Below are 54,044 nucleotides of genomic sequence, written 5' to 3'. Positions count from 1 at the left end.
CGCGCCGACTCCTGGCTGGACGAGTACAAGCGCGTGCTCAACCTGTTCGACGACACGCTCAAGCCCACGCCGTGAGCGCGCCCGTCCCGCCGCCGCTGCCAGGCGCCGCGCCCTCGCCCCGCAGCGGGGCGCAGGGCTTCGTCACCGTGCTGGCCTGGATCACCCTGGCCCTGGCCGCGGTCGGCCTGGCCTACGGCGCGCTGCAGATGGCGATGGCCGGCCTGGTGTCCAGCCCGGCCTATCTGCAGCTGTTCGAGCCGGCCGGCCCGATGCCGCCGCTGATGCGCTGGATGCTGACCCATTACTTCGAGATCGGCCTGGCCGAGGTCATCGCCTCGCTGCTGCTGGCCTGGCTGGGCTGGGGCCTGCTCAAGCGCCGCGAATGGGCACGCCTGGCCTTCATCGCCTACCTGGCGCTGGGCACGCTGTTGACCTACGGCTCGCTCTGGTACGTGCCGGCGATGACCGAGGCGTCGCTGGCGATGCAGCCCGGGCTGGGCGGCGCCGGTGGCGCGCTACCGCCGGAGCTGGCCGGCCTGAAGACCGCCGCCATGATCTTCAGCGTGATCGTGGCGCTGGTGTTCACCGCGCTGCACGGTGCGATCATCTGGAAGCTGTGCACGGCGCCGGTGCGGGCGCAGTTCGGCAGCGCGCCGACGACGCGCCCGCGCTGAGCGCCACGAAGCGGCCCGTACACTTGCGCGCATGACCGACATCCCCAGCATCGACCTCGTCCGCGACTATCTGGCCGGACTGCAGGACCGCATCTGCACCGCCATCGAGGCCGCCGACGGCCAGGCCCGCTTCGTCGAGGATCGCTGGACGCGCCAGCCCCCGGCCGACGCCGCTTCGCATGCCACCGGCCCCTCCCTGGGCGGCGGTCGCTACCGGCCTCCTGCCTCTCGCGACACTAGCCCGTCCCTGGGCGGCGGCGGGCGCACGCGCATCCTGCGCGACGGCGGCGTCTTCGAACAGGCCGGCATCGGCTTCTCCGACGTGTCCGGCAGCCGGCTGCCGCCCTCGGCCTCGGCCGCGCGGCCCGAGCTTGCCGGCGCCTCGTGGCGCGCGGTCGGCGTGTCGCTGGTGTTCCATCCGCGCAATCCGCATCTGCCCACCACGCATGCCAACGTGCGCCACTTCCGCGCCGAGCGCGACGGGCAGACGGTGGCGTGGTGGTTCGGTGGCGGCTTCGACCTGACGCCGTTCTATCCGGTCGATGCCGATGTGCTGCACTGGCATCGCACCGCGCGGGCGCTGTGCGCGCCCTTCGGCGGCCAGGCGCGCTACGAGGCGCACAAACGCTGGTGCGACGAATATTTCTTCCTCAAGCATCGCGCCGAGACGCGCGGCGTCGGCGGGCTGTTCTTCGACGATCTGCAGGACGACTTCGACGCCGACTTCGGCTATCTGCGCGCGGTCGGCGACGGTTTCCTCGAGGCCTATCTGCCGATCGTGGCCGCGCGCCGCGACACGCCCTATGACGAACGCGAACGCGACTTCCAGCTCTACCGGCGCGGGCGCTATGTGGAGTTCAACCTGGTCTACGACCGCGGCACGCTGTTCGGCCTGCAGAGCGGCGGGCGCGCCGAATCGATCCTGATGAGCCTGCCGCCGCTGGTGCGCTGGGAATACGGCTTCACCCCCGAGGCCGGCAGCGACGAGGCGCGCCTGGCCGACTATCTGCGGCCGCGCGATTGGTTGGCCGAGCTGGATTCCCGCTGACCCCGTGCGAGCCGCCCTTGTGGCCTTTGCGTCAATGGCGGCGATGAGGCTCTACCGTTGGGGCTCCACCGCCACCACTGACCGAAGAAGCCACAAGGGTGGCCTCTCCGTAGCGCGGAGCTTGCTCCGCTGCTCTTCGTTTGGTACGTGGCGAAGGCCCCAGCGGAGCAAGCTCCGCTCTACAAGATTTGTGGGGACAGGTGCGCCATGGGATGCACCAAGCCGTTACCCCGACTTGCCCTCGCGGGTCTCGATGGTGATGTGGCCGTTGGTTTCCAGGATCGCCAGGCGGATGTCGCGCTCGTGCTCGCAGCCGGACTGGCGCATGGCCTTCTTGAAGTCCGACTCGGCCACCAGCTGCTTGCGCAGCACCTCGGCGAAGACCTTGCCGTCGCGGGCCAGCACCGTGGCATGGCCCTCCACCAGGTGGCGAAAGCGCATCGAGCGCGCCGAGCCGAAGGCCACCAGCCAGTTCAACGCGATCAGCGTGGAGGCCATGATCAGCGCGCCGGTGAGCGAGTTGTCGCCGCCGTTGATGCCGTTCTGCACGGCATTGCCGATCAGGATCAGCAGGATCAGATCGAACGGGGTGAACTGGCCGATGGCGCGCTTGCCGGAGATGCGCATCAGCACGGTGACCATCACATAGATCACCACCCCGCGCAGCACGAAGTGCCACCACGGCGCGGACAGGTCGAACAGATCGTGCATCGGGGCGGCATCGCAGGTGGCAACGGCGGCGTTATCACACGTGCGCCCCGCAGCGGCAAGTGAAGAAGCGGCGCCGTCCCAACGCCGGCTGAAGCGCGCGGCGACGGAAAGCCCTCGGAAAGGTCCGCTGCCTAACGTGGCGCCACCTCGAACCACGCACCAAGTCCCATGTCTCTTCGTTCCGTTCCCCTGCGCTGGACCGTGCTGTGCGACTTCGACGGCACCATCGGGCTGCGCGACACCATCGACACCCTGCTGCAGCGCTTCGGCCGTCCCGGCTGGGAGGCGCTGGAGGACGACTGGCTGGCCGGTCGCATCGGCTCGCGCGCCTGCATGCGCGGCCAGGTCGCGCTGCTGGACATGGATGCGGCCCAGTTCGAGCAGCATCTGTCGGGCCTGGACATCGATCCGGCCTTCCCGGCCTTCGCCGCGGCGGTGGCCGCGCGCGGCTGGCCGCTGGAGATCGTCAGCGACGGCCTGGATCTGCCGATCCGCCTGCTGCTGGCCCGCGAGGGCGTGGCGCCGCTGCCGCTGTACGCCAATCGCTTCCATCCGGTCGGCGAACGCCGCTGGAACCTGGAATCCCCGCACCAGGCGCCCAGCTGCGGCGCCGGCACCTGCAAGTGCGCGCGCGCCGCGCAGGCGCGCCGCCACGCGCCGGGCGGCCAGGTGCTGCTGGTCGGCGACGGCACCTCGGACTTCTGCGTGGCCGGCCGCGCCGACTACGTGTTCGCCAAGCGCAAGCTGATCGCCCATTGCCGCGACCACGCGCTGGCGCACAGCGCCATCGAAGGCTTCGCCGAGGCGCTGGCGCTGCTGCCCGCCCTGGAATCCGGCGCACTCACCCGCCACGCCCCGCTCGTTTCTCCCGCCGTCGCCATCGCGTGACGCGGCTTCCCCTCCTGCTGCAAACGGACACTGCCATGAACCTGCTCCACACCCTCGCCCCGGCGCTCGAGGACGACGCCCAACTGCTGGCCGACGAGGCCCGCTACAGCTCCTTCGGCGACACCGTGCACTACGTCGATCCGCCCAAGGTGTTCCACCGCTGCGAAGGCAGCTACATGTTCGACAGTGGACAGACGCCGTATCTGGATCTGCAGATGTGGTACTCGGCCTGCAATTTCGGCTATTCCAACAAGCGCCTCAACGACGCGCTCAAGCACCAGATCGACACCTTGCCGCAGGTCGCCAGCCAGTACTTGCACCCCACCCGCATCCAGCTGGCCAAGACCATCGCCCAGGACGTGGAGGGCAAGTTCGGCCTGCCCGGCCGCGTGCACTTCAACGTCGGCGGCGCGCAGGCCATCGAGGACTCGCTCAAGCTGGTGCGCAACTACAAGAACGGCAAGAGCCTGATGTTCGCCTTCGAGGGCGGCTACCACGGCCGCACCCTGGGCGCGTCCAGCATCACCTCCAGCTACCGCTATCGCCGCCGCTTCGGCCACTTCGGCGAGCGCGCGATGTTCATCCCCTTCCCCTATCCCTTCCGCCGGCCCAAGGGCATGAGCCCGGAGGAGTATTCGGACCACTGCGTGCGCCAGTTCGCGCGCCTGTTCGAGACCGAATACAACGGCGTGTGGGACCCCAAGGTCGGCCAGGCCGAATACGCGGCCTTCTATGTCGAGCCGATCCAGGGCACCGGCGGCTACGTGATCCCGCCGCAGAACTTCTTCCGCGACCTGAAGAAGGTGCTGGACCAGTACGGCATCCTGATGGTGGTCGACGAGATCCAGATGGGCTTCTGGCGCACCGGCAAGCTGTGGTCGATCGAGCACTTCGGCGTGACCCCGGACGTGCTGGTGTTCGGCAAGGCGCTGACCAACGGCCTGAATCCGCTGTCCGGCCTGTGGGCGCGCGAGGAACTGATCAACCCGACCATCTTCCCGCCGGGCTCGACCCATTCCACGTTCAACTCCAACCCGCTGGGCACCTCGCTGGGGCTGGAAGTGATCCGCATGGGCTACGAGATGGACTACGAGCGCACCGTGCCCGAGAAGGGCGCGCACTTCCTGGACGGCCTGCGCGAGCTGCAGAAGCGTCACAAGGAGATCGGCGACGTCGATGGCCTGGGCCTGGCGCTGCGCGCGGAAATCTGCGAGGCCGACGGCTTCACGCCCAACAAGGCGCTGCTGGACCGGATGGTGGACATCGGCCTGGGCGGCGAGCTCACGCACAAGGGCAAGCCGATCGGCCTGGTCCTGGACGTGGGCGGTTGGTACAAGAACGTCATCACCCTGGCGCCCTCGCTGAACATCACCCACGAGGAGATCGACCTGGCCATCGCCCTGATCGACCAGGCGCTGACCAAGGCCAAGCAGACCGTCTGATCCCCCACCGGCACCGGCCGCGCCAAGCGGCCGGTGCTTCGCGGAGCCGCCATGTACTCCTGTACCCAGCTCGAGCCCGATGCGCTGCTCGACAGCTTCCTGGCCCATCCGCCGCCTGGTTTCCAGGTCGAACGTCTGTCCAGCGGCCTGCCGCTGTTCCGTGCCCGCCTGGATCTGCTGACCACCGCCGACGATGCGCTGCGCCGGCGCGTGACCGGCCTGCCCGGCTATCGCCACTGGCGCCGCTGGCTGGAGTGGCCGGCCTGCTTCATCGGCTGCACCGCCACCGAGTACGCGCCATTGCCGCTGAGCGGCAGCGTGGAGGCGCTGGCCGACGAGGTGCTGGCGCAGGCGCGACGCGCGCCGCTGCTGATCGTCAAGGATCTGCCCGACGACTCGCCCCTGCTCGGCCTGCACGGCAATCGCCGCGCCCAGGCCTTCGCCCAGGCGCTGGCCGAGCGAGGCTTCGTGCTGATGCAGGGCATGCAGCTGGCGTGGGTGCCGATCGATTTCGCCGACGAGGACGCCTATCTGGCGCGCCTGTCCTCCGGCCGCCGCCGCGATATCCGCCGCAAGCTGCGCTCGCGCGCCGACCTGCGGATCGAATGCCTGCCCACCGGCGCGCCATGCTTCGACGAGCCGGACACGCTGGCGACCTATTACGCGCTGTATCTCAACGTCTACGCGCAGAGCCAGATCCACTTCGACCAGCTCGACCGCGCCTTCCTCGACGGCCTGCTGCGCGACGGCGGCAGCGGCGGGCGTGTCTTCGCCTACTACCACGATCAGGCGCTGATCGGCTGGAACCTGTGCTACGAGCACGCCGGCATGCTGGTGGACAAGTACATCGGCCTGGCCTATCCGCAGGCGCGCCAGCACAACCTGTACGCGGTGAGCTGGATGCACAACCTCGAACACGCCCGCCGCCAGGGCCTGAGCCACTACGTGGCCGGCTGGACGGATCCTGAGATCAAGCGCTATCTCGGCGCGCGCCTCACTCCCACCCGGCACGCGGTGTATCCGCGCAACGCCCTGCTGCGCGGCCTGCTGCGCCGGCATGCGCACCGCTTCGAACACGAAGCCGGCAGCGTGCCGCAGGCCGAGGTGGCCGGATGAGCGCACCGCTGGTGCTGGACCTGGACGGCGCGGTCGGGCCGCTGGCGGGCGCGCGCGTGCTGCCGCTGCGCGCCTGGCAGGACGCGGTGCGCTTCGGCTGCGGCGTGGCCACGCTGGAACGGCTGGCCCGCGAACTGCAGCCGGCGCTGGAGAGCGCGCACGGCACGGTGATGCTGGGCAGCGGCGACTTCCATCACCTGACCTGGCCGCTGGTGCGGCAGGCGGCGGCGCGCCACGGCGGCCCGCTGCAGGTGGTGGTGCTGGACAACCATCCGGACAACATGCGCTATCCCTTCGGCGTGCACTGCGGCTCGTGGGTGCGGCGCGTGGCGGCCCTGCCGCAGGTGGCGCGCGTGCACATGGTCGGCCTGTGCTCGGCCGATGCCGGCACGCGCCATTGCTGGGAGAACGTGCTCGGCCCGCTGCGCGCCGGACGCGTGCATTACTGGTGCCTGGGCGTGGACACGCGCTGGGCGCGCGCGCTGGGCTGCGGCCATGCCGTGCATGGCTTCGCCGACAGCGCCAGCCTGCTGGACGCCTTCGCCGCACGCGCCGACGCCGCACTGCCGGTGTACCTGTCCATCGACAAGGACGTGTTCGGCGAGGACGTGGCCCGCACCAACTGGGACCAGGGCCGCTTCCAGCTGGCCGACGCGCGGCGCCTGATCGACGAACTCTCCGCGCCGATCATCGCCAGCGATATCACCGGCGAGATCTCGCACCATCGCTACCGTCAGCCGTTCAAGCGCCTGCTCTCCGCGCTGGACGGCCAGCAGCCGCCCGATCCGAACGTCCTGCCCCTGTGGCAGGCCGGCCAGCACGCGCTGAACGCGGCGCTGCTGCCCCTGATCGCCGCCGCCTCGGTCGCAGCCTGACAGCCCGCGTCGCGCCGCGCCTACGTCGCGCCTTGGCGCAGGACGTCGAGAATGCGCGCGCGCGCGGCCTCATCCAGCCAGGGGCCGTTGCCGATGGTCAGGCTGCACGCGGCCAGTGCGCGCGCCTGCGGCACCTCGGCCTGCGGCACGCAGTCGCGCAGATAGGCGTAATCGGGCAAGGCGTGGATGAACATGCGGCTCACGCCCAGGCCGGCGGTCCACAGCCGCGCGAGCACCGCGTCGCGGCGCTCGCGGTCGGGCAGGCGCAGCCACAGCACCGGCCAGGTGCCGTGTTCGCCGGGGCGGTCGTCGTAGACCTGCACGCCGGGCACGGCTTCGACGGCCTGCTTCCAGGCCAGGGCGCGATCGCGCGCGGCGTGCAGGAAGGCCGGCAGCCGCGCGCTGGCATGCACGCCGACCATGCGCCGCCAGGCGCCGACGCGGTGCAGCGGTATCTCCGGCCCGAACACATCGCCCACCGCCGCTTCCGGATCGCCGCGCTCCAGCGCGCGTCGCAGCGGCAGGCCATAGGCCAGGGCCAGCGCGCGCGGCCGGTAGGCCAGGGCCAGGCCCAGCAGCTCGGCGCTGCGACGCAGCTCCCAGCCTGCGCTCGAGGGCACCCGCGCCGCCTCCTCTGCCAGCAGCGCGCGCAGCGCCGGATCGGCGCTGACCAGCAGGCCGCCCTCGTACAGCGACAAGCCCTTGCCCGCGGCCAGGCTGAAGAACCCGATGTCGCCCCGCAGACCCACGCTGCGCCCGTCCACGCGCGCGCCCAGCGCCTGGGCCGCGTCCTCGATCACCCAGGCGCCGCAGGCGCGCGCCGCGTCCACCGCGTCGGCGACATCGGCCACGCGACCGGCCAGGTGGGTGGGCAACACCGCCAGCGTGCGCGGCCCGCACAGGCCGCGCAGGGCGACCGGATCGAGATCGAAGTGTCCTTCGCGCAGCTCGCCCAGGCGCAGACGCAGTCCGCAGGTCTGCACCGCGATGGCCACCAGCGGGCAGGTGTAGGCCGGCACCACGACCTCATCGCGCGTCGGCGCCAGGCGCCGCAGCGCGCGCAGGGCCAGCACCAGCGCCGCGGTGCCCGAGCAGGTCAGCAGCGGCGCGGGCAGATCGAACAGCTGCGCCAGCCGCGCTTCCAGCCCGGCATCGCCGGGCAGCAGGTCGGTCCAGCGCAGCGGCAGCCCCGCCGTGGGCGGCAGTTCACGTCGCGGCAGCACCGGCGATCTCGGCGGTCTGGGTTTCGGCACGCGCCAGGCAGGCCACGCCGGCCAGGATCAGCGCCGCGCCCACCACGTGCACCAGGGTAATCGGCTCGCCCAGCAGCCAGGCCGAGACCAGCAGCACGCTGACCACTTCCAGATGCGAGGCGGCGAAGGCCGGGCCGATCGGCGCGCGCTCCAGCAGCGTCATCCAGGTGAAGAAGGCGCCGATGTAACCCAGGATCGCGCCATAGATCCACGGCTGGCCGAACAGCCGCTGCAGCCAGGGCAGGCCCCATTCCAGCGGCAGGGCGTGATCGCCGGCGAGCTTGAAGCTCAGCTGCGCCAGCGTGTCGAACGCCATCAGCAGCGGAAAGCCGAACACATACGGCCGTTTCATCCGCCCACTCCCACCACCGCCACGCCCAGTCCGATCAGGCCCATGCCGGCCACGCGCAGCGGCGTCAGCCGCTCGCCGAAGAACAGCCGCCCGGCCAGCATCAGCGCCAGGATGTTGACCGAGCCCAGCAGCACGCCGCGCGACAGCGGCACCAGCGACAGGAACGCCGCCCAGGCCAGGAACTCCACGACATAGCAGGCGATGCCCAGCCACAGCCACGGCCGTGCCAGCCGGTGCCGCCAGCGCGCCAGCGTCTGTGCGGCCTCACCGCCATCGACCGCCGCGGCCTTGAAGGCCAGCTGGCCGGCGGTATCCACCACCACGGTCAGCAGCCACAGCAGGGCCACCGCCAGACTCATGCCAGCGCCTCGTACCGGTACGGCGCATCGACGCTCGCCCGCGGCGCCGCTTCCGGCTGCGCGAGACGCTGGAAGAATTCCACCGTGCGCTCGGTCAGCAGGCGCCGCTGCCGGTCCAGGGTCAGCATGTGATAGCTCTCGTGCATCGGCAGGAACTCGGTCGGCCCGGACACGCCGTCCAGCACCCACTGCGCATTGCGCAGGCTGGCCACGTCGTCCTCGGTGGCATGCGCCACCAGGCAGGGCGCGGTGACCTGGGGCAGATGCCGGCGCACCCGCGCCGCCAGCGCGCGCAGCTCGGCCAGCGAATGCCAGGGGTTGCCCGGCAGCCCGGCCACGCTGCTGTCCGCGCCCTGCATCGCCGCGCTGATCTGCGCGCGCAGGCGCTCGTCGCGCAGGCCGAACGGCGGCTCCTCCATGAACATGCGGTCGCGACCGATACCGGTGGCCTTGAACAGCGGCAGAAGGAAGGACAGGTGACGCGTCCACGGGATGTTCCAGCCGTCGTAGACGAAGGTCGCGCCGTACACGCCGACGCCCGACACCAGCTCGGGGCGCTGGCTGGCCAGCTCCAGCGACAGCAGCGCGCCCATCGACAGGCCGGCCACGAAGATCCGGTCCACCTTCGTCGCCATGGCGTCCGCGGCCTGCTCGACGCTGGCATACCAGTCTCGCCAGCCGGTGGCCATCAGGTCGTCCAGGTCGCCGCAGTGGCCGGCCAGCTGCACGCCGTGCACGGTGAAGCCGGCGCGGTGCAGGCCGGTGCCGACCCGGCGCATCTCGGCCGGCGTGCCGGTCAGGCCATGGATCAGCAGCACGCCGTTGCGGCCACCTTCGAAGAAGAATTCGCTTGAACGGATCACGTGCCACCTCACTGAAGAGGCCGGCAGGGTGTCACGCGAGGTTTTCCGCTGGCTTTCGTCCGCGCCGGGGCGGCGGCGGGGTTTACGCCAGGTTGTGCTTGCCCAGGTCGGCCGCCGTCTCCGGCCGCGCCGCTGCGGGGAAGCGCACCTCCACCCGCAGCCCACCCTGCGCGCCGCGCAGGAACGCCACCTCGGCCTGGTGGTGGCTGGCGATGCCCTGCACGATCGCCAGCCCCAGGCCTGTGCCCTCGCCGCCGGTGCCGGGCACGCGGAAGAAGCGCTCGCCCAGCCGCGCGCGCAGCGCGTCGGGCACGCCCGGGCCATCGTCTTCCACGCTCAGGATCACCCGCGCCTGCTCGGCCGAGAGGCCGACGGTGATGCTGCGACCCTTGCCGGCATAGCGCAGGGCGTTGTCGATCAGGTTGTCGAGCAGTTCCTGCACCCCGCGCGCTTCGCCGACGATCGCAGGCACTGGCGTCTCCGGGGGCTGGTAGCCCAGGTCCAGCCCGGCATCGAGCGCCTCGGGCACGCGCGCGGCCACCGCGCGCGGCACCAGCCGGTCCAGGGCCAGCGGCTCATGCATCTCCTCGCGCGGATGCGGCGCCTGCGCGCGGCTCAGCGCCAGCAGCTGGTTGGAGGCCCGCGCCGCACGCGCGGTCTGCGCCAGGATGTGGGCCAGCGACTGCTGCAGCTGGGCCGGATCCTGCGCCGTCATCGCCCGTTCGGCATGCAGCTGCAGGCCCGCCAGCGGCGTGCGCAGCTGGTGGGCGGCGTCGGTGATGAAGCGTTCCTGCAGGGAGATCGCGCCGCGCACGCGCACGAACAGCGCGTCCAGCGCGCGGGTCAGCGGCAGGATCTCGCGCGGCACGTCGGGCTCGGTCACCGGCGCCAGCGCCTGCTCACGCTCGGCCAGGCGCCGGGTCAGCGGCGCCAGCAGGCCAAGCCCGCGGTCCACGCCGACCCAGACCAGCACCAGCACCACGGCGATCAGGCCGGCCTGCAGCGGCAGGGTCATCAGCAGCACGTCGCGGGCGCTGCGGTGGCGCTCGCGCAGGGTCTCGGCGACCGTCACCCCCAGCGTGTCGCCGGCCTCGTACGGCGAGGCCAGGCCGACGGTCGCCATGCGCAGATGGTGCTCGTCGTGGAAGCCCTTGTAGAGCACCGGCTTGGTCCCCGGCACCGGCATCCGCGTGTTGCCCAGGCCGCTGTCGCCGTAGAGCAGGCCGTGGCGCCGGCTGATCACGGCGAAGTAGTTGGGCCCGTTCGGGTCGTAGCGCAGCAGGAACTGCGCCTGCTGGGACAGCGCGTGCGACTGCGGCTCGCGCCGCAGCAGCTCGGCCAGGGTGACCGCGTCGTCGGCCAGGCTGCTGTCGTGCGCGCGGTTGGCGTAATGCAGCGCCACGCGATAGGTCAGCCCGGCATCGAGCGCCAGCAGCACCAGCATGGGCACCGCCAGCCACAGCACCAGCCGCCGGCGCAGGCTGGGGTGCGGGCTAGGGCCGGCCATCGGTCCCCCTGCAGGCCCTAGGCGTCATCGCCTGTGTCCTGTTGCTCCTGCAGCAGATAGCCCAGGCCGCGGATGGTGCGCACGCCCACACCGCTGCCCTGCAGCTTGCGGCGCAGGCGGTACATGGCGATGTCCAGGCCGTTGTCGCTGATGTCCGCATCCCAGCCGCACAGCACCTCGACCAGCTGGGCGCGGCTGGCGACGCGGCCGGTACGCGTGGCCAGTGCGCCGAGCAGGCCGAACTCGCGGGCGGTCAGCTCCAGCGGGTCTTCGCCGATCCAGGCGCGGTGGCCGGCCAGGTCCAGGCGCAGCTGGCCCAGGCGCAGTTCGGGCGCGCCCTGGCTGACCATGCGCCGCAGCAGCGAACGCACCCGTGCCTCGAACTCCTTCAGGGCGAAGGGTTTGACCAGGTAGTCGTCGGCGCCCAGGTCCAGCACCTGTACGCGATCCTCCAGCCCTTCGCGTGCGGTGATCACCAGCACTGCGGTGGTCGCCGCGCGGGCACGCAGGCGCTGCAGCACCTGCACGCCATCCATGGGCCCCAGCAGGCCCAGGTCCAGCACCAGCAGCTGGTACTCGGTGTCGCGCAGCGCCAGATCGGCACGGGAACCATCGGCCAGATGATCCACCGCATGCCCCTGCTGGCGCATGGCCGAGACCACGGCCTCGGCGATGGCCGCATCGTCCTCGACGATCAGGACGCGCATGACGGACGGGACAGCAGACGAGAAGGGAACGGCGACATGCGCACCACACCACGAAGCGGCTCAACCGGAAGGCGCGAAGTGTCGCCGAAAACCTGTCGCGCCGGTCAGGTCTTTGGGCTTGCGGGCAGGAAGGCGTTTCGACTCCGTAAGGGCAGCGCGTCAGGTCACAGGGCTTTGGCTTGAGCCCCCGCCCTTGCGCGCAGCGCAGGGGAGGGATGGGGAGGGGTCGGGGCTTTACCGGGCAAGCCGCCGAAGCAAGAGCACCCCGGCCCTCCCCTTCGCCTGCGGCGAAAGGGAGGGGGCAAAGCGCTTGCTGGATGCCTTCGTGCCGTAAGAAGTCCTGATCCATTCGCCGCAGAGCGTCGGCCCGGGCAGGCGAGCGGCGAGCGGCGAGCGGGCCAGGGATGGTCCGCGGCGGCGAGTCCACCGTCGAGGGCTGACCGAGCCGAGGAGCCGCGTCCGAGGAGGTCGAGGCGGGTTGGCGAAGCAGGCATTTCGGGCAGGCGCGCGTGGCGACGGCGGGTTGGTGCGACCGCACGCCGGCGATCGGGCATAAAAAAGCCCCGCGGAGCAGGGGGGGCTCGGCGGGGCCAGGGTACGGGAGCCTGGGGAGGGGCTCTTCGTACCAGAGATCGGCCCCAGGGGATGGGGGGCGATCCGCGACAGACCTTGCATCTGTCGAGGGCTATGAAAGCACTCCCAACATGGATAGATCGTGAAGGATCCGGTTAAAAACCCGTTGAATTTAGGGGATATTCAGATCATAAACTGGTCAGTTCTGAAATTAATTTCTCGTTATCTCGAAAATGTCGATGTAACTGGCTGTTTCGCCAGCATCGCGTAGGCCGCAACGCCGTGCTGGCGGCCTGAACTGCGGGTTTTATTGCGCCGCCTGACACAAAGGCGCTATACGCGCCAACGTCCACTTCGCAACACACCCGCACAGCCAATCAGTGCGCCTCGTCCCAGTTGTCGCCGACGCCACAATCGACTTCCAGCGGCACGGCCAAGGTCGCCGCGCCCGCCATCAGGCTGCGCGCCTGCGCGGCGAGGGTCTCGACGAAGTCGGCCTCGGCCTCGAACACCAGTTCGTCGTGCACCTGCAGGATCATCATGGCGCGCTCGCGATGGTCGGCGAGCCACGCGTCCACCCTGACCATCGCGCGCTTGATGATGTCCGCCGCGGTGCCCTGCATCGGCGCATTGATCGCCGCGCGCTCGGCGCCGGCGCGCTGGCCCTGGCTGCCGGCGTTGATGTAGTCCAGATACAGGCGGCGGCCGAACACGGTCTCGACATAGCCCTGCTCGCGCGCCTGCTGGCGGGTGGCCTCCATGTAGTCGCGCACGCCCGGATAGCGGCTGAAGTACAGGGCGATGTAGTCCTGCGCCTCGCCGCGGCCGATGCCCAGCTGACGCGCCAGGCCGAAGGCGCTCATGCCGTACATCAGGCCGAAGTTGATCGCCTTGGCGGCGCGGCGCTCGTTGGGCGTGACCTGGTCGATGCTGCGGCCGAAGACCTCGGCCGCGGTGGCGCGGTGCACGTCGGCGCCGGATTCGAACGCGCCGACCAGGCCGGGGTCGCCGGACAGGTGGGCCATGATCCGCAGCTCGATCTGCGAGTAGTCGCAGGCCACCAGTTTGCGCCCGGGCGGGGCGACGAAGGCGCGGCGGATGCGGCGGCCGTCCTCGGTGCGGATCGGGATGTTCTGCAGGTTCGGATCGGACGAGGACAGGCGCCCGGTCGCCGCGCCGGCCTGGTGGTAGCTGGTGTGCACGCGGCCGGTCTGCGGATGGATCATCTCCGGCAGCTTGTCGGTGTAGGTGCTGCGCAGCTTGGCCAGGCCGCGGTATTCCAGGATCACGCGCGGCAGCTCGTGCGCCTCGGCGATGGCCTCCAGGGCCTCCTCGTTGGTCGAGGGCTGGCCCTTGGGCGTCTTGACCACCGCCGGCAGGCCCAGCTCGTCGAACAGCAGCGCCTGCAGCTGCTTGGGCGAATCCAGGTTGAAGCTGCGCCCGGCCAGTTCGGTCGCCTTCTGCTGGGCGGCGAGCATGCGTTTGGACAGGTCGGCGCTCTGGCGGCGCAGCTCGTCGGCATCCACGCGCACGCCGTTGGCCTCGATCCGCGCCAGCACCGGCACCAGCGGGATCTCGATGTGGCGATAGACCGAATCCAGCGCCGGCTCGGCGGCCAGCTTCGGCGACAGCACCTGGTGCAGGCGCAGGGTGATGTCCGCGTCCTCGGCCGCATAGCGGGTGGCGTCCTCCAGGGACACCTGCGAGAACGGGATCTGCTTGGCGCCCTTGCCGCACACGTCCTCGTACTTGACCGTGTCGTAGCCCAGGTAGCGCTTGGCCAGGCTGTCCATGTCGTGGCGGGCGCTGCCGGAATTGAGCACGAAGCTCTCCAGCAGCGTGTCCTGGGTGTAGCCGGCCACTTCCACGCCGTGACGGCGCATGACATGCAGATCGTACTTGCCGTGCTGGCCGATCTTCTCCACGTCCGCATCGGTCAGCAGCGGGCGCAGCGCCTCCAGCGCATCCTGGCGCGGCAGCTGCGCCGGCGCACCCGGATAGTCGTGGCCCAACGGCAGGTAGGCGGCCTTGCCCACTTCGGCGGCGAAGCTCAGGCCGATCAGGTTGGCCTGCATCGGGTCCAGGCTGTCGGTCTCGGTGTCGAAGGCGAAGCGGCCGGCGGCCTTGAGGGTGTCGATCCAGGCATTGAGCTGCTCGGTGGTCAGCAGCGTCTCGTATTCGCCCGCGGCCGACAGCGCCGGATCGAGATCGGGCGCGGCAGCCGGCGCAGGCGCGGCGCTGAAACCCGTGCCGCGCGCCTTCCCAGGTTCTTTTTCCGCGATCGGCACCGACACGCTGCCACCGTCCAAGTCCTTCAGCGCCTGGTTGAAGCCGTAGCGCGCGTAGAGCTCACGCAGTTCGTCCACGTGCTGCTCGCGCAGCGCCAGGTCCTGGGCGGCCACTTCCAGCGGCACGTCGGTGCGGATGGTCACCAGCGCGCGGTTGAGCGGCAGGCGCTCCAGCGCCGCGCGCAGGTTGTCGCCGATCTTGCCCTTGATGCTGCCGGCGTTGGCGATGACGTTGTCCAGGGTGCCGTACTCGGCCAGCCACTTGGCCGCGGTCTTGGGGCCGCACTTCTCCACGCCGGGCACGTTGTCCACCGTATCGCCCATCAGCGAGAGCAGGTCGACGATCTGGTCGGCGCGCACGCCGAACTTGTCCATCACCGCCGCGTCCGAATCCATCCGGCTGCCGCTCATGGTGTTGACCAGCTCCACGCCCGGGCGCACCAGCTGGGCGAAGTCCTTGTCGCCGGTGGAGATGGTCACCTGCAGGCCGTCGCGGCAGCCCTGCACGGCCAGGGTGCCGATCACGTCATCGGCCTCCACCCCTTCCACGCGCAGGATGTCGATGCCCAGCGCGTGGACGATCTTCATCATCGGCTCGACCTGCGCCCGCAGGTCATCGGGCATGGCCGCGCGGTTGGCCTTGTACTCGGGGTACAAGTCGTCGCGGAAGGTCTTGCCGGGCGCATCGACCACGAAGGCGACGTACTCGGGCCGCTCCTTCAGCGTGGCGCGCAGCATGTTGACCACGCCGAACAGCGCGCCGGTCGGTTCGCCGGCCGCGTTGCTCAGCGGCGGCAGCGCGTGGAAGGCGCGGTAGAGGTAGCTGGAGCCGTCGATCAGTACGAGTCTTGTCATGCGCAGATTCTACGCCGCGCCCCCGCGTCACCGGCCGTCACCCGGCAGCACGCGCGCAGGCGGATAATCGGCGCGGTTCCCACCTGCGAGATGCCGCCATGAAGCGCCTGATGCCCGTCCTGACCTGCCTGCTGCTGAGCGGCGGGATCCTGCTCACCGGCTGCGCCAGCGGCGGCGGCGCGCGCCACGGCGGCCAGGACCTGACCGAGATGGACCTGCCCGACGCCGATGTGGCCGTGCGCACCGAGGACAACGGCGACGTCATCCAGGAGTACCGCGTCGCCGGCGCCCTGCGCATGGTCAAGATCACCCCGAGCCGCGGCCCGGCCTACTACCTCTACGACGACAACGGCGACGGCAGACTGGACCGCTCCAGCGATCCCAACCGCGGCGACATCTCGCCGGTGTACTGGAAGCTCTACGGCTGGTGAGGTGGCGGCGTGGGGCCGCTAGGTGCGGCTGGCACCGAGCACCCTCTCCCATATCGTCGTTCCCGCGAAAGCGGGAACCCATGGACGTTCGGCTTCTCGCTTGAAAGGCACGGGGTCCCCGCATGCGCGGGAACGACGGACTGTCGGCCGTCCTAGCGCGTCTCCGCAGCCTCTTCGACCGAGGCCGCCTTGCGCCTGGCACCACGCTCCATCCACGCCCTGCGCAACCCGCGCGTGACCGGACGTTCCAGCCAGCGATAGCTGGCCAACCCGACCAGCGCGCTCACCCCCAGCGCGGTGAGCAGATAGCCGGTCAGCTGCAGCAGCCCATGCAGCGGAATGCGCGCCCACAGCGCCTGCACCAGCAGCAGCGCCAGCACGGTATGGGTGAGGTAGATCGAGTAGCTGGCATCGCCCAGCCGCTCCAGCAGCGGGTGGCGCGGTGCGCGCGTGCCCAGCCCGATCGCACCGGCCACGACCGCCACGCCGCACACGATCCGGCCCACCAGCGCCAGCCCCTCCTCCGACAGCGCGGGCAACAGCAGCAGCCCCGCCAGCCCGGCCGGCAGCAGCCAGCCCGGCAGACGATCGGCATGGCCGCGACGATAGAGCACGCCCAGCCAGAGGCCGCACAGGAATTCGAGCAGCAGCGGGCTGGTGTAGGTGCGCGCCAGCGGGCTTTCGGGCTCGCCCAGCGCGCCCGCCGCGACCAGCACCAGGATCAGCGCGGTCGGCACCGCCACCACGCGCCTGAGCACGATGCCGACGCAGAACAGCGCGTAGAAGAACATCTCGAAGTTCAGCGTCCAGCCCACGGCCAGCAGCGGATACAGCTCGCCGTGCTTGTCCGGGCTCGGGTGCGGGATGAAGAACAGCGACTGCAGCAGGTGCCACAGTTCGGTGGCGTCCAGGCGCGCCTGGTGGCGCAGCAGTTCGATCGCCATCAGCGCCAGGGTCGCGATCCAGTACAGCGGCACCACCCGGATCATCCGCTTGCCGATGAACTCGCGCCAGCGTTCGTCGCGTGCGGCCACGTACATGATCAGCCCGCTGATCACGAAGAAGATGTCCACGCCGGAGGCGAACGCCTCGTAGTGCGCCAGCGGATTCCAGAGCCAGGGAATCGGGTTGCGCGCGTGGTGCAGGACGACCATCAGCGCGGCCACGGCCCGCAGCGACTGGATGGCGGCCAGGCGGTCCTTGTCCGATCCCATGCGGCTTCATTCGGGCGGCGCCCGCGTGGGGCAGGAGCACCGGATCCTGACACGATGGTCATGAAGCAAGGCCGTGTGCGATCGCGGATCGTGACAGGGGCCGCAGGAGGCGGGTGGAACAGATCCATGTTCGCCACCTGCAGCACCACGATCGTGCCGTCGAACCAAGGGCTCTTGGCCGGTCACCGCTGACGCCCCTTGATGAGCTCAGTTGCTGTGGCTGACGGCGCTGTGCGGGAGCGCCCGCTTGGCCAATCTCTGGAGCAGCCTGAGCCATCTCAACAAGCGCCAGCTCCCCTCCCACGCCACTTGAAGCATCCGAAGCGCCCCTCCCCTTTGCGCGCAGCGCAAGGGGGAGGTTGGGAGGGGGTTCGCTTTTGCTTTTGCAGTGCTCGCCGTTGGCGAGGGGCAAATGCGAAAGCGAAAGCAACAGCAACGGCAAAAGCGACCCCTCCCCAGCCCTCCCCTTCGCCTTCGGCGAAAGGGGAGGGAGCTAAGACCGTGGCCAGCTGACTGTCCTGTCAGGCGCCTCGCCCGCGTTGTCTGGGGGAAGGACGCCTCCGGCGCCCGGATTCGACCGTCTGATCGACAGGATGTGCGTTCATGTTCGTTGATGCCAAGGCGCTGCCCCGCGGCGCAACCGTTCGCTCCGACGTCTGCATCGTCGGTGCCGGCCCCGCCGGCATCGCCGTGGCCACCGCCCTGCGCCACTGCGGCCTCAAGGTCACCCTGCTGGAAAGCGGCGGCCTGGACGAAGACCACGCCGCCCGCGGCCAGCCGGCCAGCACCTCGGTGTTCGACGGCCACCAGGGCATCTGGACCACGCGCCGGTTCGGCGGCAACGCCAACCGCTGGCTGGTCGACGCGGGCACCGGCGCCAACCACCTGCGCCTGACCACGCTCAGCGCGGTCGATTTCGAGGCGCGGCCGTGGCTGCCCGACAGCGCCTGGCCGCTGTCCATCGCCGAGCTGGCGCCGTTCTATGCGCGCGCCCAGCAATGGTTCGAGCTGCCGCCGTGGCACTACGGCCCGGGCTACTGGGAGGGCGCCGATGCGCCGCGGCTGCCGCTGCAGGGCAGCGGCCTGCGCACCAGCATGTTCCACTTCGCCGACAAGGAAGTCGTGCTGAGCGGCCAGCGCGAGCTGATCGGCGCCTCGCGCGACATCACCTGCTACTACAACGCCACCGCCGCGCGCCTGCAGCTGGATGCGTCGAGCGGGCGCGTGCGCGCGGTGCACGCCCTGGCGCAGCCCGGTCATGCGCTGGTGTTCGAGGCCGACACCATCGTGCTGGCGCAGGGCGGCCTGGCCACGCCGCAGCTGCTGCTGGCCTCCGACGATGTGCTCGCCGACGGCATCGGCAACCAGCACGGGCTGGTGGGGCGTTACTTCATGGACCATCCGCTGGTCTTCGGCGGCACCTTCACCCCGAGCTCGCGCAAGCTGATCGACCGCATGGCGCTGTACGACCTGCGCCGCGTCGATGGCACCTCGGCCATGGGCCATCTGCAGCTGACCGATGCCACCCTGCGCGGCGAGCCCAGCGTCAACCTCAGCACGATCCTGTTCCCCCGGCGCAGCATGTCGCGCCGGCGCGAGATCGGCTTCCGCGCCTCGCAGCGCGTGCGCGAGGCGCTGCGCCGCAAGCAGCTGCCGCGCAAGCGCGACCTGGTGGCCGCGGCACTGGGCGTCGACGGCGTGCTGCAGCAGTACAACGACCGCCTGCGCCGCCCGATCTCGCACCTTGGCGTGGGCGGCTGGTCGCGGCAGGGCGAGCCCAGCCACCGTCTGGACCACTTCGAGGTGCTGCACCAGGTCGAGCAGCCGCCGCGCTACGACAACCGCGTGCGCCTGGGCCAGGAGCGAGACGATCTGGGCAACCGCCTGATCGAGATCCAGTGGCGCTGGCACGATCAGGACATCGCCCTGGTCCACCGCAGCCAGGACATCGTGGCGCGCGAGCTGGCGCGCAGCGGCCTGGGCACCTTCCACATCCGCCGGCCGATGGAGATCAAGACCACCTCCACCACGCATTTCCTGGGCACCACGCGCATGCACGACGACCCGCGCAGCGGCGTGGTCGATCGCGAGGGCCGCGTGCATGGGGTGGAGAATCTGTACGTCACCGGTTCGTCGGTGTTCCCCAGCGGCGGCTACGCCAACCCGACCCTGACCATCGTCGCGCTGTCGCTGCGCCTGGCCGAACGGATCCGCAACGAGGCCAGCGTTGCCGCGCCGCTGATCGATCTTCCCAGCGGGACGCGGCGCGCGCCGATCGGCTAGCGTGCATGGCGGGCTCTGGGCTGCGTGCAGGCCCGCCATGAAACAGTCGATCCCGCGTTGCGCGTCTCGCCGACGCGGCTTGGCATGATCGGCTCACAGCCTCCTATCGTCGTTCCCGCGAACGCGGGAACCCAGCGCCTTTCGCGCGATCCTGAAAGCCAACGACACCGCGCTCGCCCCTCTGCAGGAACGACAGGTTCCTATCACCGCCCTTACCTCACCCCGCGACACGCTCTAAAGTCCGTGGCTTTCCCATGAACCAAGGAGGCCGCGATGCGTATCGCGGTGATGGGGGCCGGCGCAGTCGGCTGCTACTACGGCGCCATGCTGGCGCGCGCCGGCCACGCGGTGACCCTGATCGGCCGCGCGCCGCTTGTCGAAGCGGTGCAGGCCCATGGCCTGCGGCTGGAGTCGGCCGCGTTCGATGGCGTGGTCGCGCTGCAGGCCAGCACCGACGCCGCCGCCGCGGCCGAGGCCGAGCTGGTGCTGTGCTGCGTGAAGTCAGGCGACACCGAGACGGCCGGCGCCGCGCTCGCACCCTGGCTCGCGCCGCAGGCGCAGGTGCTCAGCCTGCAGAACGGCGTGGACAATGCCGCACGCCTGGCTCAGGCGCTGCGGCATCCCGTCATCCCCACCGTGGTCTACGTCGGCACCGAGATGGCCGGCCCGGCGCATGTGCGCCACCACGGCCGCGGCGAGCTGGTGATCGGCGCAGGGGCGACCAGCGCCGCGCTGGCCGCGATGCTGACTGAGGCCGGCATCCCGAGCGAAGTCTCGGACCACGTGGCCGAGGCGCTCTGGGCCAAGCTGGTGATCAACTGCTGCTACAACGCGCTGTCGGCCATCTCCCAGCAACCCTACGGCCTGCTGGTGCAGGCGCCGGGGATCAAGGACACCATGCGCGCGGTCTTCGACGAATGCACGGCGGTGGCCGCGGCCGCGTCCATCACGCTGCCCGACGACCTGTGGGACGCCACGTACGGCCTGGCACGCAACATGGCCGGCCAGCGCTCCTCCACCGCGCAGGACCTGGCGCGCGGCCGGCCCAGCGAGATCGACCATCTCAACGGTGCCGTCGTGCGGCTGGGCCGGGAACATGGCATCGCCACGCCGGTCAACCACACGCTGTGGAGCCTGGTGAAGCTGCTCGAGGCCGCGCCGCGCTAGCGGCGTCGGTCAGGGCGCGCGGCGATATACCGCCGCGTTGATGCACGAGAGCACGCTGATGATGAACCAGCCGAAGGGCAGCAGCGACAGCGTGATCAGCCAGGTGATGACGAAGGCCACGCAGCCGGTCAGAAACCACAGCACCGCCGAGATCAGCCGCCCCTGGAACAGTTGGCCCAGTCCCGGGATGAAGAAACTGCAGATGGCGGCGATGACGTTGCCTGCCGAACCCTGTCCTGCGCTCATGGGGATGTCCTGAAGTCCGATGCGGATCGATCGACCGCGATGCTCACCGCGCACGGCCGCCGCGCCCAGTGACGAAGGTCATGCGCCTGGCGCCCGGGATCTGGGTGGCCCAGGGAACCCGTCGTTCCCGCGAACGCGGGAACCCAGCGCCTTCGATTTCCGCACGAATCCCCGCAGCGCGTCGCTTTCGCGGGCCCGCGAGCGGCGCCTAGTCCGCCACCGCGATCCGCATCCCATGCGGCGCCAGCATCGCATTCAAGCGCGCGGTCAGGTCCAGCTCCCGCGGCGCGCATGCCTCGATCTCGTCCAGCCGGAGCATGAATGCATTCCAGAAATCGCCCGGCGCCGGGTGCGCGGCCACCAACGCAGGCAGGGCCTGTTCCAACGCCTGGAGCATGGCTTCGAGCTGCGGCGACGTGTCGGGCGGAAGCGCGGTCATGGCGAGCTTGCGCAGGCGCGTGATGCGACTGCGCGGCGATGGCGAAGGGAGTCCGACGCATCTTAAGGCGCTCGGTAACGCGGCCAAGCGCATCTAAAGCCAGCCTGTCCGCTTTCGCTGACCGATGCGCGCCCGGCGCTCAGCGGCGCATGCACCGCTGCCAGCGCGCGTTGACCCGGTCGGCGAACCAGTCGGTGGTCAGCTGGCGGGTGATCTTGGGGCTCTCCAGCCGGATGCCCGGCAGCACCGCGCGCGGCAGCGGCCGACCGGCCGCCGCGTCGCCCAGGGCGAACACGCTGTCCTCGAACGTCAGCGTGTCACCCTGCTGCAGCGCGCGGCGGATCTGGCCCTCGTCCATGTCCAGGCGTGCGCCCAGGGCGCGCACCGCGCGCTCGGTGGCGCCCGGATCGTCCATGCCCGCGCCGGGCCGGAGCAGGTCGCCGTCCAGGGCCAGCTTGATGCCCGAGGCGCGGCTGACCGCGGCCTGGAAGGCCGGCGTTGCGGCTGGCATACCAGCCGGCGTTGAAATCGGCGAAGCGGTACAGCAGCGCGTCGTAATGCGCCGGATAGCCAGCAGATGGGCGGTGCCGAAATACAGCCCACCGCGCCGGGTGAACACCTCGTGGCGCACGCCGGCCTGCAGCGGATACGGATAGCCGCGCGTGCGCGTCTGGGCGAAGGCGATGCTCACCTGCATCGGCCCGCCGGTGCGGACCGGGTTGAGCCCGCCGAACAGCTTGCCGCCCAGCGGTACCATGCCGACGAAGTCCTCGTAGAGCTCGCTGAGCTGGCGCTCGGTGCGCACCGCCGCCAGGCGCTGGGCGTAGCTGCGCCCATCGGGCGAGGTGATGCGCAGCGCCGCATCGACCAGCAGGCCCGGCACATGCAGCGCCGCCGCGCGGCGGTCGATCTCGCCGCGCGCGATCGCCGGCAGGCCGGGCACCGGCGGATCGGCCTGGTAGGTGGATTCCTGCTCGGTCACCGCCAGCACCGCGCAGACGTGTTCGGGGCTGGCGTCGATGCCCTGCGCGGTCAGCGCCACGTAGACGTCGTCGGCCCAGCCTTGCGCATCGGGCAGCGTGGCCGGCAGCTTGCGCACGATCTCGGCGCGCACCGCATCGGGGTTGCGCTGCGGCGCCTTTGGCTGGGTCGCACAGCCGGCCAGCAGCAGGCAGAGCAGGCCAAGGGCGGTTCGGAGCGTGTCGAGGCGGCGCGGCGGCATGGCGCGCATGCTGCCATGCACGTGCCCATGCGCGCGTCACGGGCGTCGAGATGAGGGCGAAGCACTTGCAGGGCGTGCATGCGCAACGTCACTCCTGCGCGCACACTTTGCGCCCGGCGGCTCCGCACCTCGAAAAACTCGCTCACTCACTACCGTCGTTCCCGCGAAGGCGGGAACCCAGCGGCTTTCGCACACCGCCTCGATGCCATCGGGTTCCCGACCTGGCGGAAGCGACGCGATCCGTCGCCCGCTCCCGCCTCGAAGCCCCCGACAGCGCCTACCCCCGGATCCGCCAGGCGATATGCGACAGCACGCGCTCGGCCGGCACGTTGGGCACCAGCCACACCGCGAAACCGGCGACCATCGCCGTGCCCACGACCCAAGGCGCCGCATGCGGCGGCAAGGCCAACTGGGCGCGCCAGCGCCCCAGCATCCAGCCCGAGGCGGCCAGGCCCAGCCCCAGGCCGACCACGATCTCCGCCGGCGTGTGGCGGAAGCTGAGCACCCGCGCCACCGCCACGGCCACCGCCAGCGCCACGCCGATCAGGGTGGACAGCAGGCGCGTCGTCGGCGCGGCATGCGCGGCCAGCAGATAGCCCAGCACCGGATACAGCATCGCCGCCAGCGCGCTGTGGCCGCTGATGGTGAAGAAACCGACGCTGCGCCAGTCCACGCCGAAGGCCTTGTAGGCCAGCTTGGACACCACGATCGCGCCGCCCAGCGCCACCAGCGTGGCGGCCCATGCCACGGCCAGACGCGGATTGCGCCCCCACCACAGCCCGCCCAGGACCAGCATGACCGGGACCAGCAGCCGGCTGTCGCCCATCCAGTTCAAGGCAGTGCTGAGCGGCGATGGCGTCATGCGAAAAGTCCGGCGAAGAGGCGACACCCCACACTACGGCAACCGCACCGAACCCAGGCCGCGTCCCGAGCGGGCCGTAATTGCCGTGTGGTGGGAGGTGCACGCCCTGCGCGCACGGCATCGAATCAATCTGGAGGGGCGGTATGGAACGCGTGGACAGCGTGGTGATCGGCGCCGGTGTGGTCGGCCTGGCGGTGGCGCGGGCGCTGGCGCTGGCCGGGCGCGAGGTGCTAGTGCTGGAGGCCGAGTCGGCGATCGGCACGGGCACCAGTGCGCGCAACAGCGAGGTCATCCATGCCGGCCTGTACTACGCGCGCGGTTCGCTCAAGGCGCGGCTGTGCGTGCAGGGCCGCCAGCAGCTGTACGCCTTCTGCCAGCGCACCGGCGTGGCGCATCGCCGCTGCGGCAAGCTGATCGTCGCGGTGGACGATGCCCAGTGCGAAGGGCTGGCGCAGATCCGTCAGCATGCCCTGGCCAATGGCGTGAGCGACCTGCGCGAGCTCGAGGCGGACCAGGTGCACGCGCTGGAGCCGGACCTGCACGTCGTGGCGGCGCTGCTCTCGCCCAGCACCGGCATCATCGACAGCCACGGCCTGATGCTGGCCCTGCAGGGCGAGGCCGAGGCGCAGGGCGCGCTGCTGGCCCTGCGCGCGCCGGTGAGCGCCATCGCCTGCGAAGACCAGGGCTTTGCGATCGAGGTCGGCGGCGACAGCCCGATGCGCCTGCACGCCGACCTGCTGGTGAACAGCGCCGGCCACGGTGCGCCGGTGCTGGCCGCCGCCATGCGCGGGCTGGCCCCGGCGCATGTGCCGCAGGCGTGGTTTGCCAAGGGCAGCTATTTCAGCCTGGCCGGGCGCACACCGTTCACGCATCTGGTCTATCCGCTGCCCGAGCCCGGCGGCCTGGGCACGCACCTGACCCTGGACCTGGCCGGCCGCGCGCGCTTCGGCCCGGACGTGGAGTGGGTGGATACGCTCGACTACACGCTGGACCCGCGCCGCGGCGAGCGCTTCTACGCCGCGATCCGCCGCTACTGGCCCGGCCTGGCCGACGGCGCGCTGCAGCCGGCCTATACCGGCATCCGGCCCAAGATCAGCGGCCCGGGCCAGGCCAATGCGGACTTCCGCATCGACGGACCCGCGCACCACGGCATCGCCGGGCTGGTGAACCTGTTCGGCATCGAATCGCCGGGGCTGACCTCCGCGCTGGCCATCGCCGACCACGTCTGCGCGCTGCTGGAACTGACCGAGCCGGTCGCCGCCTGAGCGCCCAGCCCTTTCACGCGTCGATGCGGGACACTGCGCTCCCTCTCCGAGCAAGCCGAGCCACCCCATGCCGATCGAACTGAAGCTGCTGGCCTGGTCCATCCTGCTGGGCCTGGCCTATGTGCTGCTGGCCGCCGCCCTGGTCACCGCCAAGCGCGGCGTGGCCTGGAACGCCGGCAACCGCGATGCCCCGGTCGAACCGCTGCGCGGCCCGCCCGCGCGGGCGCAGCGGGCCAGCGCCAACTTCCTGGAGACCTTCCCGTTCTTCGCCGCCGGCGTGCTGGCCGTGGTCGCTCTGGGCCGCACCAGCCCGCACACGGCGCTGGCCGCGCAGCTGTACTTCTGGGCGCGGCTGGCCTATCTGCCGGTGTACGTGATCGGCATCCCTTACCTGCGCTCGATCATCTGGGTGGTGTCGCTGTGGGCGATCCTGCAGATGGTGTGGGCGCTGCTGTAGGCGCCAGCGCCTTCAGGTGGCGGGGAAGGCGCGCAGCACCGCGGCCTCCTCGCCCGCGCCATCCAAGTCATCGGCCAGCGCGCGGCAGTGCGCGGCCAATGCGGTGTAGATCCCGGCCTCGGGCCGTTCCGGGCCGATGAAGGCGGCGATCTCCTCCATCTCCGGTGCCCAGCGCCGCGCCTTGGGCAACAGGTCCGGCAGCGCATGGTCCAGCTGCGCCAGCAGCGCGGGATGGGTCTGCCCCAGCGCCGCGCGCAGGGCCTCGCCCGCGTCGTGGCGCTGCGCCGCCAGGGCCATGGCGGCGCCCAGCAGCGCCACGCCCTTGTTGATGCCGGCGTAGGCCATCTTCAGCGCGCTGGCCGCGCCGACGCCACCGCGCAGCGTGCGTGCCTGCAGGCCATGGGCCTCCAGCAGGGTGGCCAGCTCGGCCGCGTCGTCGGACAGGTAAATCGTCGGGCCGGACGCCTCGCCCTTGGGCGGAAAGCCGAGGATGCAGCCGTCGACGAAGCGCGCACCCGCCGCCTCGATCACCGCCTGCACCTGCACTGCGGTGTCGGGGTTGATCGCGTTGAGGTCGACGAACACCGGCGGCCGCGCCACGCCCTGGCACCAGCCCGCGAACTCCCGCGCCAGGGTCATCGCCTGCGCCGGCGGCACCACCGACAGGAACCAGCGCGCCTGCATCAGCTCGCCGGTGGCCACCACGCGCAGGCCGGCGGCTTCGGCACGCGCCCGGCTGGACGCGCTGCGGCCCTCCAGCGCGGTGAGCACCGGCACGCCGTGTGCCACCAGGCGCGCGCCAAGCGCCGCACCCATGGCGCCGGGCGCCACCAAGGCCAGGGGATCGGTCATCGCACGCGCTCGCTCGCCGGAAGATGCCGCACATCGTGCGCCTGGCCGTCGGCCTCGCCCAGCGATGCCGAGCCGGAACGTCCCGCCAGGAGGAACGTCCGGCTGCCGCGATTCCGCTGCGAACCGTGATCTGTCTTGGCCCTCGGTTGGACACGCCGCGACGCGCCTTATCCGGACTCGCCAAGGGGCGCCGCGTTCCCCAGCGCGGCTCCCTATGGGCCAGTGCTCGCGATGCCGCTACGCCTGCAGCTGCAGCGCGTCGCTGGGGACGATGCGCGCCACGCGCGGCAGCACGTGTTCGAGCGTCATCCGGTGCAGCTCCTCCGAGACGCTGGCGCACAGATCCGGCGCGACGACCACGGCGAAGCCCAGCTCCCAGGCGTGGCGCGCAGTGGACTCGACACCGAAGTTGGTGGCGATGCCGCCCAGCACGATGGTGTCGATGCCGCGGCGGCGCAGCTGCTGTTCCAGGCTGGTCCCGGTGAAGGCGCCCCACTGACGCTTGGTCACGCGCAGGTCGCCGGGCTGGACCAAGCCGTCGTGCAGCTGCGACCAGTCGGCCGGCAGCGGGCCGCCACCGAGCGGCCGGTCGACCGGCTGGTGCGGCGCATCGACCATGTCCGCGCCGAAATCGACATTGAGCAGCACGACCTGCGCGCCGGCCTGGCGGAAGCGGGCCGCGGCGGCGCGGCCGCGGGCCGCGACTTCCTCACCACTGATGGGCTGCAGCGGCATGGCGGTGATGCCGTGCTGCAGATCGATCAACACAAGCGCCGTACGGCGCGGGGACAGCGTCAACATGGGGATCTCCAGGGGACAGGAAACACAACACGAAGTGGGTGAGCTAAAATGCGAGGATCGACTCGCATATGAGAATTGTGAGGATGCCCTCGCAAAAGTCAACCCAGGCCATCGCCCCCAAGCGCCAGCGCGGCCGCGATCGCGTCGCGGCGATCCTGGAAGCGGCCACCCAGCTGTTCATCGACCAGGGCGCGGCGGTCACCATGACCGAGATCGCGGCCCGCTCGGGCACGGCGATCGGTTCGCTGTACCGGTTCTTCCCCACCCGCGATGCGCTGGTGGCCACGCTGCTGGAGCGCTACACCGAGGACCTGCACCGGGCGCTGACCGAACTCGAGGCACGCGCCGCCACGCTGGCGCCCGACGCGCTGGCCGATGCGCTGCTCGGCCTGGCCCTGGACCGCAAGGCCGAACGCACCGCCGCGCTGGTCCTGGTGGAGATCACCGGCGACGAGGCCTTGCGCGCACGGCTGCGCGAGGACATGCGCCAGGGCGTGGCCGACATCCTGCGCCAGGCCGGCACCGTGCCTGCGGCGCAGGCTTCGGCCGCGGCCGAAGCGGTCGTCCTGCTGATCAAGGCGGCCGGCAGCCTGGCCTTACAGCCCGGCAGCCAGTCCGCGCTGGACGAACTGCGCCAGCTGTTGCGCCACTACCTGGAGCAGCGCAACCGGCCCCGCTGATCCGGTCGCCGCGTCGTGCCCGGTTTTGCCATCTACAGACAACCGGACAACAACTTTTTAATCCCGTTCCCGGTCATGATGAGCGCTTGCTCGCGGCATCGCGCCGTGGAGGGAAGTGATGAAGTTACGAGTCGCCGCGTCCGCCCTGGTGCTGCTGTGCGCCGCCTGCAAACCCGCTGCCACGCCCGAACCGACCGCACCGCCGCCGGTGTCCGAGCCGGCGCCCGCCGAGTGCAAGGCCAACGCCGATTGCGAGCAGGGCGAGATCTGCAGCAACGGCAACTGCACCGCCTCCAGTGCCGGCGCCAATCCGATCGCGCCGGGCGCGCCGGGCGCTTCGGCCCCGACCCTGCCGCCGCAGGACAACGTGCCCCAGCCCGTGCCCTCGCAGGCCGGGCCGCCGGCGATGGCCTCGGTCGGCGACCTGGTGCCAGGCGTGCCGACCTGCAAGGCCGGCGACGGCCGCACGCCGATCCCGGTATGGAAGCCTTCGGTCACACCGGACAACGTCGTCGGTAGCGCGCCGCCGCAGGAAGACCACCAGGTGGTCGTGCTCGACCTGGAGTCGCTGCATGAGCCCAAGTGCAACGACAAGGACAGCAACCTGTTCACCGTGGCCTCGAGCGGCGCGCCGGAAGAGGCGCTGCGCATCGGCGTACGCGGCAACACGCAGGAGATCGACGGCGTCTGCCACCTGACCGGCCTCTACCGCACCGAGCTGATGCCGGCCAAGCAGGGCAAGCGCGGCAAGACCGAGCCGGCCAGGATCGAATTCACCGCCGAGGACGCGTCGGGCATCGCCTCGTCCAACCGGTATTGCGTGCAGGCGGCGCCTTGAGGGGTGGCGATGCCGGGCTTGGCATTTGCTGAGGCATCGCCGGCCCGCGGGTTGCCCGTCATCAGGCGCGGCTTTTGTCCTTGAGGGAAAGACTTAGGCTGGGGAAGAACCCAAAGATTTGTCGTTCCCGCGAACGCGGGAACCCATGGACGTTGCTCGACCTGCACGGAAGTCCATGGATCCCGGCGTTCGCGGGGATGACGGTAGTTGGGTGGCCTGTGATCTGTCACAGCGCGCGCTAGGCGCACAGTGAGGCTTTCGCGAAAGCGGCGCCGCGGCTCGGCACGCCCGCGATGCCGCACACAACCCAGCGCTACACTGCGCGCCCGACGTTTTCCACGACACGCTCCACCCATGCGCAATCCCCTGCAGGAACAGCTGCTCAAGGCCGGCCTGGTCAAGAAGGGCAAGGCCGACCAGATCGCCCGCGACCAGGTCAAGGCGCGGCTGGCCAAGGGCCAGGCCAAGCCGCCTGCCGATGCGGATCGGGTCGATGCGGCCCGGCTGCAGGCCGAACGCGCCGAGCGCGACCGCGCCCTGGCCGCCGAACGCAATGCGCAGGCCAAGCGCCAGGAGCTGCAGGCGCAGATCCGCCAGATCGTGGACACGCACAAGGTCAAGCGCGGCGGCGAGGTCGAGTACCGCTTCAACGACGGCAAGGCGATCCGCACCGTGCTGGTCGACACCGCACTGCGCGCCCAGTTGGCCAATGGCGCGCTGGTGATCGTGCGCCATGGCGAAGGCGTGGAACTGATCCCGCGCGCCGCCGCGCAGAAGGTGTACGAACGCGATGCATCGTTCGTGCTGCTCGACCATGGCCGCAAGGAGGGCGAGGCACAGGCCGCCGCGGCGGACAACGCCACGCCCGCTGGCGACGACTTCTACGACCAGGACCGCTTCAAGGTGCCGGACGACCTGATGTGGTGAGGTACACGGCGGTCACTGACCCGCCGGCGGCTCCCACAGCTCGACCTTGTTGCCTTCCGGATCGATGACCCAGCCGAACTTGCCCTGCTCGGAAGACTGCGTTTCGTCGGACACGTGGCAGCCCTCGCCGCGCAGCGCGACCAGCAGCGCGTCGAGATCGGCGACGCGGAAGTTGACCATGAAGGACGCGGTGCCAGGCGACATGTAGGTCGTGTCGGCGGCGAACGGACTCCACAGCGTCATGCCCGGCGCGCTGCCCTCGCCGCCCCAGTTGAAGATGGCGCCGTTCCAGTCGGCCACCTCCAGACCGAGGTGATCGCGATACCAGGCGGCCAGCGCGGCCGGATCGCGTGCCTTGAAGAAGATGCCGCCGATGCCCGTGACTCGCTTCATGGCGCTGCCTGTGTGGGTGATGGCGGATTCTTGGGCACAGGCGGGACTGAAGCAAGCGCGCCTCAACGCACGCGCACGCCCTTGGCCGCATCCCAGTGCAACGGCTTGTCCGAGCGCGGCAGCGGCGCATCGCGGCGCGGATCGGCGGCCACGCCGTGCGGCCAGTCGGGTGGGCAGATCGCGGTGAAGCTGGCGGAGCCGCCGGTGCCGCCCTTGAACCTTGGGAAGCCGATCGCCACCAGCGCGCCGACTTCCGGCACCTGGTCCAGGTGCGCCACGCCTTCGGCCTGGGCGTAGCCGTGGTGCATCAGCCAGGCCTCGCCTTCCAGCTTGGGGCTGTCGTCGGTGTCCAGCGGCTCGTGCCCGTGCAGCAGGATGTGGCGCTGTTCGTGCAGGAACTTGAGCGCCGGCAGCGACACGCCCCGGAAGCGCTCCAGTTTGGCCAGCGCCGGATCCGGCCAGCGCCTGGACCAGTCCGAGCGCACGAAGACCACCGCCCCTTCCGGGATGCGGCCATGGCGCCGCTCGAAGGCCTCGATGTCGGCCACGCTCAGCGCATAGCCGGGGTCGCGCTTGACCTGCTCGACGATGGAGATCACCACCAGCGGCCGCAGCGTGTAGCTGGCCGGCAGCTCGTCGATGGACGGATACTCCGGCGCCCAGTGCGCGGGCGGATCGAGCTGGGTGCCGAGCTGGTCGGTGGCCAGCGTGTAGCGCGTGGCCTCGAAACCATCCTTGGCATAGGTGTAGGCGTGACCATCGGCCGGGTCGCGGGCCGGTTCGAACCTGGAGGGCTCGAAGCCGTGCCAGACCGGGATGTCCGGCGCGATCACATGCGAGAGCGACACGTACTTCACGCCCTTGAGCTGCTGGGCGTAGACGTCCCAGAGGCGGATGTCGTCGGCGCGCGCCGGCGGGGCGGCAGCGATCAGGCAGGCGATCAGCAGGCAGGGCAGGCGCGGCATGGGGAGGTCCGTGGGCGTGGGCGTCGTGGACATCCTGCCCGCTCGGCGGCGCACATTCGAGCCACACGCCGCGCGTACCATGCCGGGGCCATGAACCATGCCCTGCCCGCGCGACAGACCCTGCTGGCCGACCTCGCCACGCTGGCCGACTGCGCGCGGGCCGAAGGTTTCGCCTGCATCGCCGCGCGCCGCGAACATGGCGCCCAGTCGGTGGACATCCCCGGGCCGCAGGTGGCGATCCTGCTGCAGGGCCGCAAGCTGGTCAGCACCGCGACGCAGCTGCTCGCGTTCGAGCCCGGCGATCTGTTCCTGATTACCCGGGCCTGCCGCATCGATGTGATCAACACGCCCGATGCCGCTAGCGGCCTGTACCTGACCGCGGTGATCCCCCTGTGCGCCGAGGTGCTGGAGGCCGCGCGTTTGCTCTGGACCGAACTCCTGCCCCAGCCCGGCCAGGCCCTGGCGCGATTGCCCATCGAGGACTTCGCCACGGCACTGCCGCAGTGGCGCCAGGCGCTGGCCGAGGGACGCTACGCCGAAGCCCGGCTGGTGCTGGCGGGCATGGTGGTGGCGCTGTGCCGGCGCGGACACGGCAGCCTGCTGCTGCCACCCGAGCCGACCCTGGCCGCACAGGTGCAGGCGCTGGTGTCCGACCAACCACAGCGCGACTGGCAGTCGCGCGATGTCGAGCAGGCGCTGTCGCTCAGCGGGGCCACCCTGCGCCGCCGCCTGGCCGCCGAACGCACCTCCCTGCGCCAGCTCATCGTCGAGGCGCGCCTGGCGCGTGCGATGGAACTGCTCTACACCACACGCTGGCCGTTGAAGACCGTCGCCGCCCGCGTGGGCTACCGTTCGGCGCGCAGCTTCAGCCAGCGCTTCCAGCAGCGCTACGGGCTGGACCCGGCGCGCATCGGCAACCAGCTGCCGGACTGAACGCTGCCACGGCGTTCGCCTGCGCGCCCGTCCATGCGAGGGCTGCGTGAGCCGCCCGGCGCGTATGCGCTGGCCGCGATGCGCAAGGCTGCGCGTCCGCCGCGCGCACAGGCCATGCCGCTGCGCTCGCGATAGCGCGCGGAACACGTGATGAGCGTTGCGCGCAGCGGGTTGAGCGATTCGCGCGCACCTCCTCTCCCAGCATGTGTCCAGGGCGCCAGCCGGCGCGCATCCCTGGAGACTTCCGCATGACCCTGTTCTCGCCACGTTTGCTGCTCGCCGCGGCCCTGTTGAGTGCGGGCGGCGCCTGTGCCGGTGCCGCGCACGCCGCCGCAAGCGATACGCCCACCGCGCAGGTACCCGGCTATTACCGCCAGCAGATCGGCAGGTTGCGGGTGACCGCGCTGTTCGACGGCACCGTGGCCTTGCCGCGCCAGCAGCTGCTCGGCATCGACGCCGGCAACATCACCCGCCTGCTGGACGGCCGCTACGTGCCCGAGGACGGCAAGGGCCTGCAGACCGCGGTCAACGCCTACCTGGTGCAGGACGGCACCCATCTGACCCTGGTGGACACCGGCACCGCCAACTGCTTCGGCCCCGGCCTGGGCCAGGTGCTGAGCAATCTGCGCGCGGCCGGCGTGGACCCGGCGCAGGTGGACGACGTCCTGCTCACCCACGCCCACCCCGACCACCTGTGCGGCGTGCTCGATGGACAGGGCCAGGTGGCCTATCCCAACGCCACGCTGTGGCTGACCCGTGCCGATGCGGCCTACTGGCTCGATCCCGCGTCCGAGGCCCAGGCGCCGCAGCCGCTGCGCTTCGCCTTCCCGCTGGCCCGCAAGGCCGTGGCGCCCTATCAGGCCCAGGGGCGCCTGCGCCTGTTCGCGCCGGGCGACGCGCTGCCGGGCCAGGTGCAGGCCCTGGATTCGCATGGCCATACGGTCGGCCATGTGTCCTATCTGTTCGACGGCGGCGCCGGGCAGCGGCTGCTGGTGTGGGGCGACATCGTCCACTACCACGCCGTGCAGTTCGCCCAGCCGCAGGCCTCGTTCGAAGCCGACAGCGATCGCGCCGCCGCCATCGCCGCACGCCGGCGCCTGATGCGCCAGGCCACCGACGCCGGCTGGTGGGTCGCCGGCGCCCATCTGCCCTTCCCCGGCCTGGGCCATATCCGCAGCGAAGGTCAGGCCTTCGCCTGGGTGCCGGCGGAGTTCAGCCCGCTGCCGCCGGCGACGCCTTGAAGCGGCGGCGAGCCCTCGCCGTGGAAGCCACAAGGGCGCCCCCTGTAGAGCGGAGCTTGCTCCGCTGGAGCTTTCCCGAGATCCGATCGAAATGCAGCGGAGCAAGCTCCGCTCTACACGGCTCCCCTGATTCGCCAGGACTGGCGCATGCGCCGAATAGGCTCAATAATCGGCTCATTCAATGAGCCGAATAAGCGCTGTATTCGGCTCATCCACCAGGAAGCCGCCGATGAGCCCGCCCCGCTGGATCTGGCAACAGCCCGACTGGCCCCAGTTCCACTGGCAGGCCGAGGCGCTGGTGCTGTAGCTGCGGGCCTGCCAGCAGGTCTATGGCCTCGCCTCGACGACTAAAACTGCTTGCGGTACACGATAAAGCCAGAGCGCTCGGCCACCTTAGTCATAAGCTGCATGGCAATACGATTGGTCTGGAGTGTCTGCCAGTAAACCCTGGGAGCTTCCGCAGCCAAGGCCTGACGTACATAGCCCACGATCACGGCAGGCACAGGGCTGGACTCGGAGCGACCGTAGAACGTGTCGTACCTTGCCAAAGGAGTTCCCACTGTGCGTGGCCGGTGCGAGGCCTAACGCCTGAGTTAAGCCGCGCCGCGAAGCGGCATCGGCTTGGACGAATTGTTAGGAGCCAAAGCGGCCGATGAATTCCATGAGGGTGCCCTGTGTGTGGTGAGGCGGAACACCAGCAGCTTGGCTCTGGTCTTATGGCGGCGCTATAGCTGGAGATAAATGACTGGCCACAGAAGTGTCAGGGCAGCGAAAGCGATGAAGGGATATGAGGCGATCCTGGACTTTGCCAAGGAGGCGCAGGCAAGAAACCATGGCCCAAACGCGAGCGGACCGATAAGCGCGAAACCCAGCTGTGACGGGATCAGAAAGACGATTGCCAGACAAGCCAGAAGTCCAACGCCAGCGTAGGTAAACAGTCCCTTTCGATGTCGCCGCAGCCCTTCGAGGAAGTGTTCCAACATCTGCACGGCGTCTCCTCGCGATGGGAACCGGCCAAACGTGATACGTGTGGCGAGATCTTGCATCATGCTGGGTCAACCAAACACCTGAATCAAGGGCTGACCCGCAACGCCGACAGGTGACGACGCCAGCGCCCAGTCAGGAGGTAGATGGGCAGCACCGCGTCTTTCTCACCCGTCCAGCAGGGCCTTGTCGCGCACGGCGCCCTTGTCGGCGCTGGTGGCGAGCAGGGCGTAGGCCTTCAGCGCGGTGCTGACCTTGCGCGGGCGCGGCTGGGCCGGCTTCCAGCCCTTGGCGTCCTGCTCGGCGCGGCGGGCGGCGAGTTCCTCGTCGGCGACCAGCAGGTTGATGCCGCGGTTGGGGATGTCGATCAGGATGCGGTCGCCGTCGCGCACCAGGCCGATGGCGCCGCCGGCGGCGGCCTCCGGCGAGGCGTGGCCGATGGACAGGCCGGAGGTGCCGCCGGAGAAGCGGCCGTCGGTGAGCAGCGCGCACTGCTTGCCCAGGCCCTTGGATTTCAGATACGAGGTCGGGTAGAGCATTTCCTGCATGCCGGGGCCGCCCTTGGGGCCTTCGTAGCGGATCACCACCACGTCGCCGGCCTTGACCTCGTCGCCGAGGATGCCCTTGACCGCCGCGTCCTGGCTCTCGAACACCTTGGCCGTGCCCTCGAACACGTGGATGGATTCGTCCACGCCGGCGGTCTTCACCACGCAGCCGTCGCGGGCGATGTTGCCGTAGAGCACGGCCAAGCCGCCTTCGGCCGAATAGGCGTGCTCGACGCTGCGGATGCAGCCCTGCGCGCGGTCCACGTCCAGCGACGGCCAGCGCGTGGCCTGGCTGAAGGCGATCTGGGTCGGGATCCCGGCCGGCCCTGCCTTGTAGAAGGTCTGCACGGCCTCGTCCTGCGCGGTGGTCACGTCCCACTTGGCGATGGCCTCGGCCAGCGTCCGCGCATGCACGGTGGGCACGTCGGTGTGCAGCAGCCCGCCGCGCGCCAGTTCGCCCAGGATCGCCATGATCCCGCCGGCGCGGTGCACGTCTTCGATGTGGTACTTCTGCGTGTTCGGCGCGACCTTGCACAGCTGCGGCACCCGGCGCGAGAGGCGGTCGATGTCGCGCATGTCGAAGGGCACCTCGCCCTCCTGCGCGGCGGCGAGCAGATGCAGGATGGTGTTGGTCGACCCGCCCATGGCGATGTCCAGCGTCATCGCGTTCTCGAAGGCCTCGAAGGTGGCGATGCCGCGCGGCAGCGCGGTGGGATCTTCCGCGCCGTACCAGCGGTGGCACAGCTCGACCGCGGCCACGCCGGCGCGCTTGAACAGCGCCTCGCGGTCGGCATGGGTGGCCACCACGGTGCCGTTGCCCGGCAGCGACAGGCCCAGGGCCTCGGTCAGGCAGTTCATCGAGTTGGCGGTGAACATGCCGCTGCACGAGCCGCAGGTCGGGCAGGCGCTGCGCTCGACCGCGGCGACCTGCTCGTCCGTCGCGTTCGGATCGGCCGCCATCACCATCGCATCGATCAGGTCAAGCTTGTGGTCGGCCAGCCGGGTCTTGCCGGCTTCCATCGGCCCGCCGGAGACGAACACGGTCGGTATGTTGAGGCGCAAGGCGGCCATCAGCATGCCCGGGGTGATCTTGTCGCAGTTGGAGATGCACACCAGCGCGTCGGCGCAGTGCGCGTTGACCATGTACTCGACCGAGTCGGCGATGATCTCGCGGCTGGGCAGCGAATAGAGCATGCCGTCGTGGCCCATGGCGATGCCGTCGTCCACCGCGATGGTGTCGAACTCCTTGGCCACCCCGCCCACACGCTCGATCTCGCGCGCCACCAGCTGGCCCAGATCCTTCAGGTGCACGTGGCCGGGCACGAACTGGGTGAAGGAGTTGGCGATGGCGATGATCGGCTTGTGGAAGTCGGCATCCTGCATGCCGGTGGCGCGCCACAGCGCGCGGGCGCCGGCCATGTTGCGGCCGTGGGTGGAGGTCCTGGAGCGGTACTCGGGCATGGCGGTCGGTCTTGAGCGAGCGCGAAGGCTGGCGTGCGGCGGAAAGCCGGCATTTTCCCCCGTTTGCTCCGTTGCTGCTGCAACTGACCGTTCAGCCATGTAGGACCAGGCGCCCGGCACTGCAGGCATCATGGGCCATCGCCCGCCCGGACCGGACCCCGATGAAACGCTCCACCACCACGCGCCTGCTGCTGATGGGCGCCGCGCCCCTGCTGTTCACCGCCTGCCAGAACGAGCCGGAGGTGCGACAGGGCCTGTACACCACGGTCGAGGCCTGCACGCGCGAGACCGGCGACGCGGCCAGCTGCAAACAGGCCTTCGACAGCGCGCAGAAGCAGTCGGCCGACCAGGCGCCGCGCTACGCCACGCGCGAACAGTGCAAGGTGGACTGGGGCGAGGACCGCTGCGCCGAGCAGCGCGACAGCCAGGGGCACTCGTTCATCGGGCCGCTGATGGCCGGCTTCTTCATGTCGCAGATGCTGAACAACCGCGCCGGCTTCAACGCCGCACCGGCCTACCAGAACCGCGACAACGGCTGGCTGCGGCCCACCCCGGGCGCGCGGCCGGACACCTCCGGCGCGTTCCGCACCGGCACCCCCGGCATGACCCCGATCAACGCCACGCCCAACCGCGCCGTGACCGTCAGCCGCGGCGGCTTCGGCGCGCGCAGCAGCGGCCGCGCCAGCTTCGGCGGCTGACATGCGCCGCGTCGCCATCACCCCACGCGGCGACTGGCGCGCGCAGGCGGCCGAGTGCGGCTTCGACTTCCACACCATCGACGGCGCGCCGTACTGGGACGAAAGCGCGTACTACGCCTTCACCCTGCGCCAGATCGAGGACGACCTGGAGGATCCCAGCGCCGAGCTGCACGCCATGGCGCTGGACCTGGTGGACGACATCGTGCGCGACGCGCAGCTGCTCGAACGCCTGGCGATCCCGCAGTTCGCCTGGTCCTGGATCGCCGAGAGCTGGCAGCAGCGCCAGCCGCATCTGTACGGCCGGCTGGACCTGGCCTACGACGGACGCGGGCCGGCCAAGCTGTACGAACTGAACTACGACACGCCCACCTCCCTGTTCGAGGCCGCGTTCTTCCAGTGGCAGTGGCTGGAGGACCAGCGCGCCGCACAGCGGCTGCCGGCGCAGGCCGACCAGTTCAATTCGCTGCACGAGGCGCTGGTGGCGCGCTTCGGGCAGATCGCCCCCGCCCTGCCCGGCCCGCTGCGCTTTGCAGCCGTGCGCGACTCCACCGAGGACCGCGGCACGGTCGCCTATCTGCGCGACTGCGCGGCCCAGGCGGGGCTGCAGAGCGAGTTCGTCGCCATCGAGGATATAGGCCTGTCCGAGGACGGCCGCTTCACCGACCTGTACGACGGGGTGATCGGCACGCTGTTCAAGCTCTATCCATTGGAGGACCTGCTGGCCGAGGAATTCGGCCGCGCCCTGCCGGCCTCGGGCCTGCAGCTGCTGGAACCGGCGTGGAAGGCGGTGCTCAGCAACAAGGGCCTGCTGCCGCTGCTGTGGCAGCGCCACCGCGGCCATCCCAATCTGCTGGAGGCGCATTTCGACGACGGCGCGCCGCTGCGCGCGGGCTGGGTGCGCAAGCCGCTGCATTCGCGCGAGGGCGCCAACATCGCCCTGCACCTGGCCGACGGCGGCTGGCAGGAAAGCGACGGCCCCTATGCCGGACCGTGCATCGTCCAGGCCGCCCATCCGCTGACCGCCTTCGACGGCCGCTATCCGCTGATCGGCAGCTGGGTGATCGGCGATAGCGCCTGCGGCATCGGTATCCGCGAGGACGACACCCGCATCACCCGCGACAGCGCGCGCTTCGTGCCGCACGCGATCATCGGTGAGGCGCCCGGGGTGTTCTACGCCTGAGCACGGCGGCAGGCTGAGCGCGTTGGAAGGCGATACAAGGACGAAGCCTGATGCGATTCCTGAAATCCCATGCGCTGTTGATCGCGAGCGTGTTGCTGTACGGCGTGTCGCTGTTCCTGCCCGCCCTGTATGGGGGCGGCTCATACCTGGTCGGGCTGGTGCTGCTGATCTTCGGCGCCCTCCCGCTGGCGGATTCCTCTTCTTTCGCCTGGCTGGCGAACGGCCTGTACGCGGCGGCGCTGATCGCCTATCTCATGCGCCGCACGCGCGTGGTCCTCGTCCTGAGTCTGCTCGCATTCGGGGTCGGACTGGACACAGTGCGCGTCGACCGCTTTCCGCTGGACGAAGGCGGAATGAACGTCATGCGCCAGGCCTTCGGCGAAGGCTTCTACGTCTGGGAAGTGAGCTTCCTGCTGCTGGCCGCCTCGGCTGCCGTGCCGCTGCTGCGGGCGCGAAAGAACCAGCCGCCGCCTTTGCCGCCGGTGTAAGCGGACCGCCGGTGCGGCGAGGCGCATGCAGCAAGGAAGACGATCGCGCCTACAACATTCACTTAGCCGTGAGCGCGATACCCGCACCAACTGCGACGGCTAGTGCTTCATGCCGCACGGCAGCAGCAACGGGCGCGTGAGAGCTCCTACGCCTGATCCGATTCGTGTCTTAGAATCAAGCCATGCTGGCGGATGAACAGCGAGTCAGGAACGCAAATGAGGGATCCAAGGCCGGATCTGATCGGGTTTGAAGCACGGAATCGCAAGGACCTGAAAAGCCTCTTGCTGGTGGCGGTGACAAGTCTCGCGCTTGCGCTCGTTGCCGATGCGGCAACCAGGCTCAGTCCATTTGCCGCGGTCGCCCTACCGCAGGATCAACGACGCGCCTGGGTTTATGTTGTCCTGGGCTACGGTGTGCTGGTGCCGCTGTCGATGGTGTTGCAGCGATCGAGCATGCAGCATCTCACTCTTCGCCAAGGTGGACTGCCTGACCGGCTTTTCCTGCTGATCCTTGCCCTTTGCCTGGCGCTACCGGCCTTTTTCTTGCCAGAGTCGCTCCTTGCCTCCGGCGAAGGTCTGATCGGCCGATCGGGATTGGTCTATCGCGGCATGGTGAGTTCCTTGCTGTCGCTCGCTTTGACCGGGGCCATCCTGTTCTACGCCGCTGCAGCCTTTGTTTGGCTGTTGTTGGCCGCGATCAATCACGTTTTTTCGGTGAAGCGTGGCGGCGAGCGATGAGTTCGTCCCGCGAGCAGTCGACTACAGCAACCCCTCGCGCTTGACCGCCAGATAGCGCTCGACCAGCGCGCCGGGCAGCTGTGCGGTGGTCACGTCCAGCACCATCACGCCGTGGCCGCGCAGGGCGTCGTGGGCCGCGGCGCGCTGGTCGAGGTAGCGGGCCACCGCGCCGGCCTGGATGGCGCCGGACAGGTCGGTAACCTCGGCCTCCAGCGCCTGATCCAGTTCGGCCTCGCGCAGGCTGGCCACGCACACCAGATGCCGGCGACGCAGCAGGTGCACGGCGGCCAGCAGGTCTTCGATGTCCTCGTCGCGCACGTTGGTCACCAGCATCACCAGCGCGCGGCGGCGCTGGCGCGCGGACAGTTCGCTGGCCATGGCCAGATAGTCGCAGGCGGTGGCCGATGGCTGCAGGTCGTAGGCGGCGCGCAGCAGGGTGTCGATGCCGGCCATGCCGCGCCGCGGCGGCACCCAGCGCGGCTGCTCGCCGGTGGACAGCAGGCCGGCCGCATCGCCCTGGCGCAAGGCGAGGTAGGCCACCACCAGCGCGGCATTGAGCGCGTGGTCGAAATGCGCCAGCCCGTCCTCGCGCGCCAGCATGCGCCGGCCGGTGTCCAGCACCAGCACCAGCTGCTGGTTCTTCTCGTCCTGGTACTCGCGTGAGATCAGCTTGCCCGCGCGCGAGGTGGCCTTCCAGTCGATCTGGCGCAGGCTGTCGCCGACGCGGTACTCGCGCATCTGGTTGAAGTCGGTGCCTTCGCCCCGGCGGCGCTTGAGATGGGCCCCGACCAGCCGCGAGGCCTGGTCAGCGCTGAACAAGGCCAGCCTGGCCAGCGGGGCGAAATCCGGATACACGCGCACCGCCTGCGGCGCGCCGACCACGCGCGCCTGCTTCCACAGCCGCAGCGGCGAGGCCAGGCGCAGCTGCACGCCGGCGAACCAGGCATCGCCGCGCGCGATGGGGCGCAGCGTGTAGGCGAAGGTGGCGGTGGCGTCGCGCGCCAGGCGCAGCGCGCGCGGCAGGCCCTGCGAGGGCCAGGCGCCCGGATGCAGGTCGAACACCTCCACGCGCTGCGTCCGCCCCGGGGACGCCAGCGTCAGCTGCACCTCGCGCGGCAGGTCCAGCGCCAGCGCTTCGGGCACGCGGCGCTGCACCTGCGGCGCGGGCAGCCGCCACAGCAACAGCGCATCGAGCAGCGCCAGGCCGGCGATCGCCATCCCGATGCCCTTCCAGGCCGTCAGCGGCAGCTCGGCGAACAGCACGGCCAGCCCGGACAGACCCCAGGCGCACAGCAGTGCGATCAGTGGCGCGGCTGGCCTCATCGCAACCGTGCCGCCATGAGCGCCCGCTCGGTAGAGCGGAGCTTGCTCCGCTGGGGCTGTCCCGATGATCCGGCCGAAACGCAGCGGAGCAAGCTCCGCTCTACAAGGAGGCGGCGAGGTGAGTGGAAGAGACAGATGCTCCCACAAGAGTGCGAGGTCACCCTCACTTGCGCGGCGCCTCGACCTTGGCGAGCAGCGCGGTCAGCACGTCGTCGGGCGACTGGCCTTCGATCTGCAGTTCCGGCGCCAGCGCGATGCGATGGCGCAGCGCCGGCAGCGCGACCTCGCGCACGTCGTCGGGAATCACGAAGTCGCGCCCGCCCAGCACCGCCTGCGCGCGCGCCGCGCGTACCAGCGCGATGCTGCCGCGCGGCCCGGCGCCCAGCGCGATGCCCGGCCAGCTGCGCGTGGCGGCGGCCAGGCGCACGGCGTAATCGATCACCTGCGCGTCCACCTGCACCTGCGCGGTGGCGCGCTGCAGCGCGACCACATCGCTGGCAGAGGCCACGCAGCGCACCTGGCTCAGGTCGAAGTCCGCGGCGGTGCGACCCGTGGTGATCGCATCGACCATGCGCTTCTCGTCCTCCAGCGCGGGGTAGTCGATCAGTACCTTCAGCAGGAAGCGGTCCAGCTGCGCCTCGGGCAGCGGATAGGTGCCCTCCTGCTCGACCGGGTTCTGCGTGGCCAGGGTGAGGAAGGGCTGCGCCAGCGGGAAGGACTGGCCCTCGATGGTCACCTGCCCTTCCTGCATCGCCTCCAGCAGCGCCGACTGGGTCTTGGCCGGCGCGCGGTTGATCTCGTCGGCCAGCAGCAGATGGGTGAACACCGGCCCGCGGCGGATCTCGAAGCGCTGCGTACCCGGGTCGAACACCGCATGCCCCGATACGTCGCTGGGCATCAGGTCCGGGGTGAACTGCACCCGCGCGAAATCCAGCGACAGCGCCTGCGAGAGCGCGCGCACCAGCAGGGTCTTGCCCAGGCCCGGCACGCCTTCGATCAGCACATGGCCGCCGGCCAGCAGCGCGATCAGGATCTGGTCCAGCGGCTGCGGCTGGCCGATGAAGGCACGCGCCACCTCGGCGCGCACCGCGGCCACGCGTTCGGCGATGCCGTCGAAGGCCGGCGGCGCGGCCTGGGGAAACTCGCTCATAGTCGTTGCCTCATGAACATCAGCAGGGAAATGCGGTCGGCGAACTCGCGGCGCTCGCGGTCCGTGGGCGATTGCAGGGCGCGCGCCACGCGCGCGGCCGGCAGGCCGAAGCGGCGCGCCAGCGCGTCGGCCTGGGCCGCGCCGGTCAGCGCGGCGGCCACCGGATCGCGGCGCCGCAGCCGGGTGAGAAAGGCCTTGCGCGCGGCGGCATGCAGCAGCACGCCGCGCCGATAGCGATAGAGGTGCTCGCCGCTGGCGCTCACGTGTTCGAGCAGCGAGCGGCGCGCGGGCGCCGGCGGCGGCAGCAGCGGCCCGAAGCGCTGCGCCCGCAGCATCATCCAGGCCAGCAGCGCAAGCAGCAGCGGCGCCCACACCGGCCAGCCGCGCTCGAGCACGGTGCGCCACAGCGAAGGCATCCGCGTGGCGTAGACCAGGTGCATGGTGCCGTGGCCGTAGTTGGGCGCCAGCACCTGCCGCGCCAGCGCCTGATGCGTGGGCGCGTGCAGGCCGCTGCCATCGTCGCCACGCCGCGCCGGCCCGCCGTTCTGCAGGAAGTCCACGTCGGCCAGCACGTCCACATAGCCCTGGCCGCGCGCCAGGCGCGCGTAGACATAGCCGTCGCGCAGGTTGCCCCAGGCCAGCACCGGCTGCACGCCCTGGAAGCTGAAGCGTCGCGCGCCGCAGAACTCCACATGCGGCGGCTGTCCCCGCACCTGGAAGGGCGCGCAGTCGCCGACCGCCATCGGCGTCAGCCGCAGCGCCTCCAGCAGCGGCATCGATTCGTGCAGCCCGAAGGCCGGGCCCGGCGGCGTGCGCACCACCAGATGGCCGCCGCGCGCCACCCAGTCCAGCAACGCACTCGCGCGCGCGGCATCGAGATAGCGCGGGTCGTCCAGCAGCACCAGCGTGTCGCGCCGGCCCAGCTGGGCGATCTCCAGATCGAAGCGCGGCCGCGCATCGACGCTCACCCCATCGGCGCGCAGCGCCTGCTTGAGGACGTAGAGCGGATTCCACGCCGCCTCGCCGGCCGGCGGCAGGTCGACCCGGTACGCCACCCGTTCGTAGGTGTGCACGAACCACGCCACCAGCACGAACAGCACCGTGCCGCTGGCGAGCGCGATCAGGCCCGGCTTGGCGCCGCGCGTGCTCTGGCTCATGCCGGCCACCGGTAGCGCGTCTGCAGGGCAGCGATGAGCGCCTCGAACTCCTCGGCCTGCGGCAGGCGCTGTGCATAGGCCGCGTACTGCCACACGCGCACCATGCGCGCGAACAGGCCGCGGTCGGCCTCCTCGGGCTGGCGCTGCGCCGCGCGCAGGCACTGCGCCTCGGTCGCGCCCGGCGGCAGCACCACGCCGGCACGCTCGGCCATCGCCTCGACGCTGGCGCGATACAGCAGGGCCAGCGCATGGCGCGGCTGTCCCTGCGCCCACAGCCGGCGCGCGCTGGCGGCGATGTCCGGCGGCAGGACCTGCGGCAGCTCGACCACGCCGGGGGTGACGGGCGCCGGCACCGGCCGCGGCGTGCGTACGCCGCGCATCCACGGCCACCAGTGGCGCGCGCTGGCGAGCAGGAACACCAGCAGCAGCCCGAGCACGATCCACAGCCCCCATTCGCCGATGAAGGCCAGCACGCGCTGCAATCGTTCCAGCCAGCTCATGTCCAGCTTGGGCGGCTCGGCGATCTCGGGCGGCCGGCGGCGCTGCCAGGTGTAGTCGGTGCGGTGACGATCAATCAGCGGGTCGCGATAGGCCTGCACCACCGCGCGGCGGAAGCGCGCATCGTCCACGCGCTGGCCTTCGAACACCTGGTCCACGCCGGGCGGTGGCGGCGCCTCGCTGGCCGGCGCCGGCTGCTGCGCGCGCAGTGGCGCCACCCCGACCAGCGCCAGCAGCAGCACCAGCGGCGCGGCGGCGGCCAGCAGGCGCTGGCGCAGCCGGCGGAAGGCGATCTCCACGTCCCAGGCCTCGATCTGCGTGCGCCGGTTGAGGTACAGGCCGAAGCCGGCGCCGACGAAGAACGGCTCCACCGCGCCGATCGCGATCCAGAAGAACGCGTTGAACCCCAACTGCGCCCACAGCGGCGGATCGGACAGCATCGCCAGCCCGGCGCGCGCGGCCTGCGGCAGGTAGTCGATCGGCACGAACACGGCCACCATCGCCACGCAGGCCAAAGTCAGCGCCAGCTGGAACCCCAGGAACACCAGCGTCAGCACCAGCGCGTTGCCGTAGAGCGTGGCGCCCAGCACGCGGCGACGCGCACGCAGGCGTGCGCCGTGTTCGCCTTCCAGCGTCTCGATCGGCAGGAACAGGCTGCGCGCGCCGCTGAAGCGCCGCCAGGTCAGATAGCCCAGCATCGGCCGCCAGCCCCAGCGCAGCTGCGCGGCCAGGGTCTGGCGCGTGGTCGGCACCTGCCCGAACACGCCGCGCGAGATCACGTACAGCGGCACGCGGTCGAACAGCGGCTTGATCCACCACAGCATCAGGCACGAGGCCAGCGGCGAGGACAGCGCCCACGCACCGGCATTGACCAGGGCGAACACCGGCAGGGCCAGCCACAGCCACGGCTTCCAGATCGCGCCCGCATGCCGGCGCACCAGCGCGGTGCCCAGCTCGACCGCCTCCCAGGGCGAGCGCGCGCGCAACTCGACGGTGAGCTGCTCAGCGCGCATCGCGGTCCCGCTCCACGCCGCCGCGGCCACCGCGCCACAGCCACACGATGACCCCGGTCCACAGCACCGCGGCCACCGCGTACTTCACCGGATGCGGAATGCTGGCCACCGAGGACCAGAACGCCTCGATGAAGGCCGCCACCAGCAGCATGAAGGCCACGCCCAGGCACAGCCGCGCGCCGATCGCGCCGGCCTGCACCAGGGCCTGCCCGCGCGTGCGCCGGCCCGGCGCCAGCCAGCTCAAGCCCAGCTGCAGGCCGGCGCCGCCGGCGATCACCAGGGCGGTCAGCTCGAACGCACCGTGCCCACACACGAAGCTCCACAGCGGCCCGCCCGAGCCGATGCGCGTGAGATGGCCGAACAGCGCGCCGATGGTCAGCCCGTTGCTCACCAGCACCACCAGGCTGCCCACGCCCACCACCAGCCCGCTGGCGAAGGTCTGCAAGCCGATGCCGATGTTGTTGCGGATATAGACGCCGAACATCATCCAGTCGCTGCCGCTGTCGCGGCCGATGCGCGGGTTGGACGGGTCGTACATGCGCTCCATCGCCGCCACCATCCGCGGGTCCATGAGCGCGTGGATCAGCTCGGGTCGGAACTGCAGCAGCACGGTCATGCCCACCAGCGGCACGGCGAACAGCGCCAGCGCCACCCACATGCAGCGCGCCTGGCTGCGCACCAGCCGCGGGAAGCCGGCCATCAGGAACTCCAACGCCGTGCGCCAGCGCAGCGGCGGGGTGCGGTAGAGCACCTGGTGGCCCTGCTCCATCAGCGTCTGCAGGCGCCCGGTGACCTGCGCGCTGTAGCCGCGCCGGCGCGCCAGCGACAGCTGCTGGGCGATGCGCCGGTAGCGCTGCGGCATGGCCTCATCGCCCAGCGCGCCGGTGTTGCGCGTGTCCTGCGCCCGGCGCGCATCGGCGCGCGTGCGCAGCCAGTCCTCCAGCTCCTGCCACTCGCGCTGATGGCGCGCGACGAACTGCTCCTGCCTCATCGCCGCCCCAGCAGCCAGTTGGCCATGCCGAACAGGCGCAGCACGCCGGCCGGGCCGCGCGCGCCGGTGAGCGGTTCGAGCAGATCGGCCAGTTCGACCTGGCGCTCGGGCGTGAGCTGCGGCGCGCGTTCGCCGAAGGCGACGATGGCGGCCTGCTCGGCCGGACGCAGCGTGGCGCGTGGCACCACCACCGCGTTGACCGGCGCCGAGGCCGGTGGTTCGGCGTGTTCGGCATGGATGACCAGGGTGCCGGCGGCCAGGTCGCCCAGCCGGCGCGCGGATGGATCGATCAGGCTCACCACCAGTCCGGCGGCGTAGCCGAAGGGCAGCATGTCCACCACGCGCAGCAGGTTGCGGGTGATCGCGGCCGGCCAGCCGATCGGCGCACCGTTGGCGAGCACCACGCGCAGGCGCATCGCGCGCTTGCCCAGCGTCTGCCCGTGCCACAGCGCCTCGAGCACGATCATGTAGCCCCATTGCAGCAGGAAGGCGGCGACCAGGCTCAGGCCATCGCCGAACTTGCCCAGCAGGCTCAGCACCATGGTGGCGGCGAACATCATCCCCACGCGCACCACCAGGTCCACGCCCCAGGCCACCGCGCGCGGCACCGGCCCGGCGGCGGGCAGCTGCAGCGACACGCCTTCGGGCGTGACCACCTCGCGCACCGTATCGAGCGCCACGGCCGGCGCGGCCCCCTGTGCGATGGCCATCATCGAGCGTCCCGTTGAAGCACCCGCGCCTGCCTGTCCATGCCTGCCGTCATCCCTGCCCCGGCCAGACTGTAGCGAGCGCCGCGCGACTTGCCCACCCTGCCGGTCGGCTTGCCCGGAAGGCCTACACTGCGCCGATGTCCACCTCCGCCCCCTGCCGCAGCGGCTGCGCCGCCTGCTGCATCGCGCCGTCGATCAGCTCGCCGATTCCCGGCATGCCGCAGGGCAAGCCGGCCGGCGTGCCCTGCGTGCAGCTGGACGAGGCGCTGCGCTGCCGACTCTTCGGCCGGCCCGAGCGTCCGGCCGTCTGCGCCAGCCTGCGCCCGCAACCGTCGATGTGCGGCGCCTCGCGCGGCGAGGCGATGAGCTTCCTCGCCGCGCTGGAAGCGGCCACCCGGCCCTGAGCTCAGCGCACCGTCGCCGAGGCCTTGGCCTTGCGCGAGGCGAAGAACTTCCTCACCGCCGCGGCCGCCGCGACCACGCCCAGGAACAGCAGCTTGCCGAACTTGGCCAGGACCAGGCCCAGCTTGGCCAGCAGGCCGGTCTTGGCCGCCAGGCCGCCGCCGATCAGCGCGGCCACGCCATAAGCGGCGACCTTGTCGGTGGACGGGTTGTGGTCGGCATAGCGCGCGCCGGCGTCGAACTCGGTCATCGGCAGCAGCTGCTGCATGCCGGCCTGCACCTTCGGCAGCTCGTCCATCGCCGAGACCGCGTTGAGGCTCAGGTAACCGTGGCGGCCGAGCACGCGGATGTCGTAGTTGAGCGTGTGGCTGGGCTGGCCGTTGAAGGCCAGCTCCTTGGCCCAGTACAGCTTCTTGGCTCCGGCGTCGTAGCGCGGCGGCACCGCCCAGCCCACCAGGTCGACGCGGCCATAGCCGGCCTTCTCGCGCTCGGCGTTGGCCTCGCGCGTGCCTGCCTGCATGTTCTTGAGCAGTTCGTCGTAGTCGATCTTGGACGCATCGGCGTCGGAGACGTACCCCTCGTCGTCGTAGGTCACCACCACCGCCCAGCTGTCCTGCTCGTCCAGCCCCGGATGGGTGGGCACCACCATGCCCAGCACGGTGTCGTCCTGCGGATTGCCCCACAGCTGCTCGAGCACCTTGCGAGCGTCGGCCTTGTCCAGATAGCGGAACTGCGTGCCCAGGTTGAAGTGCGCGTGGGCCGGGCCGACCTCGATCTGGCCACTGCGGAAGTGCAGGCTGTCGATGAGCTGCTGGGCCTGTTGCCCGTCCTCGGCCAGCACCGGCAGGGCTAGCCCCATCAGGCACGCGACCGTCAGGCCGCGAAGCGTCGTCCGCATCGTCTTTCCCCTTCATCCATGTGGGCATCCCCATGCCCGGGGCGCCGAGTGTCGCCCGAGGCACCGCTGGCTGACAACCCGGTCAGCCGTTGTCCTGCCCCAGGTACTGGTCCTTCAGCCGCACGTAGTGCTGGGCGGAGTACAGCAGGCCTTCGATGTCCTTGTCCGACAGCTGCCGCACCGGGCGCGCCGGATTGCCGACCCACAGTTCGCCGCTGCCCACCCGCTTGCCCGGGCCGACCACCGCGCCGGCGCCGATGAAGGCGTGATGCTCGACGATCGCGCCATCGAGCACGCAGGCACCCATGCCGATCAGGCAGGCATCGCCGATGGTGCAGGCGTGGATGATGGTGCCGTGGCCGACGGTGACGTCCTCGCCGATCAGGGTCGGATAGCCGCCCTTGTTGTACGGGCTGTGGTGGCTGACGTGGACGATGGTGCCGTCCTGCACGTTGGTGCGCGCGCCGATGCGCACGTGGTTGACGTCGCCGCGGATCACCGTGCCCGGCCAGACCGACACATCGTCGCCCAGCTCGACATCGCCGATCACCGTGCACGCCGGGTCGACGTACACGCGCTGCCCCAGCACGGGGCGCTTGTCCAGGAAGGAGCGCAGGTTGCTCATCGGCGCAGTGTAACGGTCGGCTCCCGCGGCGGGCCTGGGTTAGGCTGTGCCGCCCTCGCCGCCGCGCCGTCGCCCATGAAGATCGCCAGCTGGAACGTCAACTCGCTCAACGTGCGCCTGCCGCACCTGGAACAATGGCTGGCCGAGTTCGGGCCGGATGTGGTCGGCATCCAGGAAACCAAGCTGGAGGACCACAAGTTCCCCGATGCGGCGCTGGCCGCGGCCGGCTACCGCAGCGTGTTCGCCGGGCAGAAGACCTACAACGGCGTGGCGCTGCTGGCGCGCGGGGCGATCGAGGACGTGCAGATCGGGATCCCCGGCTTCGAGGACGAACAGAAGCGCGTGATCGCCGGCACGATCGGGGGCGTGCGCGTGATCAATCTGTACGTGGTTAACGGACAGGACGTGGGCACCGACAAGTACGGCTACAAGCTGCGCTGGCTGGAGGCGGTACGCGAATGGATCAAGGCCGAGCTGGCCGTGCACCCGCAGCTGGTGGTGCTGGGCGACTTCAACATCGCCCCCGACGCGCGCGATGTGCACGATCCGGAGGTCTGGAACGAGACCCACATCCTCACCTCGGCCGCCGAGCGCGAGGCGCTGCAGGCGCTGCTCGGCCTCGGGCTGCACGATGCCTTCCGCCTGCACAGCGAGGAGGCCGGCGTCTTCAGCTGGTGGGACTATCGGATGGCCGCGTTCCGCCGCAACCTGGGGCTGCGCATCGACCTGACCCTGGTCTCCGATGCGCTCAAGCCGCGCGTGACCGCCGCCGGCATCGACCGCGCCCCGCGCAAGTTAGAGCGCCCCAGCGACCACGCCCCGGCCTGGGTGGAGATCGCCTGACCGGCGCCCATGGCCACACAGCGCCCAAGAAAAAACCCGGGCAGGGCCCGGGTCTTCTCGCTTCCTGGCTGGCGCGCGTTGCGCGCCAGCCCAGCTGCGCTTAGCGCACGCTCTTGCGGGTGAACAGGTTCACGATCGCAAGCAGGATCACCGCACCGAGCAGCGACCACAGGAAGGTGCCGACGGTGATGGCCTGGTTGATGCTGCCGCCGCCCAGGAAACCGGCGATGGCGGCACCGACGATGCCGACGACGATGTTCAGGATGATGCCCTGCTGGGCGTCACGACGCATGATGATGCTGGCGAGCCAGCCAACGACGCCGCCCACAATCAGCCAAATGATGATGCCCATGATGCTCTCCTCGATTCGTAGGGTGAAAAGCCCCGTCGCGGGGGTGGGACGATTTGGCGGCCGCAGGCGTGAAACCGTCGTATACGAAGGACGCATCGCACGCGCCAAACCCCTTGAAAATCAGGGCTACGCGGGTCGCTGCGCGCGGCGGCCTTCACAAACGCAGGGCTGGTTCTCCGACGAATTTCCATCGCGCGGCCTGTCGCATGCACATGGCTGAACCGAGCGAAACGTTCTTCGCGCAGCACCGCATCGGGCCGCTGCAGGTGTGGTGGACCTCGCATCCTGCGCGCGGTTCGGGCGAGCCGGTCGCGCGTCCGCTGCTGGCGGCATGGTTCGACACCGCGCCCGAGGCGCTGCCGCTGCAACGCGATCCGCGCGGGCGCCCGCGGCTGGAAGGCGCGCTGGCCGCGCACGATGTCGGCTGGAGCCACAGCGGCGACGCGCTGCTGCTGGCAACCGGGCCGCAGGTGCAGCTGGGCGTGGACGTCGAGCGCCTGCGTCCGCGTCCACGCGCGCTGGAGCTGGCCGAGCGCTTCTTCGCCCCTGCCGAAACGCAGGCCCTGCGCGCGCTACCAGAGCACGAGCGCACCGGTGCGTTCCTGCGCCTGTGGTGCGCCAAGGAGGCGCTGCTGAAGGCGCACGGTCATGGCATCTCGTTCGGACTGGAGCGGCTGACGTTCGCGCCCGTCGGCGGCCTGGACGCGCTGGACGCCGCGCCGCTACAGCTGGTCGCCTGCGATCCGCGCCTGGGCGCGCCCTCGGACTGGACCCTGCATCAGTGGCAGCCGCATCCGCACTACCTGGCCGCGGTGGCCTGGCGCGCGGCCCCGGACGGCGCGGCCCCGGGCCTGCGATAAAATCGCCGGCGATGACCCACGATTCCCTCCCCGCCGGCCTGGACGCGCCGCTGCGCGACGGGCTGGCCGAACTCGGCCTGTCCACCGCGCTGGCCTCGCCGCTGCTGGCCTATCTGGCCCTGCTGGTGCGCTGGAACGGCACCTACAACCTCACCGCCGTGCGCGACCCGCGGCAGATGGTCACCCGCCACCTGCTCGATTCGCTGGCGATGCACCGTTTCGTCTCCGAGGGCACGCTGGCCGACCTGGGCACCGGCCCCGGCCTGCCCGGCATCCCGCTGGCCATCGCCCATCCGCGCCTGCAGGTGACCCTGGTGGAGAGCAATGGCAAGAAAGCGCGCTTCCTGCGCGAAGCCGTGCGCCAGCTGGGGCTGACCAACGCCAGCGTGGCCGAGAGCCGCGCCGAGGCGCTGGATCGCCCGGGCGCGTTCGATCGCCTCACCGCCCGCGCGCTGGACACGCTGGCCGGCATCGTCGAAGTCGGCGGCCACCTGCTCAAGCCCGACGGCCTGCTGCTGGCGATGAAGGGCGTGATGCCGCATGCCGAGATCGCCGCCCTGCCCGCCGGCTGGCGGCTGGTGGAGGCCACGCCGCTGACCGTGCCCGGCCAGGACGGCGAGCGTCACCTGGTCACGGTGGGACGCGCCTGACCGAAACCCGCATAATCCCCCGTTCCTTTCCCATTCCCCCAGGACACGCCCTCGCATGGCCCGCATCGTCGCCATCGCCAACCAGAAGGGTGGCGTGGGCAAGACCACCACCGCCGTGAACCTCGCCGCCGGCCTGGCCCGCACGCCGCAGCGCGTGCTGCTGGTGGACCTGGATGCCCAGGGCAACGCGACCATGGGCAGCGGCGTGGACAAGCGCCAGATCGAGGCCTCGGCCTTCGAGGTGCTGCTGCGCGAATGCGAGCCGCGCGCGGCGATCGTGCGCACGGCCGAGGACTTCGACCTGCTGCCGGCCAACATCGACCTGACCGCCGCCGAGATCCAGCTGATGGACCAGCCCGAGCGCGAGCAGCGCCTGAAGTCGGCGCTGGAGCCGCTGCGCGCCGACTACGACTGGATCCTGATCGACTGCCCGCCGGCGCTGTCGCTGATGACGCTCAACGCGCTGACCGCCGCCGATGCGGTGCTGGTGCCGATGCAGTGCGAGTACTACGCGCTGGAAGGCCTGTCGGCGCTGATGGACACCATCAGCGCCATCCGCGGCCGGCTCAATCCGAAGCTCGAGATCGAAGGCGTGCTGCGCACCATGTTCGACGTGCGCAACAACCTGGCCAACGCGGTCTCGGCCGAACTCACCGAACACTTCGGCGACAAGGTGTTCCGCACCATCGTGCCGCGCAACGTGCGCGTGGCCGAGGCGCCCAGCCACGGCCAGAGCATCGTCGGCTACGACCGGACCTCGCGCGGTGGCGTGGCGTATCTTGGCCTGGCCGGTGAACTGATCCGTCGCCAGCAGGAGCGCATGCGTGCTCCGCTTCCCCCCATGGAGACCTATTGATGTCCGCCGCCCCGAAGAAGCGCGGCCTGGGCCGCGGCCTGGAAGCGCTGCTCGGCCCCAAGGCCGCCGAGACCGCACCGGCCGAGGCCCAGCCTGGCGAAGTCCTGCGCAACGTGCCCGTGGGGCAGCTGCAGCCGGGCCGCTACCAGCCGCGCATGGCGATGGACCCGGCCAAGCTGGACGAGCTGGCCGACTCGATCAAGGCCCAGGGCGTGATCCAGCCGATCGTCGTGCGCCAGCAGGACGATGGCCGCTACGAGATCGTCGCCGGCGAGCGCCGCTGGCGCGCCTCGCAGCAGGCCGGCCTGGCCGAAGTGCCGGTGGTGGTGCGCGAGCTGGACGATCGCACCGTCATCGCCATGGCGCTGATCGAGAACATCCAGCGCGAGGACCTCAATCCGCTGGAAGAGGCGCAGTCGCTGCAGCGGCTGATCAACGAATTCTCGCTGACCCACGGCCAGGCCGCCGAGGCCGTCGGCCGTTCGCGCGCGGCGGTGTCCAACCTGCTGCGCCTGCTGGAGCTGCCGCCGGCGATCCGCGCGCTGCTCGAGGCGCGCCGGCTGGAGATGGGCCACGCCCGCGCGCTGCTCACCCTGTCGCCGGAGCTGGCCAGCAAGCTGGCCGCCGAGGCCGCCGACGAAGGCTGGTCGGTGCGCGAGGTCGAACACCGCGCCTCGCAGTTCGCCGCCGGCCGCGTGCCGGTCAGCGGCAAGAAGAAGCCGGCCCGGGCCGTGCCGCAGGCGGATATCGCGTCGCTGCAGAACGAGCTGTCCGAGACGCTGGGCACGACCGTGGCCATCGCGCACGGCCGCAACGGCCGCGGCAAGCTGGTGATCCACTACACCGATCTGGACACGCTGGAAGGCGTGCTGGAGCGGCTGCGGGGCAAGCGCGACTAAGTCGCACAGGAACGGCCGCGCCGAAGCAGCGCCTTCATGCCGTCATTCCCGCGAAAGCGGGAATCCATGGACGTTGCGCTCATCGCCTTTGCTGTTGCGGTTGAAGGCGTGAGTAGAGGCAATAGGTAGCCGCGGCTGCGAGCTCCGGGCGGAGCTTGCCTGGATCACAGGCTGCAGTCGGAGCCCGAGCACCCCTGCAAACCGTTGTTCCCGCGTAGGCGGGAACCCAGCGCCTCGACGCTTCCCTGCGGAAGTCCCTGAGTTCCCGCCCTCGCGGGAATGACGGTGCGATGTCCCGGGATGGTGGAGTGATGGCGGGTGGCCGGCCGCTCACTCCCCCTGCAGCTGCGCAAGACGCTGGCGCAGGCGCCTGGACTCGGGCTTCAGCGCGATCATCTTCTGCAGCTGTTCGATGGCCGCCTGGCGGTTTCCCGTTTCGCGATAGACATCGGCCAGGCTGTCCAGCGCGTCCAGCGACTTGGGATGGATGCGGGCGTTGAACGCCAGCACGGCCACGGCCTTGTCCGCCGCCTTGCGCTTGAGCAGCTCGCCGGCGACCTGCTCCAGCGGCTGACCCGGGAAGTCGTAACGCTGCGGGACCGCCTGCCACTGCCGATCGAGCCAGCGCGTGATCTGCGCCGCATCCAGGCTGTCGGCCTGCTTGTACAGGTCCCAGTGCACCGACATGCGCAGCATCGGGCGCGGCTTGCCCGCCAGGATGGCTTCCACGGCGTCGCGCGCCGCCTCGACGCTGTCGTCCTGCGCATTGTTGGTCAACATCACGATCTGGATGCCCTGCACCGGCAACAGGGTCAGATCCGACTTGAAGCCCCGCCAATCGCCGCCATGGGTGACCATGCGCCGGCCGAGCGCGGAGTCCACCAGTTTGAAGCCGAAGCCGTACGGCACCTTGCTGCCATCGGACAGCGTGGCCGGCGTCGTGGCCAGCGCCCAGTTGGCCTTGGACATCGCCCGGCCCTGCTGGAGCGCATCGGCCCACAGCTGCAGATCGTGCGTGGTGGAATAGATGCCGCCGGGACCGACGGGATAGAAGTTCGGAATCTGGTCGAACGGCTTGCGGCTGCCGTCCGGGCGGACGATGAAGCCCCATGCGCGCGGCTGGATCAGCGCATCGTTGTCCGGCAGGCGCACGCGCGTGTGCATCATGCCCAGCGGCTTGAAGAACTCCCGCTGCAGATATTCGGCGTAATCCATGCCCGAGACGCGGCCGACGATCTGCGCGAGCAGGATGTAGCCGGTGTTGCTGTACTCGAAGGCCGAACCGGGCGCGAACAGCAGCGGCGCCTTGTGCTCGACCAGCAGCGCGACCGCCTCGTCGCCGCGCATCGCCGTGGTGACCTCGCCCCGCTTGAGGAGCTGCGTGTACAGCGGGAAGACATCGGGCACGCCCGAGGTGTGGGTGAGCAGCTGGCGCAGCGTGATGTCGGCATAGGGCAGCTGCGGCAGGTATTTGGCGGCCGGGTCGTCCAGGGCCAGCTGGCCCCGCTCGGCCAGGCGCAGCACGGCCGCGGCCGCGAACTGCTTGCTGACCGAGCCGATGTCGAAGGCATCCCCCACCGCCAGCGCGACCTGCGCGCTGGCGTCGGCCTCTCCCAGGGCGCCCTGATAGACGACCTTGCCATGCTGCGTGACCAGGAAGCTGCCATTGCAGACCTTCACGGCATGGCAGTTCTCGAAATAGCGCGCGACCTCGACGGACCGCGCGGGGCCCGCGTCGGGCACGCGCGCGAACACGGGCAGGACCGCACAGGACAGTGCGACAACGGCCAGGCGCGGCATGCGCTGAGCCAGCTTGCGTAGAGCATCCATCGGAGTTTCCTCTGTTTGTCTGTACTACTACAATTAGTACAGATCGGATAAAAAAAGACGCCTGCCGATGCAGGCGCCGTGGCGATCGGCCAACCGTGCTGGACAGCCGTCGAAGGCAACTGTACTATTTGTATTAGTACACATCAACAGGAGCGACGACGTGGCC

55 protein-coding genes and 1 pseudogene (2 of these 56 cut by a window edge) are annotated in these 54,044 nt (G+C 70.5%); 28 read left to right on the top strand and 28 right to left on the bottom strand.

Going from position 1 to position 54,044, the window contains the following annotated elements:
- The 3 genes in view from EAT51_RS13725 to hemF are tightly spaced (at most 31 nt apart) and all read left to right on the top strand, a layout consistent with a single transcriptional unit that may run on beyond the window.
- Window positions 1-75, top strand: partial view of a S9 family peptidase gene (locus tag EAT51_RS13725; protein ID WP_130521817.1) — the end only. The gene continues 2,304 nt to the left of window position 1, outside the view; only the last 75 of its 2,379 coding nucleotides appear in the window; the start codon falls outside the window, past its left edge; its stop codon occupies window positions 73-75.
- Window positions 72-674, top strand: a complete 603-nt coding sequence (locus EAT51_RS13720; protein WP_130521816.1) for a hypothetical protein — start codon at window positions 72-74, stop codon at window positions 672-674. The genes EAT51_RS13725 and EAT51_RS13720 overlap by 4 nt, the downstream gene beginning before the upstream one ends.
- A 31-nt stretch (window positions 675-705) precedes the next feature.
- Window positions 706-1,722, top strand: coding sequence for an oxygen-dependent coproporphyrinogen oxidase (hemF, locus tag EAT51_RS13715; RefSeq protein ID WP_425478261.1), 1,017 nt, complete (start codon window positions 706-708; stop codon window positions 1,720-1,722).
- 225 nt (window positions 1,723-1,947) lie between these two features.
- Here hemF and EAT51_RS13710 read toward each other — a convergent pair whose 3' ends face one another.
- Window positions 1,948-2,433 (bottom strand): DUF421 domain-containing protein, encoded by a 486-nt coding sequence (locus tag EAT51_RS13710; RefSeq protein WP_130521815.1) that lies wholly within the window; start codon window positions 2,431-2,433, stop codon window positions 1,948-1,950.
- 189 nt (window positions 2,434-2,622) lie between these two features.
- Between EAT51_RS13710 and EAT51_RS13705 the strand changes: the two genes are divergently transcribed.
- From EAT51_RS13705 to EAT51_RS13690, 4 genes are read left to right on the top strand one after another with little or no spacing between them, the layout of a single operon-like run.
- On the top strand, window positions 2,623-3,321 hold the full coding sequence (locus tag EAT51_RS13705; protein WP_130521826.1) for an HAD-IB family phosphatase: 699 nt from the start codon (window positions 2,623-2,625) through the stop codon (window positions 3,319-3,321).
- 35 nt (window positions 3,322-3,356) lie between these two features.
- Complete coding sequence (locus EAT51_RS13700) at window positions 3,357-4,763, top strand: aspartate aminotransferase family protein (RefSeq protein WP_130521814.1); 1,407 nt, start codon at window positions 3,357-3,359, stop codon at window positions 4,761-4,763.
- A gap of 51 nt (window positions 4,764-4,814) precedes the next feature.
- Complete coding sequence (locus EAT51_RS13695) at window positions 4,815-5,879, top strand: GNAT family N-acetyltransferase (protein ID WP_130521813.1); 1,065 nt, start codon at window positions 4,815-4,817, stop codon at window positions 5,877-5,879.
- On the top strand, window positions 5,876-6,754 hold the full coding sequence (locus EAT51_RS13690) for an arginase family protein (protein WP_130521812.1): 879 nt from the start codon (window positions 5,876-5,878) through the stop codon (window positions 6,752-6,754). The genes EAT51_RS13695 and EAT51_RS13690 overlap by 4 nt, the downstream gene beginning before the upstream one ends.
- Window positions 6,755-6,774: 20 nt before the next feature.
- Here EAT51_RS13690 and EAT51_RS13685 read toward each other — a convergent pair whose 3' ends face one another.
- From EAT51_RS13685 to polA, 7 genes are all read right to left on the bottom strand, one after another.
- Window positions 6,775-7,977, bottom strand: coding sequence for a DegT/DnrJ/EryC1/StrS family aminotransferase (locus EAT51_RS13685; protein ID WP_130561744.1), 1,203 nt, complete (start codon window positions 7,975-7,977; stop codon window positions 6,775-6,777).
- The gene (locus EAT51_RS13680; protein ID WP_130561743.1) at window positions 7,961-8,359 is read right to left on the bottom strand and encodes a DMT family transporter; all 399 of its coding nucleotides are present in this window, start codon (window positions 8,357-8,359) and stop codon (window positions 7,961-7,963) included. Before EAT51_RS13680 ends, EAT51_RS13685 begins: the two co-directional genes overlap by 17 nt.
- Complete coding sequence (locus EAT51_RS13675; RefSeq protein WP_130521809.1) at window positions 8,356-8,718, bottom strand: EamA family transporter; 363 nt, start codon at window positions 8,716-8,718, stop codon at window positions 8,356-8,358. Before EAT51_RS13675 ends, EAT51_RS13680 begins: the two co-directional genes overlap by 4 nt.
- Entirely contained in the window at window positions 8,715-9,581 is an 867-nt protein-coding gene (locus EAT51_RS13670) for an alpha/beta hydrolase (RefSeq protein ID WP_130561742.1), read from the bottom strand. The genes EAT51_RS13675 and EAT51_RS13670 overlap by 4 nt, the downstream gene beginning before the upstream one ends.
- Window positions 9,582-9,663: 82 nt before the next feature.
- Window positions 9,664-11,088: a sensor histidine kinase gene (locus EAT51_RS13665; protein WP_130561741.1), complete on the bottom strand. Its 1,425-nt coding sequence runs from the start codon at window positions 11,086-11,088 to the stop codon at window positions 9,664-9,666.
- A gap of 17 nt (window positions 11,089-11,105) precedes the next feature.
- Window positions 11,106-11,795 (bottom strand): response regulator, encoded by a 690-nt coding sequence (locus tag EAT51_RS13660; RefSeq protein ID WP_130521806.1) that lies wholly within the window; start codon window positions 11,793-11,795, stop codon window positions 11,106-11,108.
- A 950-nt stretch (window positions 11,796-12,745) separates the two neighbouring features.
- Window positions 12,746-15,511, bottom strand: coding sequence for a DNA polymerase I (polA, locus tag EAT51_RS13655; RefSeq protein ID WP_130561740.1), 2,766 nt, complete (start codon window positions 15,509-15,511; stop codon window positions 12,746-12,748).
- Window positions 15,512-15,630: 119 nt separating this feature from the next.
- On the opposite strand from polA, the gene EAT51_RS13650 reads away from it, so the two are divergent.
- Window positions 15,631-15,942 carry a DUF2782 domain-containing protein gene (locus EAT51_RS13650; RefSeq protein WP_130561758.1) on the top strand — a complete coding sequence of 104 codons (312 nt, stop codon included), beginning with the start codon at window positions 15,631-15,633 and terminating at the stop codon, window positions 15,940-15,942.
- A gap of 152 nt (window positions 15,943-16,094) precedes the next feature.
- Here EAT51_RS13650 and EAT51_RS13645 read toward each other — a convergent pair whose 3' ends face one another.
- On the bottom strand, window positions 16,095-17,156 hold the full coding sequence (locus EAT51_RS13645) for an acyltransferase family protein (RefSeq protein ID WP_130561739.1): 1,062 nt from the start codon (window positions 17,154-17,156) through the stop codon (window positions 16,095-16,097).
- A gap of 603 nt (window positions 17,157-17,759) precedes the next feature.
- Here EAT51_RS13645 and EAT51_RS13640 point away from each other — a divergent pair.
- Both EAT51_RS13640 and EAT51_RS13635 read left to right on the top strand, forming a co-directional pair.
- Window positions 17,760-19,439, top strand: a complete 1,680-nt coding sequence (locus EAT51_RS13640; RefSeq protein WP_130521655.1) for a GMC oxidoreductase — start codon at window positions 17,760-17,762, stop codon at window positions 19,437-19,439.
- A 273-nt stretch (window positions 19,440-19,712) separates the two neighbouring features.
- Window positions 19,713-20,606: a ketopantoate reductase family protein gene (locus EAT51_RS13635; protein ID WP_130521654.1), complete on the top strand. Its 894-nt coding sequence runs from the start codon at window positions 19,713-19,715 to the stop codon at window positions 20,604-20,606.
- 9 nt (window positions 20,607-20,615) lie between these two features.
- Here EAT51_RS13635 and EAT51_RS13630 read toward each other — a convergent pair whose 3' ends face one another.
- From EAT51_RS13630 to EAT51_RS13615, 4 genes and pseudogenes are all read right to left on the bottom strand, one after another.
- Entirely contained in the window at window positions 20,616-20,852 is a 237-nt protein-coding gene (locus tag EAT51_RS13630) for a hypothetical protein (protein WP_130521653.1), read from the bottom strand.
- Between the two features lie 208 nt (window positions 20,853-21,060).
- Complete coding sequence (locus EAT51_RS13625; protein ID WP_130521652.1) at window positions 21,061-21,291, bottom strand: hypothetical protein; 231 nt, start codon at window positions 21,289-21,291, stop codon at window positions 21,061-21,063.
- Between the two features lie 139 nt (window positions 21,292-21,430).
- Window positions 21,431-22,513, bottom strand: a pseudogene (locus EAT51_RS13620) (DUF1615 domain-containing protein).
- A gap of 277 nt (window positions 22,514-22,790) precedes the next feature.
- Window positions 22,791-23,375 (bottom strand): phosphatase PAP2 family protein, encoded by a 585-nt coding sequence (locus tag EAT51_RS13615; RefSeq protein WP_130521651.1) that lies wholly within the window; start codon window positions 23,373-23,375, stop codon window positions 22,791-22,793.
- 143 nt (window positions 23,376-23,518) lie between these two features.
- Between EAT51_RS13615 and EAT51_RS13610 the strand changes: the two genes are divergently transcribed.
- Window positions 23,519-24,640 (top strand): NAD(P)/FAD-dependent oxidoreductase, encoded by a 1,122-nt coding sequence (locus EAT51_RS13610; protein ID WP_130521650.1) that lies wholly within the window; start codon window positions 23,519-23,521, stop codon window positions 24,638-24,640.
- Window positions 24,641-24,707: 67 nt separating this feature from the next.
- Window positions 24,708-25,097 carry an MAPEG family protein gene (locus tag EAT51_RS13605; RefSeq protein ID WP_130521649.1) on the top strand — a complete coding sequence of 130 codons (390 nt, stop codon included), beginning with the start codon at window positions 24,708-24,710 and terminating at the stop codon, window positions 25,095-25,097.
- 12 nt (window positions 25,098-25,109) lie between these two features.
- Here EAT51_RS13605 and EAT51_RS13600 read toward each other — a convergent pair whose 3' ends face one another.
- Window positions 25,110-25,949, bottom strand: a complete 840-nt coding sequence (locus EAT51_RS13600) for an NAD(P)-dependent oxidoreductase (RefSeq protein ID WP_130521648.1) — start codon at window positions 25,947-25,949, stop codon at window positions 25,110-25,112.
- Between the two features lie 237 nt (window positions 25,950-26,186).
- Entirely contained in the window at window positions 26,187-26,750 is a 564-nt protein-coding gene (locus tag EAT51_RS13595; protein WP_130521647.1) for a hydrolase, read from the bottom strand.
- A gap of 83 nt (window positions 26,751-26,833) precedes the next feature.
- Here EAT51_RS13595 and EAT51_RS13590 point away from each other — a divergent pair, with 83 nt between their 5' ends.
- The 3 genes from EAT51_RS13590 (at window position 26,834) to EAT51_RS13580 (ending at window position 29,195) form a co-directional block, all read left to right on the top strand.
- Window positions 26,834-27,430 carry a TetR/AcrR family transcriptional regulator gene (locus EAT51_RS13590; RefSeq protein WP_165422015.1) on the top strand — a complete coding sequence of 199 codons (597 nt, stop codon included), beginning with the start codon at window positions 26,834-26,836 and terminating at the stop codon, window positions 27,428-27,430.
- A 118-nt stretch (window positions 27,431-27,548) separates the two neighbouring features.
- On the top strand, window positions 27,549-28,268 hold the full coding sequence (locus tag EAT51_RS13585; protein ID WP_130521645.1) for a hypothetical protein: 720 nt from the start codon (window positions 27,549-27,551) through the stop codon (window positions 28,266-28,268).
- A 354-nt stretch (window positions 28,269-28,622) separates the two neighbouring features.
- On the top strand, window positions 28,623-29,195 hold the full coding sequence (locus EAT51_RS13580; protein WP_130521644.1) for a DUF2058 domain-containing protein: 573 nt from the start codon (window positions 28,623-28,625) through the stop codon (window positions 29,193-29,195).
- Window positions 29,196-29,207: 12 nt separating this feature from the next.
- Here EAT51_RS13580 and EAT51_RS13575 read toward each other — a convergent pair whose 3' ends face one another.
- Together EAT51_RS13575 and EAT51_RS13570 are read right to left on the bottom strand one after the other, a co-directional pair.
- Entirely contained in the window at window positions 29,208-29,588 is a 381-nt protein-coding gene (locus tag EAT51_RS13575) for a VOC family protein (protein ID WP_130521643.1), read from the bottom strand.
- Window positions 29,589-29,650: 62 nt separating this feature from the next.
- On the bottom strand, window positions 29,651-30,553 hold the full coding sequence (locus EAT51_RS13570) for a cyclase family protein (protein WP_130521642.1): 903 nt from the start codon (window positions 30,551-30,553) through the stop codon (window positions 29,651-29,653).
- Window positions 30,554-30,643: 90 nt separating this feature from the next.
- On the opposite strand from EAT51_RS13570, the gene EAT51_RS13565 reads away from it, so the two are divergent.
- Entirely contained in the window at window positions 30,644-31,486 is an 843-nt protein-coding gene (locus EAT51_RS13565; RefSeq protein WP_130521641.1) for a helix-turn-helix transcriptional regulator, read from the top strand.
- Window positions 31,487-31,734: 248 nt separating this feature from the next.
- On the top strand, window positions 31,735-32,727 hold the full coding sequence (locus EAT51_RS13560; protein ID WP_130521640.1) for an MBL fold metallo-hydrolase: 993 nt from the start codon (window positions 31,735-31,737) through the stop codon (window positions 32,725-32,727).
- 1,151 nt (window positions 32,728-33,878) lie between these two features.
- Here the strand turns inward: EAT51_RS13560 and ilvD are convergent.
- Window positions 33,879-35,717, bottom strand: coding sequence for a dihydroxy-acid dehydratase (gene ilvD, locus EAT51_RS13545; protein ID WP_130521639.1), 1,839 nt, complete (start codon window positions 35,715-35,717; stop codon window positions 33,879-33,881).
- Window positions 35,718-35,878: 161 nt separating this feature from the next.
- Between ilvD and EAT51_RS13540 the strand changes: the two genes are divergently transcribed.
- From EAT51_RS13540 to EAT51_RS13525, 4 genes are all read left to right on the top strand, one after another.
- A complete protein-coding gene (locus tag EAT51_RS13540; RefSeq protein ID WP_130521638.1) occupies window positions 35,879-36,415 on the top strand; it encodes a DUF1190 domain-containing protein in 537 nt (178 codons plus the stop codon).
- A gap of 1 nt (window position 36,416) precedes the next feature.
- Window positions 36,417-37,595 (top strand): glutathionylspermidine synthase family protein, encoded by a 1,179-nt coding sequence (locus EAT51_RS13535; RefSeq protein WP_130521636.1) that lies wholly within the window; start codon window positions 36,417-36,419, stop codon window positions 37,593-37,595.
- Window positions 37,596-37,645: 50 nt separating this feature from the next.
- Window positions 37,646-38,083 carry a hypothetical protein gene (locus EAT51_RS13530; protein WP_130521634.1) on the top strand — a complete coding sequence of 146 codons (438 nt, stop codon included), beginning with the start codon at window positions 37,646-37,648 and terminating at the stop codon, window positions 38,081-38,083.
- A gap of 192 nt (window positions 38,084-38,275) precedes the next feature.
- Entirely contained in the window at window positions 38,276-38,821 is a 546-nt protein-coding gene (locus EAT51_RS13525; protein WP_130521632.1) for a hypothetical protein, read from the top strand.
- A 21-nt stretch (window positions 38,822-38,842) separates the two neighbouring features.
- Here EAT51_RS13525 and EAT51_RS13520 read toward each other — a convergent pair whose 3' ends face one another.
- The 6 genes from EAT51_RS13520 to EAT51_RS13495 all read right to left on the bottom strand — a co-directional run bounded on the left by EAT51_RS13520 (window position 38,843) and on the right by EAT51_RS13495 (window position 45,663).
- Window positions 38,843-40,144, bottom strand: coding sequence for a DUF58 domain-containing protein (locus EAT51_RS13520; protein WP_130561738.1), 1,302 nt, complete (start codon window positions 40,142-40,144; stop codon window positions 38,843-38,845).
- Between the two features lie 163 nt (window positions 40,145-40,307).
- Entirely contained in the window at window positions 40,308-41,294 is a 987-nt protein-coding gene (locus tag EAT51_RS13515) for an AAA family ATPase (RefSeq protein WP_130561737.1), read from the bottom strand.
- The gene (locus EAT51_RS13510; RefSeq protein ID WP_130561736.1) at window positions 41,291-42,451 is read right to left on the bottom strand and encodes a DUF4350 domain-containing protein; all 1,161 of its coding nucleotides are present in this window, start codon (window positions 42,449-42,451) and stop codon (window positions 41,291-41,293) included. The genes EAT51_RS13515 and EAT51_RS13510 overlap by 4 nt, the downstream gene beginning before the upstream one ends.
- Entirely contained in the window at window positions 42,448-43,962 is a 1,515-nt protein-coding gene (locus EAT51_RS13505) for a DUF4129 domain-containing protein (protein WP_130561735.1), read from the bottom strand. The genes EAT51_RS13510 and EAT51_RS13505 overlap by 4 nt, the downstream gene beginning before the upstream one ends.
- A complete protein-coding gene (locus tag EAT51_RS13500; protein WP_130561734.1) occupies window positions 43,952-44,953 on the bottom strand; it encodes a stage II sporulation protein M in 1,002 nt (333 codons plus the stop codon). The genes EAT51_RS13505 and EAT51_RS13500 overlap by 11 nt, the downstream gene beginning before the upstream one ends.
- Window positions 44,950-45,663: an RDD family protein gene (locus EAT51_RS13495; RefSeq protein ID WP_130561733.1), complete on the bottom strand. Its 714-nt coding sequence runs from the start codon at window positions 45,661-45,663 to the stop codon at window positions 44,950-44,952. Before EAT51_RS13495 ends, EAT51_RS13500 begins: the two co-directional genes overlap by 4 nt.
- A 137-nt stretch (window positions 45,664-45,800) precedes the next feature.
- Here EAT51_RS13495 and EAT51_RS13490 point away from each other — a divergent pair, with 137 nt between their 5' ends.
- On the top strand, window positions 45,801-46,067 hold the full coding sequence (locus tag EAT51_RS13490; RefSeq protein ID WP_130561732.1) for a YkgJ family cysteine cluster protein: 267 nt from the start codon (window positions 45,801-45,803) through the stop codon (window positions 46,065-46,067).
- Window positions 46,068-46,069: 2 nt separating this feature from the next.
- Here the strand turns inward: EAT51_RS13490 and EAT51_RS13485 are convergent, their stop codons facing one another.
- Window positions 46,070-46,963, bottom strand: a complete 894-nt coding sequence (locus EAT51_RS13485) for a DUF2167 domain-containing protein (protein WP_130561731.1) — start codon at window positions 46,961-46,963, stop codon at window positions 46,070-46,072.
- Between the two features lie 82 nt (window positions 46,964-47,045).
- Window positions 47,046-47,588, bottom strand: a complete 543-nt coding sequence (locus EAT51_RS13480) for a gamma carbonic anhydrase family protein (protein ID WP_130561730.1) — start codon at window positions 47,586-47,588, stop codon at window positions 47,046-47,048.
- A 75-nt stretch (window positions 47,589-47,663) separates the two neighbouring features.
- On the opposite strand from EAT51_RS13480, the gene xth reads away from it, so the two are divergent.
- Window positions 47,664-48,431 carry an exodeoxyribonuclease III gene (gene xth / locus EAT51_RS13475; RefSeq protein WP_130521613.1) on the top strand — a complete coding sequence of 256 codons (768 nt, stop codon included), beginning with the start codon at window positions 47,664-47,666 and terminating at the stop codon, window positions 48,429-48,431.
- A 100-nt stretch (window positions 48,432-48,531) separates the two neighbouring features.
- Here xth and EAT51_RS13470 read toward each other — a convergent pair whose 3' ends face one another.
- On the bottom strand, window positions 48,532-48,783 hold the full coding sequence (locus EAT51_RS13470; protein ID WP_130521611.1) for a GlsB/YeaQ/YmgE family stress response membrane protein: 252 nt from the start codon (window positions 48,781-48,783) through the stop codon (window positions 48,532-48,534).
- Window positions 48,784-48,995: 212 nt separating this feature from the next.
- Here EAT51_RS13470 and EAT51_RS13465 point away from each other — a divergent pair, with 212 nt between their 5' ends.
- Genes EAT51_RS13465 through EAT51_RS13450 form a run of 4 tightly spaced genes read left to right on the top strand, consistent with a single transcriptional unit; the run spans window position 48,996 to window position 52,048 of the window.
- Window positions 48,996-49,643 (top strand): 4'-phosphopantetheinyl transferase family protein, encoded by a 648-nt coding sequence (locus EAT51_RS13465; protein WP_130561729.1) that lies wholly within the window; start codon window positions 48,996-48,998, stop codon window positions 49,641-49,643.
- Between the two features lie 11 nt (window positions 49,644-49,654).
- Entirely contained in the window at window positions 49,655-50,293 is a 639-nt protein-coding gene (gene rsmG / locus EAT51_RS13460) for a 16S rRNA (guanine(527)-N(7))-methyltransferase RsmG (protein ID WP_130521607.1), read from the top strand.
- 55 nt (window positions 50,294-50,348) lie between these two features.
- Window positions 50,349-51,149 (top strand): ParA family protein, encoded by an 801-nt coding sequence (locus EAT51_RS13455; RefSeq protein ID WP_130521605.1) that lies wholly within the window; start codon window positions 50,349-50,351, stop codon window positions 51,147-51,149.
- A complete protein-coding gene (locus EAT51_RS13450) occupies window positions 51,149-52,048 on the top strand; it encodes a ParB/RepB/Spo0J family partition protein (protein ID WP_130521603.1) in 900 nt (299 codons plus the stop codon). Before EAT51_RS13455 ends, EAT51_RS13450 begins: the two co-directional genes overlap by 1 nt.
- 330 nt (window positions 52,049-52,378) lie before the next feature.
- Here the strand turns inward: EAT51_RS13450 and EAT51_RS13445 are convergent, their stop codons facing one another.
- On the bottom strand, window positions 52,379-53,878 hold the full coding sequence (locus EAT51_RS13445) for a serine hydrolase domain-containing protein (RefSeq protein ID WP_130521601.1): 1,500 nt from the start codon (window positions 53,876-53,878) through the stop codon (window positions 52,379-52,381).
- 160 nt (window positions 53,879-54,038) lie between these two features.
- Here EAT51_RS13445 and EAT51_RS13440 point away from each other — a divergent pair, with 160 nt between their 5' ends.
- Window positions 54,039-54,044: the start of a GntR family transcriptional regulator gene (locus EAT51_RS13440; protein ID WP_205953642.1), read on the top strand. It continues 405 nt past the right edge of the window; 6 of the gene's 411 nt are visible here — the first part of the coding sequence; the start codon lies at window positions 54,039-54,041; the stop codon falls past the right edge of the window.

The sequence above is a fragment of the Pseudoxanthomonas winnipegensis genome (assembly GCF_004283755.1).
GTDB classification, from domain to species: Bacteria; Pseudomonadota; Gammaproteobacteria; order Xanthomonadales; family Xanthomonadaceae; genus Pseudoxanthomonas_A; species Pseudoxanthomonas_A winnipegensis.
The sequence above is the reverse complement of the archived record's forward strand: the minus strand, read 5'-3'. Positions and strand labels throughout refer to the sequence as shown.

What these genes read in the sequence shown, in the direction of transcription:
- hemF (WP_425478261.1), top strand. Translation starts at nt 706, where the DNA reads ATGACCGACATCCCCAGCATCGACCTCGTCCGCGACTATCTGGCCGGA.
- EAT51_RS13710 (WP_130521815.1), bottom strand. Translation starts at nt 2,433, where the DNA reads ATGCACGATCTGTTCGACCTGTCCGCGCCGTGGTGGCACTTCGTGCTG.
- EAT51_RS13700 (WP_130521814.1), top strand. Translation starts at nt 3,357, where the DNA reads ATGAACCTGCTCCACACCCTCGCCCCGGCGCTCGAGGACGACGCCCAA.
- EAT51_RS13695 (WP_130521813.1), top strand. Translation starts at nt 4,815, where the DNA reads ATGTACTCCTGTACCCAGCTCGAGCCCGATGCGCTGCTCGACAGCTTC.
- EAT51_RS13690 (WP_130521812.1), top strand. Translation starts at nt 5,876, where the DNA reads ATGAGCGCACCGCTGGTGCTGGACCTGGACGGCGCGGTCGGGCCGCTG.
- EAT51_RS13680 (WP_130561743.1), bottom strand. Translation starts at nt 8,359, where the DNA reads ATGAAACGGCCGTATGTGTTCGGCTTTCCGCTGCTGATGGCGTTCGAC.
- EAT51_RS13675 (WP_130521809.1), bottom strand. Translation starts at nt 8,718, where the DNA reads ATGAGTCTGGCGGTGGCCCTGCTGTGGCTGCTGACCGTGGTGGTGGAT.
- EAT51_RS13665 (WP_130561741.1), bottom strand. Translation starts at nt 11,088, where the DNA reads ATGGCCGGCCCTAGCCCGCACCCCAGCCTGCGCCGGCGGCTGGTGCTG.
- EAT51_RS13660 (WP_130521806.1), bottom strand. Translation starts at nt 11,795, where the DNA reads ATGCGCGTCCTGATCGTCGAGGACGATGCGGCCATCGCCGAGGCCGTG.
- polA (WP_130561740.1), bottom strand. Translation starts at nt 15,511, where the DNA reads ATGACAAGACTCGTACTGATCGACGGCTCCAGCTACCTCTACCGCGCC.
- EAT51_RS13645 (WP_130561739.1), bottom strand. Translation starts at nt 17,156, where the DNA reads ATGGGATCGGACAAGGACCGCCTGGCCGCCATCCAGTCGCTGCGGGCC.
- EAT51_RS13640 (WP_130521655.1), top strand. Translation starts at nt 17,760, where the DNA reads ATGTTCGTTGATGCCAAGGCGCTGCCCCGCGGCGCAACCGTTCGCTCC.
- EAT51_RS13635 (WP_130521654.1), top strand. Translation starts at nt 19,713, where the DNA reads ATGCGTATCGCGGTGATGGGGGCCGGCGCAGTCGGCTGCTACTACGGC.
- EAT51_RS13630 (WP_130521653.1), bottom strand. Translation starts at nt 20,852, where the DNA reads ATGAGCGCAGGACAGGGTTCGGCAGGCAACGTCATCGCCGCCATCTGC.
- EAT51_RS13625 (WP_130521652.1), bottom strand. Translation starts at nt 21,291, where the DNA reads ATGACCGCGCTTCCGCCCGACACGTCGCCGCAGCTCGAAGCCATGCTC.
- EAT51_RS13615 (WP_130521651.1), bottom strand. Translation starts at nt 23,375, where the DNA reads ATGACGCCATCGCCGCTCAGCACTGCCTTGAACTGGATGGGCGACAGC.
- EAT51_RS13610 (WP_130521650.1), top strand. Translation starts at nt 23,519, where the DNA reads ATGGAACGCGTGGACAGCGTGGTGATCGGCGCCGGTGTGGTCGGCCTG.
- EAT51_RS13605 (WP_130521649.1), top strand. Translation starts at nt 24,708, where the DNA reads ATGCCGATCGAACTGAAGCTGCTGGCCTGGTCCATCCTGCTGGGCCTG.
- EAT51_RS13600 (WP_130521648.1), bottom strand. Translation starts at nt 25,949, where the DNA reads ATGACCGATCCCCTGGCCTTGGTGGCGCCCGGCGCCATGGGTGCGGCG.
- EAT51_RS13595 (WP_130521647.1), bottom strand. Translation starts at nt 26,750, where the DNA reads ATGTTGACGCTGTCCCCGCGCCGTACGGCGCTTGTGTTGATCGATCTG.
- EAT51_RS13590 (WP_165422015.1), top strand. Translation starts at nt 26,834, where the DNA reads ATGCCCTCGCAAAAGTCAACCCAGGCCATCGCCCCCAAGCGCCAGCGC.
- EAT51_RS13585 (WP_130521645.1), top strand. Translation starts at nt 27,549, where the DNA reads ATGAAGTTACGAGTCGCCGCGTCCGCCCTGGTGCTGCTGTGCGCCGCC.
- EAT51_RS13580 (WP_130521644.1), top strand. Translation starts at nt 28,623, where the DNA reads ATGCGCAATCCCCTGCAGGAACAGCTGCTCAAGGCCGGCCTGGTCAAG.
- EAT51_RS13575 (WP_130521643.1), bottom strand. Translation starts at nt 29,588, where the DNA reads ATGAAGCGAGTCACGGGCATCGGCGGCATCTTCTTCAAGGCACGCGAT.
- EAT51_RS13570 (WP_130521642.1), bottom strand. Translation starts at nt 30,553, where the DNA reads ATGCCGCGCCTGCCCTGCCTGCTGATCGCCTGCCTGATCGCTGCCGCC.
- EAT51_RS13565 (WP_130521641.1), top strand. Translation starts at nt 30,644, where the DNA reads ATGAACCATGCCCTGCCCGCGCGACAGACCCTGCTGGCCGACCTCGCC.
- EAT51_RS13560 (WP_130521640.1), top strand. Translation starts at nt 31,735, where the DNA reads ATGACCCTGTTCTCGCCACGTTTGCTGCTCGCCGCGGCCCTGTTGAGT.
- ilvD (WP_130521639.1), bottom strand. Translation starts at nt 35,717, where the DNA reads ATGCCCGAGTACCGCTCCAGGACCTCCACCCACGGCCGCAACATGGCC.
- EAT51_RS13540 (WP_130521638.1), top strand. Translation starts at nt 35,879, where the DNA reads ATGAAACGCTCCACCACCACGCGCCTGCTGCTGATGGGCGCCGCGCCC.
- EAT51_RS13535 (WP_130521636.1), top strand. Translation starts at nt 36,417, where the DNA reads ATGCGCCGCGTCGCCATCACCCCACGCGGCGACTGGCGCGCGCAGGCG.
- EAT51_RS13530 (WP_130521634.1), top strand. Translation starts at nt 37,646, where the DNA reads ATGCGATTCCTGAAATCCCATGCGCTGTTGATCGCGAGCGTGTTGCTG.
- EAT51_RS13525 (WP_130521632.1), top strand. Translation starts at nt 38,276, where the DNA reads ATGAACAGCGAGTCAGGAACGCAAATGAGGGATCCAAGGCCGGATCTG.
- EAT51_RS13520 (WP_130561738.1), bottom strand. Translation starts at nt 40,144, where the DNA reads ATGAGGCCAGCCGCGCCACTGATCGCACTGCTGTGCGCCTGGGGTCTG.
- EAT51_RS13515 (WP_130561737.1), bottom strand. Translation starts at nt 41,294, where the DNA reads ATGAGCGAGTTTCCCCAGGCCGCGCCGCCGGCCTTCGACGGCATCGCC.
- EAT51_RS13510 (WP_130561736.1), bottom strand. Translation starts at nt 42,451, where the DNA reads ATGAGCCAGAGCACGCGCGGCGCCAAGCCGGGCCTGATCGCGCTCGCC.
- EAT51_RS13505 (WP_130561735.1), bottom strand. Translation starts at nt 43,962, where the DNA reads ATGCGCGCTGAGCAGCTCACCGTCGAGTTGCGCGCGCGCTCGCCCTGG.
- EAT51_RS13500 (WP_130561734.1), bottom strand. Translation starts at nt 44,953, where the DNA reads ATGAGGCAGGAGCAGTTCGTCGCGCGCCATCAGCGCGAGTGGCAGGAG.
- EAT51_RS13495 (WP_130561733.1), bottom strand. Translation starts at nt 45,663, where the DNA reads ATGGCCATCGCACAGGGGGCCGCGCCGGCCGTGGCGCTCGATACGGTG.
- EAT51_RS13490 (WP_130561732.1), top strand. Translation starts at nt 45,801, where the DNA reads ATGTCCACCTCCGCCCCCTGCCGCAGCGGCTGCGCCGCCTGCTGCATC.
- EAT51_RS13485 (WP_130561731.1), bottom strand. Translation starts at nt 46,963, where the DNA reads ATGCGGACGACGCTTCGCGGCCTGACGGTCGCGTGCCTGATGGGGCTA.
- EAT51_RS13480 (WP_130561730.1), bottom strand. Translation starts at nt 47,588, where the DNA reads ATGAGCAACCTGCGCTCCTTCCTGGACAAGCGCCCCGTGCTGGGGCAG.
- xth (WP_130521613.1), top strand. Translation starts at nt 47,664, where the DNA reads ATGAAGATCGCCAGCTGGAACGTCAACTCGCTCAACGTGCGCCTGCCG.
- EAT51_RS13470 (WP_130521611.1), bottom strand. Translation starts at nt 48,783, where the DNA reads ATGGGCATCATCATTTGGCTGATTGTGGGCGGCGTCGTTGGCTGGCTC.
- EAT51_RS13465 (WP_130561729.1), top strand. Translation starts at nt 48,996, where the DNA reads ATGGCTGAACCGAGCGAAACGTTCTTCGCGCAGCACCGCATCGGGCCG.
- rsmG (WP_130521607.1), top strand. Translation starts at nt 49,655, where the DNA reads ATGACCCACGATTCCCTCCCCGCCGGCCTGGACGCGCCGCTGCGCGAC.
- EAT51_RS13455 (WP_130521605.1), top strand. Translation starts at nt 50,349, where the DNA reads ATGGCCCGCATCGTCGCCATCGCCAACCAGAAGGGTGGCGTGGGCAAG.
- EAT51_RS13450 (WP_130521603.1), top strand. Translation starts at nt 51,149, where the DNA reads ATGTCCGCCGCCCCGAAGAAGCGCGGCCTGGGCCGCGGCCTGGAAGCG.
- EAT51_RS13445 (WP_130521601.1), bottom strand. Translation starts at nt 53,878, where the DNA reads ATGGATGCTCTACGCAAGCTGGCTCAGCGCATGCCGCGCCTGGCCGTT.